Origin of the sequence: Vibrio satsumensis, from assembly GCF_050337435.1 — a bacterium.
GTDB lineage: Bacteria > Pseudomonadota > Gammaproteobacteria > Enterobacterales > Vibrionaceae > Vibrio > Vibrio satsumensis.
On sequence record NZ_JAKJSX010000008.1, the window covers coordinates 288,356 to 346,026 of the forward strand.

At 44.7% G+C, this 57,671-nt stretch carries 53 protein-coding genes (2 of these 53 running past the window's edge); 30 read left to right on the forward strand and 23 right to left on the reverse strand.

Annotation, left to right across the window (positions count from 1 at the left end; genetic code table 11):
* Together luxN and L4C44_RS12210 are read right to left on the reverse strand one after the other, a co-directional pair.
* Positions 1-753 carry the beginning of a quorum-sensing autoinducer 1 sensor kinase/phosphatase LuxN gene (luxN, locus tag L4C44_RS12205; RefSeq protein ID WP_428805126.1) on the reverse strand. Its footprint begins 1,824 nt before the window's first position, so only the first 753 of its 2,577 coding nucleotides appear in the window; it begins with the start codon at positions 751-753; its stop codon lies beyond the left edge, outside the window.
* The gene (locus L4C44_RS12210) at positions 746-1,999 is read right to left on the reverse strand and encodes an acyl-homoserine-lactone synthase (protein ID WP_428805127.1); all 1,254 of its coding nucleotides are present in this window, start codon (positions 1,997-1,999) and stop codon (positions 746-748) included. The genes luxN and L4C44_RS12210 overlap by 8 nt, the downstream gene beginning before the upstream one ends.
* Positions 2,000-2,427: 428 nt before the next feature.
* Here L4C44_RS12210 and L4C44_RS12215 point away from each other — a divergent pair, with 428 nt between their 5' ends.
* Both L4C44_RS12215 and L4C44_RS12220 read left to right on the forward strand, forming a co-directional pair.
* Complete coding sequence (locus L4C44_RS12215) at positions 2,428-4,857, forward strand: M9 family metallopeptidase (RefSeq protein ID WP_428805128.1); 2,430 nt, start codon at positions 2,428-2,430, stop codon at positions 4,855-4,857.
* 274 nt (positions 4,858-5,131) lie between these two features.
* A complete protein-coding gene (locus L4C44_RS12220) occupies positions 5,132-5,506 on the forward strand; it encodes a cystatin domain-containing protein (protein WP_210441277.1) in 375 nt (124 codons plus the stop codon).
* 128 nt (positions 5,507-5,634) lie between these two features.
* On the opposite strand, the gene L4C44_RS12225 is transcribed toward L4C44_RS12220, so the two are convergent.
* Both L4C44_RS12225 and L4C44_RS12230 read right to left on the reverse strand, forming a co-directional pair.
* Positions 5,635-6,243, reverse strand: coding sequence for a hypothetical protein (locus tag L4C44_RS12225; protein WP_428805129.1), 609 nt, complete (start codon positions 6,241-6,243; stop codon positions 5,635-5,637).
* A 231-nt stretch (positions 6,244-6,474) separates the two neighbouring features.
* A complete protein-coding gene (locus L4C44_RS12230) occupies positions 6,475-8,073 on the reverse strand; it encodes an isocitrate lyase (RefSeq protein WP_146490956.1) in 1,599 nt (532 codons plus the stop codon).
* Positions 8,074-8,203: 130 nt separating this feature from the next.
* Here L4C44_RS12230 and L4C44_RS12235 point away from each other — a divergent pair, with 130 nt between their 5' ends.
* Together L4C44_RS12235 and L4C44_RS12240 are read left to right on the forward strand one after the other, a co-directional pair.
* The gene (locus L4C44_RS12235) at positions 8,204-9,157 is read left to right on the forward strand and encodes a LysR family transcriptional regulator (protein ID WP_061038005.1); all 954 of its coding nucleotides are present in this window, start codon (positions 8,204-8,206) and stop codon (positions 9,155-9,157) included.
* A 117-nt stretch (positions 9,158-9,274) separates the two neighbouring features.
* A complete protein-coding gene (locus L4C44_RS12240) occupies positions 9,275-11,461 on the forward strand; it encodes a malate synthase G (RefSeq protein ID WP_146490955.1) in 2,187 nt (728 codons plus the stop codon).
* 281 nt (positions 11,462-11,742) lie between these two features.
* Here L4C44_RS12240 and L4C44_RS12245 read toward each other — a convergent pair whose 3' ends face one another.
* Both L4C44_RS12245 and L4C44_RS12250 read right to left on the reverse strand, forming a co-directional pair.
* A complete protein-coding gene (locus tag L4C44_RS12245) occupies positions 11,743-13,170 on the reverse strand; it encodes an NAD-dependent succinate-semialdehyde dehydrogenase (RefSeq protein WP_146490954.1) in 1,428 nt (475 codons plus the stop codon).
* 94 nt (positions 13,171-13,264) lie between these two features.
* Positions 13,265-14,053 carry an IclR family transcriptional regulator gene (locus L4C44_RS12250; protein ID WP_428805130.1) on the reverse strand — a complete coding sequence of 263 codons (789 nt, stop codon included), beginning with the start codon at positions 14,051-14,053 and terminating at the stop codon, positions 13,265-13,267.
* A gap of 154 nt (positions 14,054-14,207) precedes the next feature.
* Here L4C44_RS12250 and pta point away from each other — a divergent pair, with 154 nt between their 5' ends.
* Positions 14,208-15,326 carry a phosphate acetyltransferase gene (gene pta, locus L4C44_RS12255; RefSeq protein ID WP_428805131.1) on the forward strand — a complete coding sequence of 373 codons (1,119 nt, stop codon included), beginning with the start codon at positions 14,208-14,210 and terminating at the stop codon, positions 15,324-15,326.
* A 57-nt stretch (positions 15,327-15,383) separates the two neighbouring features.
* On the forward strand, positions 15,384-16,151 hold the full coding sequence (locus L4C44_RS12260) for a TSUP family transporter (protein WP_428805164.1): 768 nt from the start codon (positions 15,384-15,386) through the stop codon (positions 16,149-16,151).
* A 50-nt stretch (positions 16,152-16,201) separates the two neighbouring features.
* Here the strand turns inward: L4C44_RS12260 and L4C44_RS12265 are convergent, their stop codons facing one another.
* Positions 16,202-17,923: a cobaltochelatase CobT-related protein gene (locus L4C44_RS12265; protein ID WP_428805132.1), complete on the reverse strand. Its 1,722-nt coding sequence runs from the start codon at positions 17,921-17,923 to the stop codon at positions 16,202-16,204.
* 3 nt (positions 17,924-17,926) lie between these two features.
* The gene (locus tag L4C44_RS12270) at positions 17,927-18,907 is read right to left on the reverse strand and encodes an AAA family ATPase (RefSeq protein ID WP_428805133.1); all 981 of its coding nucleotides are present in this window, start codon (positions 18,905-18,907) and stop codon (positions 17,927-17,929) included.
* 265 nt (positions 18,908-19,172) lie between these two features.
* On the opposite strand from L4C44_RS12270, the gene xsc reads away from it, so the two are divergent.
* The 10 genes from xsc (at position 19,173) to L4C44_RS12320 (ending at position 31,414) form a co-directional block, all read left to right on the forward strand.
* Positions 19,173-20,984, forward strand: coding sequence for a sulfoacetaldehyde acetyltransferase (gene xsc / locus L4C44_RS12275; RefSeq protein WP_050643312.1), 1,812 nt, complete (start codon positions 19,173-19,175; stop codon positions 20,982-20,984).
* A gap of 359 nt (positions 20,985-21,343) precedes the next feature.
* Positions 21,344-22,159: an FRG domain-containing protein gene (locus L4C44_RS12280; protein WP_428805134.1), complete on the forward strand. Its 816-nt coding sequence runs from the start codon at positions 21,344-21,346 to the stop codon at positions 22,157-22,159.
* Between the two features lie 265 nt (positions 22,160-22,424).
* The gene (locus L4C44_RS12285) at positions 22,425-22,862 is read left to right on the forward strand and encodes a nuclear transport factor 2 family protein (protein ID WP_428805135.1); all 438 of its coding nucleotides are present in this window, start codon (positions 22,425-22,427) and stop codon (positions 22,860-22,862) included.
* Between the two features lie 48 nt (positions 22,863-22,910).
* Positions 22,911-24,377: an NAD(P)/FAD-dependent oxidoreductase gene (locus L4C44_RS12290; protein WP_428805136.1), complete on the forward strand. Its 1,467-nt coding sequence runs from the start codon at positions 22,911-22,913 to the stop codon at positions 24,375-24,377.
* Between the two features lie 117 nt (positions 24,378-24,494).
* The gene (locus L4C44_RS12295; protein ID WP_048609745.1) at positions 24,495-25,496 is read left to right on the forward strand and encodes a TRAP transporter substrate-binding protein; all 1,002 of its coding nucleotides are present in this window, start codon (positions 24,495-24,497) and stop codon (positions 25,494-25,496) included.
* A gap of 164 nt (positions 25,497-25,660) precedes the next feature.
* Positions 25,661-26,203, forward strand: coding sequence for a TRAP transporter small permease (locus L4C44_RS12300; protein ID WP_017064289.1), 543 nt, complete (start codon positions 25,661-25,663; stop codon positions 26,201-26,203).
* A 37-nt stretch (positions 26,204-26,240) separates the two neighbouring features.
* Positions 26,241-27,581 carry a TRAP transporter large permease gene (locus L4C44_RS12305; protein WP_017064290.1) on the forward strand — a complete coding sequence of 447 codons (1,341 nt, stop codon included), beginning with the start codon at positions 26,241-26,243 and terminating at the stop codon, positions 27,579-27,581.
* 11 nt (positions 27,582-27,592) lie between these two features.
* Positions 27,593-28,513: a cache domain-containing protein gene (locus L4C44_RS12310; protein ID WP_428805137.1), complete on the forward strand. Its 921-nt coding sequence runs from the start codon at positions 27,593-27,595 to the stop codon at positions 28,511-28,513.
* 236 nt (positions 28,514-28,749) lie between these two features.
* Positions 28,750-29,322, forward strand: a complete 573-nt coding sequence (locus L4C44_RS12315) for an aldolase/citrate lyase/malate synthase family protein (RefSeq protein WP_017094519.1) — start codon at positions 28,750-28,752, stop codon at positions 29,320-29,322.
* A 484-nt stretch (positions 29,323-29,806) separates the two neighbouring features.
* Positions 29,807-31,414, forward strand: a complete 1,608-nt coding sequence (locus tag L4C44_RS12320; protein ID WP_146490944.1) for a BCCT family transporter — start codon at positions 29,807-29,809, stop codon at positions 31,412-31,414.
* Between the two features lie 205 nt (positions 31,415-31,619).
* Here the strand turns inward: L4C44_RS12320 and L4C44_RS12325 are convergent, their stop codons facing one another.
* The gene (locus L4C44_RS12325) at positions 31,620-32,546 is read right to left on the reverse strand and encodes a M14 family metallopeptidase (RefSeq protein ID WP_428805138.1); all 927 of its coding nucleotides are present in this window, start codon (positions 32,544-32,546) and stop codon (positions 31,620-31,622) included.
* Between the two features lie 175 nt (positions 32,547-32,721).
* Between L4C44_RS12325 and L4C44_RS12330 the strand changes: the two genes are divergently transcribed.
* Positions 32,722-33,627 (forward strand): DUF808 domain-containing protein, encoded by a 906-nt coding sequence (locus L4C44_RS12330; RefSeq protein ID WP_428805139.1) that lies wholly within the window; start codon positions 32,722-32,724, stop codon positions 33,625-33,627.
* 116 nt (positions 33,628-33,743) lie between these two features.
* Here L4C44_RS12330 and pyrC read toward each other — a convergent pair whose 3' ends face one another.
* The 3 genes from pyrC to L4C44_RS12345 all read right to left on the reverse strand — a co-directional run bounded on the left by pyrC (position 33,744) and on the right by L4C44_RS12345 (position 36,192).
* Positions 33,744-34,772: a dihydroorotase gene (gene pyrC / locus L4C44_RS12335; protein WP_009845762.1), complete on the reverse strand. Its 1,029-nt coding sequence runs from the start codon at positions 34,770-34,772 to the stop codon at positions 33,744-33,746.
* A 192-nt stretch (positions 34,773-34,964) separates the two neighbouring features.
* Positions 34,965-35,123, reverse strand: a complete 159-nt coding sequence (locus tag L4C44_RS12340) for a YqaE/Pmp3 family membrane protein (protein ID WP_017059962.1) — start codon at positions 35,121-35,123, stop codon at positions 34,965-34,967.
* A gap of 112 nt (positions 35,124-35,235) precedes the next feature.
* On the reverse strand, positions 35,236-36,192 hold the full coding sequence (locus L4C44_RS12345) for a helix-turn-helix domain-containing protein (protein WP_428805140.1): 957 nt from the start codon (positions 36,190-36,192) through the stop codon (positions 35,236-35,238).
* Positions 36,193-36,429: 237 nt separating this feature from the next.
* On the opposite strand from L4C44_RS12345, the gene L4C44_RS12350 reads away from it, so the two are divergent.
* Both L4C44_RS12350 and L4C44_RS12355 read left to right on the forward strand, forming a co-directional pair.
* Positions 36,430-37,203: an EAL domain-containing protein gene (locus L4C44_RS12350; RefSeq protein ID WP_428805141.1), complete on the forward strand. Its 774-nt coding sequence runs from the start codon at positions 36,430-36,432 to the stop codon at positions 37,201-37,203.
* A 130-nt stretch (positions 37,204-37,333) separates the two neighbouring features.
* Complete coding sequence (locus L4C44_RS12355; RefSeq protein WP_428805142.1) at positions 37,334-39,190, forward strand: MOSC N-terminal beta barrel domain-containing protein; 1,857 nt, start codon at positions 37,334-37,336, stop codon at positions 39,188-39,190.
* Positions 39,191-39,288: 98 nt separating this feature from the next.
* On the opposite strand, the gene nadE is transcribed toward L4C44_RS12355, so the two are convergent.
* Positions 39,289-40,119, reverse strand: a complete 831-nt coding sequence (gene nadE / locus L4C44_RS12360) for an NAD(+) synthase (protein WP_146490931.1) — start codon at positions 40,117-40,119, stop codon at positions 39,289-39,291.
* Between the two features lie 109 nt (positions 40,120-40,228).
* On the opposite strand from nadE, the gene L4C44_RS12365 reads away from it, so the two are divergent.
* Together L4C44_RS12365 and L4C44_RS12370 are read left to right on the forward strand one after the other, a co-directional pair.
* Complete coding sequence (locus tag L4C44_RS12365; protein ID WP_017067428.1) at positions 40,229-40,750, forward strand: nicotinate-nicotinamide nucleotide adenylyltransferase; 522 nt, start codon at positions 40,229-40,231, stop codon at positions 40,748-40,750.
* A 27-nt stretch (positions 40,751-40,777) separates the two neighbouring features.
* A complete protein-coding gene (locus L4C44_RS12370) occupies positions 40,778-41,263 on the forward strand; it encodes a hypothetical protein (protein ID WP_428805143.1) in 486 nt (161 codons plus the stop codon).
* Positions 41,264-41,441: 178 nt separating this feature from the next.
* On the opposite strand, the gene L4C44_RS12375 is transcribed toward L4C44_RS12370, so the two are convergent.
* On the reverse strand, positions 41,442-42,068 hold the full coding sequence (locus L4C44_RS12375) for an AraC family transcriptional regulator (RefSeq protein ID WP_428805144.1): 627 nt from the start codon (positions 42,066-42,068) through the stop codon (positions 41,442-41,444).
* A gap of 175 nt (positions 42,069-42,243) precedes the next feature.
* Here L4C44_RS12375 and L4C44_RS12380 point away from each other — a divergent pair, with 175 nt between their 5' ends.
* Positions 42,244-43,350: a 1-acyl-sn-glycerol-3-phosphate acyltransferase gene (locus L4C44_RS12380; RefSeq protein ID WP_428805145.1), complete on the forward strand. Its 1,107-nt coding sequence runs from the start codon at positions 42,244-42,246 to the stop codon at positions 43,348-43,350.
* Positions 43,351-43,452: 102 nt separating this feature from the next.
* Here L4C44_RS12380 and L4C44_RS12385 read toward each other — a convergent pair whose 3' ends face one another.
* Positions 43,453-44,052 (reverse strand): hypothetical protein, encoded by a 600-nt coding sequence (locus tag L4C44_RS12385; protein ID WP_146490928.1) that lies wholly within the window; start codon positions 44,050-44,052, stop codon positions 43,453-43,455.
* A gap of 101 nt (positions 44,053-44,153) precedes the next feature.
* Here L4C44_RS12385 and L4C44_RS12390 point away from each other — a divergent pair, with 101 nt between their 5' ends.
* Positions 44,154-44,456 carry a DUF1496 domain-containing protein gene (locus tag L4C44_RS12390; RefSeq protein ID WP_428805146.1) on the forward strand — a complete coding sequence of 101 codons (303 nt, stop codon included), beginning with the start codon at positions 44,154-44,156 and terminating at the stop codon, positions 44,454-44,456.
* 36 nt (positions 44,457-44,492) lie between these two features.
* Here L4C44_RS12390 and L4C44_RS12395 read toward each other — a convergent pair whose 3' ends face one another.
* Entirely contained in the window at positions 44,493-44,792 is a 300-nt protein-coding gene (locus L4C44_RS12395) for a YfcZ/YiiS family protein (protein WP_146490926.1), read from the reverse strand.
* 530 nt (positions 44,793-45,322) lie between these two features.
* Here L4C44_RS12395 and L4C44_RS12400 point away from each other — a divergent pair.
* Positions 45,323-45,784, forward strand: coding sequence for a TetR/AcrR family transcriptional regulator (locus L4C44_RS12400; RefSeq protein ID WP_004731875.1), 462 nt, complete (start codon positions 45,323-45,325; stop codon positions 45,782-45,784).
* Between the two features lie 395 nt (positions 45,785-46,179).
* On the opposite strand, the gene L4C44_RS12405 is transcribed toward L4C44_RS12400, so the two are convergent.
* From L4C44_RS12405 to L4C44_RS12430, 6 genes are all read right to left on the reverse strand, one after another.
* Entirely contained in the window at positions 46,180-46,962 is a 783-nt protein-coding gene (locus tag L4C44_RS12405; protein ID WP_285953772.1) for a heme ABC transporter ATP-binding protein, read from the reverse strand.
* Positions 46,962-47,999 carry a FecCD family ABC transporter permease gene (locus tag L4C44_RS12410; protein WP_428805147.1) on the reverse strand — a complete coding sequence of 346 codons (1,038 nt, stop codon included), beginning with the start codon at positions 47,997-47,999 and terminating at the stop codon, positions 46,962-46,964. Before L4C44_RS12410 ends, L4C44_RS12405 begins: the two co-directional genes overlap by 1 nt.
* Before the next feature lie 125 nt (positions 48,000-48,124).
* On the reverse strand, positions 48,125-49,012 hold the full coding sequence (locus tag L4C44_RS12415) for a heme/hemin ABC transporter substrate-binding protein (RefSeq protein ID WP_428805148.1): 888 nt from the start codon (positions 49,010-49,012) through the stop codon (positions 48,125-48,127).
* Between the two features lie 165 nt (positions 49,013-49,177).
* Entirely contained in the window at positions 49,178-49,591 is a 414-nt protein-coding gene (locus L4C44_RS12420; RefSeq protein WP_017067951.1) for an ExbD/TolR family protein, read from the reverse strand.
* A complete protein-coding gene (locus tag L4C44_RS12425) occupies positions 49,588-50,289 on the reverse strand; it encodes a MotA/TolQ/ExbB proton channel family protein (protein ID WP_428805149.1) in 702 nt (233 codons plus the stop codon). The genes L4C44_RS12420 and L4C44_RS12425 overlap by 4 nt, the downstream gene beginning before the upstream one ends.
* Positions 50,290-50,291: 2 nt before the next feature.
* Entirely contained in the window at positions 50,292-51,107 is an 816-nt protein-coding gene (locus tag L4C44_RS12430; protein ID WP_428805150.1) for an energy transducer TonB, read from the reverse strand.
* Between the two features lie 161 nt (positions 51,108-51,268).
* Here L4C44_RS12430 and hutW point away from each other — a divergent pair, with 161 nt between their 5' ends.
* The 4 genes from hutW to L4C44_RS12450 all read left to right on the forward strand — a co-directional run bounded on the left by hutW (position 51,269) and on the right by L4C44_RS12450 (position 54,604).
* Positions 51,269-52,678 (forward strand): heme anaerobic degradation radical SAM methyltransferase ChuW/HutW, encoded by a 1,410-nt coding sequence (hutW, locus tag L4C44_RS12435; RefSeq protein ID WP_428805151.1) that lies wholly within the window; start codon positions 51,269-51,271, stop codon positions 52,676-52,678.
* 34 nt (positions 52,679-52,712) lie between these two features.
* Positions 52,713-53,234 (forward strand): heme utilization cystosolic carrier protein HutX, encoded by a 522-nt coding sequence (gene hutX / locus L4C44_RS12440; RefSeq protein ID WP_428805152.1) that lies wholly within the window; start codon positions 52,713-52,715, stop codon positions 53,232-53,234.
* A gap of 119 nt (positions 53,235-53,353) precedes the next feature.
* A complete protein-coding gene (gene hutZ, locus L4C44_RS12445) occupies positions 53,354-53,884 on the forward strand; it encodes a heme utilization protein HutZ (RefSeq protein ID WP_004731858.1) in 531 nt (176 codons plus the stop codon).
* A gap of 162 nt (positions 53,885-54,046) precedes the next feature.
* On the forward strand, positions 54,047-54,604 hold the full coding sequence (locus L4C44_RS12450; RefSeq protein ID WP_428805153.1) for an ATP:cob(I)alamin adenosyltransferase: 558 nt from the start codon (positions 54,047-54,049) through the stop codon (positions 54,602-54,604).
* Positions 54,605-54,676: 72 nt separating this feature from the next.
* Here L4C44_RS12450 and L4C44_RS12455 read toward each other — a convergent pair whose 3' ends face one another.
* Complete coding sequence (locus L4C44_RS12455; protein WP_048662365.1) at positions 54,677-55,591, reverse strand: chemotaxis protein; 915 nt, start codon at positions 55,589-55,591, stop codon at positions 54,677-54,679.
* Positions 55,592-55,875: 284 nt separating this feature from the next.
* On the opposite strand from L4C44_RS12455, the gene ppiC reads away from it, so the two are divergent.
* Positions 55,876-56,154 (forward strand): peptidylprolyl isomerase PpiC, encoded by a 279-nt coding sequence (gene ppiC, locus L4C44_RS12460; protein ID WP_017062750.1) that lies wholly within the window; start codon positions 55,876-55,878, stop codon positions 56,152-56,154.
* A 283-nt stretch (positions 56,155-56,437) separates the two neighbouring features.
* Positions 56,438-57,671, forward strand: the 5' portion of a protein-coding gene (locus L4C44_RS12465) for an alpha-amylase family glycosyl hydrolase (protein ID WP_428805154.1). The gene runs 161 nt beyond the window's last position; only the first 1,234 of its 1,395 coding nucleotides appear in the window; it begins with the start codon at positions 56,438-56,440; its stop codon lies off the right edge, out of view.

The following is a 57,671-nucleotide window of genomic DNA, read 5'->3' on the forward strand; positions in this document are numbered from 1 at the left end:
GTATTTCACGCTGTAGAAACGAGATGTCAGCAGGGCATACCCAACGAACAACATCTCACTAATAGACAAGGCTGGTGGTAGCCAAGTCAGTGAGAAATCACGCAAGAAGTAAGTCATACCTAGGTGGATCGTTGCTGTGGACAACATGAACACCAAGATACCTGCAATCATATAGCTGGTTTTGGTCAGCGTGAGCTTGCTGCTGTTGGCGCGCATTGCCACTAGGTTACCCAGTGTCAGTACCACAAAGCTGATCATGCCGATGAAGAAGTACGAAGTGTGCGGGCCAAATTCAATCACGAACTGACTTGGACCAACAATGATAACGTCTTCAACGGTTAAGCCCGGACTTAAATTAATAAACAAGGAGTAGACGGTTAGAGTGACGAAAATCGCTTGTTGCCATAGGTGCACCTTACCGTTGCGTTGCTCGGCGGCAAGCTGACACGAGAAGTAATACGCGAAGGCAAACGCAAAGAAGGAGGCGAGGTTGGCAAATTTGGCTGCAAACACAGCTGCTGACGGCCCAAGCTCTGATAATAAGTCGGTATGGAAATACGCATTACTGCTGATCCACGCCACAATACAGACCGAATAGGCGATGTAGGCAACGTGGTGTGTACCTGCGATCGCTTCGCTCTTTAGTTTCAGACGGTAGCAATAGTAGAGTAACCACATCACGACTACAACAACCGTCGCAAGAAGCGTTATCGCTTTGGCGTGGATGATGGCTTCTAAGCCGAAATCAAACATGTTCGTCCTTATTTACCGAGCTTGGCTGTTGCAGAGAATCTGGTTGTTGAACAGAGCTTAATTTTTCTGCTGAGCCAAACTTTCTGCTGTTACGCACGGCGCGTTTGTAGCCTTTAAAGTCGGTGTCATTAAATACGTTGACCATCAATTCGAAATTCCAAAAGCCACGGTAAATGGTGGTGCCGTCATCGTTCAATTCGCAATATCCCGAATGGAAATACGCTTTTGGGTCAATAGCTTGATAAAACTGAAGCATGAAAGGTTGTTCAATGATGGTGAAGCCAATTTTGTAGCCAACTTGATGTAAGACGCTCATCAGCTCTTTTTGAGCGAGATAGAGGAAGTAGAGTTTTTGTTGGGTATTTCCACTGACGGTTAAGCGCAGAACTTCACATATGGCTCGAGTTTCGGATAGTTGTAACTGAAACTGATTATCGAGTTTTGGCAGAGAGTCACATTTTGACAATATCGGTGGCGTGAATAGCTGTAACCCTGAAAGTGAATCGTAACCATGATTTGGTAAGCAGTATTGCCAGTGATCATTGCTGAATGGCGGCGCATAGCTTAGCCAGGTTTCATTTTTTGACCAATCTTGAATCAAGGCGGAAGAAACTAATGTTGGGAAGGCTTCATCGTCTGGGTGTTTGAGCAGGATAAAGTGCTTACCCGTTTGTGACAGGTGTAATAAAGGCAGCATCTCAAACCATTTTTCACCCTTGATGAAAACCTCAAGGTTGCTTAAAGCGATGGCATCACTGATAGGCATTCCTTGTGGGTGACTGGGTGTTTGTACCACAAGTTGATCATCTTCTATCTGATCGATGATCGCACTGTAATAAGCGCTGTCTTTAATCGGCAGATCGATACTAGAGGGTGAACTATTATCGAGCGGCGACTTTGCCTTAATAGCAGTAATTTCGCATTCGCACCAAAAGTCTAACCAATGCATGTAACACTGACCTGCCGCTTCCTCTAGCAATGCCATCTCGGTCGATAAGCTACTTGGATAGCGTTGAATGAGATCGCGATAGTCCATCAATTCAAATAAAACGGAGAGGCTTTTGTGTTGATGTTCTGGGAAGAACGATTCCAATAGTCGTCTACGGTAGTCTGTGACGGTTTGGAAAAGTGCAGTGCGATCTTGTGGCTGATAAGTGTTGATCACGAGCTCGATCAGCGCGTGTTGTTTCTTTTCGATAGTCAGACTGCTAGCCAACAGTGAGACTAAAGACGACGTTAATTCCATGGTGTTAACCTAGCCTAGGTTTATATAATTATTTTTATTGGATTTGCACTCATTAACCAGACACGAATTGTTATTAAGTTATTTGATATAAAGTTACCTTGTTGAGATTGAGTAACTCTAATTGTGTCTATAGTTTTTAAAAACAAGTTGCATAATCGAACGCAAGTTTACTACTTGCGCTACTCCTTAACAACAGAACATTTACTAGTTTATAAGTTGCTAAATTAGAATATTCTCAATCACTTAGAGCTTAACCTTGCTCCGATTCTGACCTGTATCAATTGAGCATAATCCTTTGAATTTATAAATTAACGTAAAATATCTATTTTTTGAACCAAGCTCATAAACCATACGCAACTGAATTCACCTTGTTAATCGTAAGGAATATAACGGCGAGCCAAAATATACATTTAACTAATGAGTGTTGTATGTCTCATAACCGTTTATTTCCACGTCACCGTTTGGCTCTCGCTTGCATGCTGGCCAGTGTTTCCAGTTTCTCCTTTGCTCAAAGTCAGTGTGAGGTGCTTGATCTTCAGCAGGCGTCTGACCTTGCTCTCGCTGTCTCAGCAGCAGACAACAGTTGCTATGGCGCTTGGTTCTCTGCTCAAGAGAGTTCGTTAAACAATATCTATAGCGAAGCGAGCCTAAGCCGTGTTCAAGTAGCTCTGAATTTAGAAATTACCCGTTACCGAGGTGATGCTGAACAGGCTCGTAAACTTGAAAACCTTGGCGAATTTGTTCGCGCCGCTTATTACGTTCGCTATAACGCGCGAGCGCAGGATTTCTCCGAGGCGTTAAGCCAGCGCTTCGCTCTATCTGTTAATGCTTTTCTGGCGAACCCTAATGCTCTCGATCAAGGCCGTGAGCAAGTTGGGGCGATGAAAAGTCTGACGCTGATGGTCGATAATGTTAAGCAACTTCCACTGACCATGGATGCGCAACTTGCGGCATTGAATCACTTTAACCGTGAAACAGCGCAGGATTCACAATGGGTCGATGGTCTCAATAATCTCTTTCGAGCAATGGCAGGGCATGTCGCTCGAGATGATTTCTACGATTACATGGCAAACCACACTCAACATATCGAAACGCTGGCGACTTTTGCTCGTGACAACACGTGGGCGTTGGATACTGACGCTAGCTTTCTGGTTTATAACGCCGTACGTGAAACAGGTCGCTTGTTAGCCAGCCCGGATAAAGCGACCAAAGACAAAGCGATGCGGGTTATGCAGCAAGTGATGGCGCAAAACCCACTGGGCAGCGAGCACGATAAGCTATGGCTAGCAGCCGTCGAAATGATGAGTTACTTCGCACCCGAAGGTTTGAATGGGTTAGACCTAGAGCAAGCGAAACGCGACTTGGCAACGCGTGTACTTCCCCATCGTTACGAGTGCCAAGGGCCTGCGATTATTCGCTCTCAAGATCTAACGGAGTCACAAGCGATGGAGGCGTGTGATGTGTTGGCTGCCAAAGAGGCCGACTTCCATCAAGTCGCGAATACGGGTCAAAAACCTGTCGCTGATGATAACAACGAGCGAGTTGAAGTCGCGGTGTTTGGTAGCAAAGGCAGTTACATAGATTATTCATCGTTCTTGTTTGGCAATACCACAGACAATGGCGGTCAGTATTTAGAGGGTAATCCTGCAGAAGTCGGTAACGTCGCTCGCTTTGTGGCTTATCGCTATGCCAATGGTGATGATCTTTCTATTCTCAATTTAGAGCATGAATACACTCACTATCTTGATGCTCGCTTTAACCAATATGGCTCATTCAACGACAACCTAGCATATGGCTATGTAGTGTGGTGGTTAGAGGGCTTTGCCGAATTTATGCATTACAAGCAAGGTTATGATGCAGCGATTGGTTTGATTAGCAGCGGGAAGATGAGCCTGTCGGATGTGTTTGCGACCACTTACTCCCATGACTCCAATCGTATATATCGTTGGGGATACTTGGCGGTACGCTTCATGCTGGAAGAGCATCCTCAAGAGGTGCAAGGTTTACTGGCATTGTCTCGTACTGGTCAATTCTCCGAGTGGGCGCAACAAGTAAAAGTGCTAGGGCAGCAATACAATGGTGAGTTCGAGCGTTGGTTAGACTCGGTTTCAAGTGAACCCACTGAACCGACAGATCCTACGCAACCAACAGACCAAGCCATAGTGCTTGCAGCAAACCAGAGTGTTTTGTTGAGTGGCGAGGCGTATAGCGAGCAGTTGTTCTATGTTGATATTCCAGACAACACGACGCATTTTGAAGTGTCTATTGAGGGACAAACTCAAGGTGATGCTGACCTCTACATGAGCTACAACAAACCAGCGCATTACTACGATTTTGAATTCAGCCAATACGGTAATGGCAGCAATGAAGTGGTGACGTTTGAACAAGAACCTTCGGGCTACATCAAGTCGGGTCGTTACTACATGAGTGTCACGGGTCGTACCGATTTTAATGAGGTGTCGATAACGGCATCGGTAGTCACAGAAACGCCAACGCCTCCAACTCAACAGCAAGATGATTTAACGCCTGTGGTATTGGAGTCCGGTCAGGCTCAAGTGCTTACCGTGCACCAACGACGTTATGCCGCTGTTTATGTACCAGAAGGCGTACAAGAGGTGCGAGTATGGCTCAGCGATAAGAGCGACACTGCTGAAAACGAACAATCGAATTCGGGTAACGTTGATCTGTTCGCCAGCCACTCATATTGGCCAACAGCTGGGCAGCATGACTACGCGTCTGATTACCGTGGAAGCAATGAGTATCTGCAAATCCCTATAACAGAAGAAGGCTATATACACTTCTTATTGAGTGCAGAGCAGCAAGGGGATGATGTCGAGATGTTGGTGTATTTTCACTGACAGAATAGGCGTTAGGTAATTGGCATTAAAAAAGGGGCATCCCCAAGCCGTATTAACGACAATGTCACTAAACTAATCGGTTAAATATCAATAAAGTAGACGGATAAAAGCCGGGCATCAGTGTCCGGCTTTGTTTTTCTGACAATCTTCTGTGTTTATAGAGTAGTTACACCATAATCTCTGATGAAGTGATGACATTCGAGGTTTAAGCTTGTCTGCATATGAAATATCATTGCGAGTAACCTATCGCAAGTGATAGAGGTAGAGATAAATTATGAAGAAAGTACTATTGGTAACCGTATTTAGTGTCGCTGCGTTAGCAGGGTGTAGCCAGAAATCTGAGGTTCCAGAACAAGCACAAGAGACTGCAAACCCGATCTGTAGCACTAAGAACCTGACAGGTGGTTGGTCACAAAGCGATATCACGCCAGAAGCCAAGCAAGCTTTAGATGTGGTTCTTGGACAAATGAATACATCAGCAAAGCTCGAAAAAATCTTGAGCGTTCGCACTCAAGTAGTCGCGGGTTTGAACTACGCGATCGAGTTTGAAATGGATAATGGTCAGGTGTGGAATACGGTTGTTTATCGTTCACTTCAAGGTGATATCGAAATGATGCAGGCTGCACAGCAAGGTCGTTTGTGCCAATAAGCAAGTTGATTAGATATTTGAGTCAGATTACTGACTAGGCTCGATTAACGAATAAGAAAATGGCTCCCAATTGGGAGCCATTTTTGATTTTAATAAGGTCGGTTTATTACGTCCAATAGAAGACGTTCCTAATCCGTTAGCGCAGGTTCAGAAAGCTCTGGTTCAGAAATATTAGGCTCAGACAGTTCTTGTACACACGCTCGGCTGATGTCTTCATCAATATAAGCCATTCCCAGCTTGTTCAAGTAATCCATACGATCAGCAGTGCGAAGTTCAATGTCTGGGCCTGCGACGTTGTTCTCTTGATAAACCTTAGCCATGTGAGCCATGAATTGCTCGCCCACACTCATCATTAACAGGCTCATCGCACCCACGTCCGGCCTTACTTTTGCACGCTGCTTTTCAGACAGGTTTACCGCTAACACGATAGGTTGTTCTTCCCCTTCGAAACGAACACTGCGCTCACGAACGGTTTGTTGCGCCCAGTAATACGCCAACTCTTTACTCTGAGTCAGGAACACAGGTTCAACCGACTCGGTGTAGTTATTGCCAATCGTTGCCATGGTTTTTGAAGCGGCTTCATTGAGTGCTTTGTCTCCGGAACGTTTCAGACCTTGGGCTTTAATTGAAGCAAGCAAGGCTGAAGATGTGCCGTGATACCAAGTATCACCCGTTACGAAACCATTTTCTGATAGCAGCGTTTTTGCATCTTGTAGGTGTTTAGGTATTGAAGTCATAGGCACTCTCGATCAAAAGAAATATCAACAAACAGGAATCTCAACAACATGAATACAGTTAGCCTAAACAGATGTTGCTTAGCTGACCGTGGTGTAGAACACAATTCTTAGACTTTGAGATAAAGCCGGCAGTACAAGCTTTATCTCAAAACCTTCCCCCGGGTCTTACCGAAGTAAGAGAGAAGGGCGGGGGAGGCTTTAGTTTTAGCGGCTAATCAAAAGCGTTAGCGATTAATCAAATTGGTTAGACGTATTCGCTTCGCCTGCTGCTTTTAGTGCATTCTCACCAGCGAAGTACTCTTTGTGGTCATCACCGATGTCTGAGCCAGACATGTTTTGGTGTTTAACACATGCGATGCCTTGACGGATCTCTTTACGTTGAACATTTGCAACGTAACCCAACATGCCTTGGTCGCCGAAGTACTCTTTCGCAAGGTTGTCGGTAGACAGCGCTGCAGTGTGGTAAGTCGGTAGCGTAATCAAGTGGTGGAAGATACCCGCTTCACGAGATGCGTCCGCTTGGAATGTACGAATCTTCTCATCAGCACTTGCAGACAGTTCAGTTTCGTCGTATTCCGCGCTCATTAGGTTTGCACGGTCGTAAGCCGATACATCTTTACCTTCAGCAACCAATGCATCGTAAGCTTGCTGACGGAAGTTTAGCGTCCAGTTGAATGATGGAGAGTTGTTGTAAACCAGTTTCGCGTTAGGGTGAACTTCACGAACGCCGTCCATCATCTCTTTGATTTGGCCGATGTGTGGCTTCTCAGTCTCAATCCAAAGTAGGTCAGCACCTGCGTTGATTGCTTCAATACAGTCGAATACACAACGGTCTTCACCAGTACCTTGGCGGAATTGATATAAGCCTGAAGGTAGACGCTTAGGTCGAACTAGCTTGCCGTCACGGTTAAAGCAAACGTCGCCTTCTGCCATATCTGCAACATCGATCTCTTCAACATCTAGGTATGAGTTGTAGATATCACCTTGGTCGCCCGGCTCTTTCACTACTGCGATTTCTTTTGTTAGACCAGCGCCTTGAGAATCGGTACGAGCAACAATAACGCCGTTGTCGATGCCTAGTTCAAGGAAAGCGTAACGAAGTGCGCGAAGTTTTGCGTGGAAGTCAGCGTGTGGAACCGTTACTTTGCCGTCTTGGTGACCACATTGTTTCTCATCGGCTACTTGGTTTTCGATTTGCAGACAACAAGCACCCGCTTCAATCATCTGCTTAGCCATTAGGTAAGTCGCTTCTGCGTTACCGAAACCTGCATCGATATCGGCAATGATTGGCACAACGTGTGTTACGTGGTTGTCAATTTTGTCTTGAATACGATCTTGTAGGTTTACATCGCCTGCTTCACGGGCTGCATCCAGTTCACGGAATAAGCCACCCAGTTCACGAGCATCAGCTTGGCGCAGGAATGTGTATAGTTCTTCTACTAGGCCTGCAACCGATGTTTTCTCATGCATTGATTGGTCTGGAAGTGGACCAAAGTCCGAGCGAAGTGCTGCAACCATCCAACCTGAAAGGTATAGGTAGCGTCGGTCTGTCTTGCCATCAAAGTGCTTCTTAATAGAAATCAGCTTTTGTTGACCGATAAAACCATGCCAGCAACCTAAAGATTGAGTGTATTGAGAGCTGTCTTTGTCGTAAGCCTCCATATCCGCACGCATGATATCTGCTGTGTATTGCGCGATATCTAGACCTGTTTTGAATTTGTTTTGAGCTCGCATACGAGCAGCAGATTCAGCATTGATTGCATCCCATGGAGCACCTGCAGCGCTTTTTGCAACTTCTATCATTTCGATATCTTGTGTAATTTGCGACATAACTATTCCTTAGTTTCACGTGGGGTATGGTTGCCAAATTGGCTTGGATTAAAACTTTGCTATGGACAAAGAATAACCACGCATGTGATAATTTTGTTAATTTATAGTTATTATATTCGGTATTTTTCTTATGAATATTGCTCGTATAGACCTTAATTTGCTTGTGTATTTAGACATGTTGCTACGTGAAAGAAACGTTACACGAGCGGCAAATCAATTAGGAATAACTCAACCAGCCATGAGTAATGGACTGCGCCGATTGCGTGATCTGTTTGAAGATCCGCTATTGGTGAGAACCAGCGAAGGGATGGTGCCGACCGAGCGGGCGCAAAAGTTGCAACCGCTGATCCGCAACATCTTGGCGAATGTAGAAAAGACACTCCAGCCGACCACAGAGTTTAATGCAGAAGACAGTGAGCGCGTGTTTCGTATCATGGCGAGTGACTATGCTGAGTCGACCATTATTCAACCGCTATTGAAAAAACTGAGCGAGATAGCGCCGAAAATACGACTGGATATAATGACGCCAAGTGACGTGAGTTATCAGGATGTAGAACAAGGCACCGTGGATATTATCATCAACCGTTTTGATGACATTCCACAGTCCTTTCACCAGATGAGCCTTTGGCACGACGGGTTTTCTTGTCTATTCAGCTGTGATAATCCAATAGCCGATAACTTTGATATTTTGTCCTATTTAAAAGCGCAACATATCTGGGTAAGTAAGACGGGGATGGGAACCGGAGTGGGGATCAACCCAAGTGAAGCGCAAAAGCTCGGTTGGATAGATGAAGCGTTAATGCGCATTGGTAAAACCCGCAATATCACGGTGTTTACCCGACATTACCTATCTGCGATTCTCTTCGCTCAGCAGAAAAACCTTATCCTTACTATTCCAACCAAAGCCGCGCAATTGCAGCGCAACAACCCTAATTTGTTAATCAAACCAGCCCCATTTGCGATTGAACCCTTTGAAGTGAAGATGGCGTGGAGCCCATTGTTACAAACCAATCCAGATCACCAGTGGATGCGTCGCTTGATCAAAAGTGTCGCCAATGAAATCGAAAGTGGTGTGACCGGATAACACAGTTTTTGTGGTATTTCTTTTGTGAATATCCAATATAAGCGGCATAAATTAGCTAAATTTTTGTCAGTTACGTAAATTTATTTAGTAGTCAGCGGTTAATTTGAGAGAGATTTTATGAGCAGTCGTATTCAACAGGGAAGCTTGAGCATTGATAGCACCCTCTACCAATTAATTAATGAGCAGGTCATTCCTGGAACAGGCATAGTTGCAGAGGACTTTTGGCAATCTTTCGCAGCCATCCTTAAAGATCTGGCACCAAAGAATCGTGCACTGCTTATCAAACGTGAAGATCTTCAACATCAAATCGATGTGTGGCACCAAGAGCGTGCTGGTCAAATATTAGATGCTGCAGAGTACAAACAGTTCCTACAGCAGATTGGCTACCTAGTACCTGAAGGCGAAGACTTTCAAGTTACTACCGCAAGCGTAGAGCCTGAAATCGCAACACAAGCTGGGCCGCAGCTTGTGGTGCCTATCATGAATGCACGTTTTGCACTTAACGCAGCAAACGCGCGCTGGGGCAGTCTATATGATGCGCTCTACGGCACTGATGTGATCAGCGAAAGCGATGGTGCAGAGAAAGGTGGAAGCTTTAACCCTGTTCGTGGCGCCAAAGTAGTGAGCTATGCGCGCGGGTTCCTTGATGACGCCGCACCGCTGAATGGTGTTTCTCATAAAGACGTGACCAAATACAGCATCAGCAACGTGAGCATTGGCAACACGCTGACAGCGACGTTAGATAATGGCGAAGAAGTCACTCTAATTGATCGCAACCAATTTATTGGTTATCAAGGAGACGCAAGCGCACCTTCTTGTATCCTGCTTAAACACAATAATCTCCATATCGAAATTCAAATTGACCCGAGCGCGCCAATTGGTAGCGTCGATGTTGCTGGTATTAAAGATGTGTTGGTGGAATCGGCACTAACCACGATTATGGATTGTGAAGATTCGGTCGCTGCCGTTGATGGTGAAGACAAAGCATTGGCTTACCGCAACTGGTTAGGCTTAATGAAGGGTGACCTACAAGAGTCGCTAGAGAAAAACGGCAAGACCATCGTTCGTAATCTAAACCCCGATCGTCAATACACCAGTGTGACGGGCGGTGAAATCTCACTTAAAGGCCGCAGCATGTTGTTCATACGCAATGTGGGCCACCTAATGACTAACCCTGCAATTATTGATGCTGAAGGTAATGAAGTGCCTGAAGGTATCATGGATGGCATGGTGACATCACTCATCGCGATGCACGATTTAAAGGGGAATAGCCCTTACCAAAACTCGACCGCGAACAGCATCAATATTGTAAAACCTAAGATGCATGGCCCTGAAGAAGTGGCTTTCACCAATGAACTGTTTGGACGCATTGAGGATGCATTAGGTTTAGACCGTTTCACGATTAAAGTCGGCATCATGGACGAAGAGCGTCGTACCTCTGTGAACTTGAAAGAGTGTATTCGCGCAGCCAAAGACCGTGTCGTATTTATCAACACAGGTTTCCTAGACCGAACGGGTGATGAGATCCATACAAGCATGGAAGCGGGTCCTTTTGCGCCTAAAACACAGCTGAAAACCATGACATGGATTGGCGCATACGAAGATCAAAACGTTGATCTTGGCTTAGCTTGTGGCCTGCAAGGTAAAGCCCAGATTGGTAAAGGTATGTGGCCAGAGCCAGATAACATGGCCAAGATGATGGACGCGAAAATCGGACACCCACAAGCCGGTGCAAATACCGCTTGGGTTCCTTCTCCAACTGCGGCGACTCTGCATGCCTTGCACTATCACAAGGTGAGTGTTCCTAGCCGTCAGAAAGAGCTTCGTGAGCGTGTGAGAGCAAATGTTGACGATATTCTTACTATCCCGCTGCTAGGCAACCAAAAGCTTACTGCTCAAGATATCCAAAATGAACTGGACAACAATACGCAAGGTATTCTTGGTTACGTAGTTCGTTGGATAGACCAAGGCGTAGGTTGTTCGAAAGTGCCTGATATTAACGATGTAGGGTTAATGGAAGACCGTGCGACGCTGCGTATTTCAAGCCAACACATCGCTAACTGGTTACGTCATGGTATTTGTGAGGAAGCCCAAGTAATGAAAACCATGAAGCGTATGGCAGCTGTGGTTGATGAGCAAAATGCAGGAGATCCAAGCTACCAAAACATGGCGCCTGATTTTGAAAACAGCATTGCGTTTTCAGCAGCGTGTCAGTTGGTATTTGAAGGCTGTGCTCAGCCGAGTGGTTATACCGAGCCAGTGTTACACGCGATGCGTCTAAAGCTGAAAGCTCAGAGTGCTTGAGTCGGAAAGTGCTGAGCCGCAGATAAGCGGAAGCACAAAAAGCCCAAATCACTGAAATAGAAAAGTGATCTAATAATAAAAACAGAGAAAGAAAAATACTAAAAAAGAACCCCCCCTTTAACCGAGCCCAAGGTGCCGCGCTTTATAGCGCGGCTTTTTTTTAGCTGTTAATTAGTGCGGGATCTGAGAGTAGATGCGGGATCAGAAATTAGAAATGAAAAGCAGTTATCTTATCTCTCACCAAACCTAATTTCCGCCAAAACCTTAGTTCCCATCGAAGCTTAGTTGCCACCGAAGCATAGATACTTAATATCCATGTACTCGTCGATGCCTTCTTTAGCGCCTTCACGGCCAATGCCTGACTGTTTAACCCCACCGAAAGGTGCAACCTCAGTTGAGATCATGCCGTCGTTAATACCAACCATACCGTACTCAAGTGCTTCTGCTACCTTCCACACACGGTGGATATTCTGGCTGTAGAAGTAAGACGCCAAACCATAAATGGTGTCGTTCGCCATTTCGATCAGCTCTTCATCGCTGTCGAACTTCATCACCGGAGCGACAGGGCCAAAGATCTCTTGTTGAACGATGTCCATATCGTGCTTCACATCTTTGAGAATGACAGGCTGAATGAACAATCCGGCAAGCTCTTGAGTTGGGGTGACAGGCTGTGCACCTTGTTCAATGGCGCGATCAATCAAACCTTGAATGTTTTGTTTCGCTCTCTCACTGATCACAGGGCCAATGTTGACGTCCGCGTCTAAGCCATTGCCAATTTTAAGTTGCTGCACCGCTTGGTCGAATTTAGCCACAAACTCGTCGTGCACCTTGCTGTGAATATAGAATCGGTTAGCACAAACACAGGTTTGCCCTGCATTACGGAATTTCGAAGCCATTGCGCCTTGAACCGCAGCATCGATGTCCGCATCGTCAAACACAACAAACGGAGCATTACCACCAAGCTCCATCGAGGTACGTTTGATGCCTTTTGCCGCTTGAGCCATCAAGATACTGCCAACACGGGTAGAGCCTGTAAAAGAGATCTTCTTGATTAATGGGTGTGATGTGAATAGCTCGCCAATTTGTTCTGGGCTGTCACCCAATACCACTTGAAGCAGATCTTTAGGGATACCCGCTTGGTAAGCCAGCTCAACAACAGCAAACGCAGAAAGTGGCGTTTCGTCAGAAGGCTTCACAATAAAACTACACCCAGCCGCTAGAGCAGGTGCGGCCTTACGAGTGATCATCGCAATTGGAAAATTCCACGGTGTGATGGCACATGCTACGCCAATTGGCTGCTTGATTGTCACTAAACGCTTATCCCCGGCGGTACTTGGGATCGAGTCACCATAAGTGCGCTTAGCTTCTTCGGCGAACCATTCAATAAAGCTTGCTCCATAAACCACTTCGCCCGCGGCTTCTGCCAACGGCTTGCCTTGTTCGATCGTCATTAAGTGAGCAAGGTCATCCTTGTTTTCGAGGATCAGTTGATGCCAAGCTTTTAGTATTGCAGCGCGAGATTTAGCCGGAATTTTCGCCCACTCTTTCTGCGCAATATGAGCTCGCTCGATAGCACTGTCCAATTCCGCCTCAGATGAGATAGGCGCATGCCCAATAAGCTCACCCGTTGCTGGATTGGTCACGGCAACCGCGTTATTCGCTTCTGTCACCATAAAAGAGAGTAAGCGCTGGTTATTAATTTCTAGCATGTGATTCCTTTTCGATGATTACTTAACACGTATTGGTGCTGTTATTGAGTTGATGTCTATGGCAGTGCTGATGATTCGCTTTAGCCTGCCAAGGTTATTCTTGCGCCCAGTTGTCTGCTTCTATCTTTGCCAATGCTTTCGCGGCTTTTTGAAGAGCAGGTAGGAACTTGATCGCTTCGTCCGGCTTTACTCGAATCACAGGTGCTTGGATTGCTAAGCCGAGATTAGATTGGCCTGTTGGCGATGGAATGAGTACCGCAATACACACCAAACCCGGAAGAAACTCTTCGTCATCAATCGCAAAGCCTTGGATCTTTGCTTCTTCGATGTCTTGCTCTAACACAGAGTAGTCGGTGATGGTTTTGACTGTGTACTGAGTCAGTGGCACGTTTTCGATCAGTCTTCTGCGTTGTGATTTCGACATGTGCGCCAAAAACAGTTTGCCTGTCGCTGAGCAGTGAACAGGAACGCGAGAGCCGGGTTGCAAGTGGAAGCGAAGTGGCGCTTCGGTTTCTGCACGGTCAAGGTAGATGATCTCACCACTCGATAGTGCGGTTAGGTTGCAGCTTTCGCCGACTTCTGCTCGAAGGCTTTCAAGAATAGTACGTCGTGCACTGTGCATGGTGCTGTTGAACAGTAGGTTTTCAGCCAGATTTCTGAGTCGAATGCCAGAGCTGTAATGCTTTTCATCACCGTCTCTTTGAATGATGCCTGCGGATTCTAATTGTTGCAGCATACGGTGCAGAGTGGGTTTCGGTAGTCCGGTTTCTTCAACGAGCCCTTGAAGGGAAATAAACTCGTCTTTTTGCGCTATCACCTCTAATAGTGCAAAAAGTCGGAGAGTGGGCGTATCTCCTTGAACTTGTGGTGTTTCTGTTTGCATACAGTGATTCATCCTTGCGATATGTCTATGTGTAAGAGTGTACATACCAAATCAATATTCTTCAATTATCTGAATAAAATTTGACCTTTTTTATTATTTCAATAATATAAATGTAAATTGTGGAACAATTAATCTCAATAAATGGAATTTTAAAATGAAAGCAATTGAACGGATTATTGATAAGGCGCACTTAGATCGTAAGCGTGTGGTTTTGAGTGAAGCTGAAGACCCTCGTGTACTCAAAGCGGCACGATTAGCGATAGATAAACAGCTCGCTTATATCACGCTGGTGGGCGACGAAAAGGCGATTATCGAAGCCGCTCAGTTGCATCATATTAATCTCGCAGGCATTCATATTGTTTCACCACAAACATCAGCACTCAAAGCTGTGTTGGCTGAACGTCTGTATGAGTTAAGAAAAGCCAAAGGCATGACTTATGAGGATGCATTGGAGAAGGTCAAAGACCCACTGATTTTTTCCAACTTGATGGTGAGAGAAGGACTGGTTGACGGCACCGTTAATGGCGCCGTTTATACCACATCAGATGTAGTGCGAGCTGCGCTGCAGATCATCGGTCCAGCGCCAGACAGTGAATTGGTATCGAGCTTCTTTCTGATGATGTTGTGCGAGCCTTTCCATAATCTTAAAGGCGGCATGATTTTCAGTGATTGTGGCTTGGTGATTAACCCCAATGAAACCGAGCTTGCATCAATTGCAGTGGCGGCATCAAACAGTGCTCAAACGCTGCTTATGGAAGAACCTAAGGTGGCAATGTTGTCATTTTCTACCAACGGTAGTGCTAAACATGAATCGGTTGATAAGGTGCGTAATGCTGCTCAGTTAGTGAAACAGCGTTGCCCCGGAATAGCCGTCGATCAGGACGTTCAACTCGATGCTGCGATTGTCACTGAAATTGCGGCGAAAAAGTTGCCCGATTCAGAGGTGAAGGGCGAATCTAACGTTCTGATATTTCCCAACTTAGAGGCTGGCAATATCGGTTACAAACTTGCTGAAAGGCTAGGTGGCGCGGTCGCAATTGGTCCGTTGTTGCAAGGGCTGAATCAACCTGCCAATGACTTATCCAGAGGGTGCAGCGCCGAAGATATCTTCAATGTAATCGCGGTGACTGCCGTGCAAGCACAACAGTGTAAAACGGTAAATGCAATGACGGATACTGAAGCTGATGCTCAAGAAGCTTCAGTAGATAAAAAATCTTCAGAAGATCAAAAAGCTGAAGAAAGAGAAGAATCAGAATTTGAGTTTAGATACTAAGGCTCACACTTAAAGCTCGCACTCACACTAAGTAAAAACACCTAATTAGGATTGCTAATGGAGTTACCTGTTTTACTCGCTATTCTTGCCACCATTGCGGTAGGTACCTATTTCCAAACAGTCACGGGGTTTGGACTCGGCATTATCGTGATTGGTCTTACGGTCAGCCTTAATCTGGTTTCGTTGCCCGTGATTGCCGCCGTGGTCAGTATCGTGACCTTGTTTAATTGTTTGGTCGCGTTGATGGGCAGGCCACTGCTTGGGGAACTCAAAATTCTGGTGGTGTTAGTGATTGGTATTATCCCCGGTGTGTCGTTGGGAGTGTTTTTACTGGATGAGTTGACTGAGTCGGCAACGCATATCCTGCGAGGGTTATTGGGGGCAATGGTGTTATTCGCAGGTCTGAGCTTTATGTTCAAACCAAAAACCAGAAAAGACCGCTCGGCAACCGTGTCTTTCTTGTTGTCTGGCTTTAGTTCTGGGCTCGCAGGAGGGCTGTTTGGGATGGCGGGCCCACCGATTGTTTATCATCTCTATCGACAGCCTTTTACGCTCGATCTGGTGCGGAGCACACTGTTGATGGTGTTCGCTTGTACGTCGATGTCTCGTACCGTCAATGTCTACGCAGCAGGTGACATGGATGCGAGCATACTGTGGTTGTCTGCTATTGCTGTTCCCTTGGTGGCGCTTGTGACTATGTTTGCTCGGCGCTTTCCGCCGCCGTTGTCGAATGACCAACTCAGGAAGTTGGTATTTATGGTGTTGATGTTGATTGGTGGGTATTTGATGGCTGTTTCTGCATGGTCGTTGCTTGGCTCTTCCTAAACCATTCTCGACAAAGGAGGCTAGTGATTCGCTAGCCTAAGCCTTTCTGTTTAAACACGCTTTAGCATCTCAAAGATACTCCTAGACAACCCAAATAAGCAGCTCTCCTGCACATCTAAAGTGATGTTACTTCGGTAGTACGGGCTTAAATCGACGCCCATCCCCACGCCATGAATTTCGATACTGTTTTTGATCGACTCGCGCTCAATCACTTGTTTGAGGTGGTTATCCAAATAGAACTGATCATTGGCTGTGCTGGTGGCGGTATCCATCGGGCAGCCGTCTGAGAACACAATCAAAACCTTTCGCTGTGCGCTATGTTGCTGCAAGCGCTGGCTAGCGAACTGAACCGCTTCACCATCAATCCCTTCTTTAAAGATGTCTGCTTTGCGAAGGCTCGCAATGCCAAGACGAGAGCGCCTCCAATGGGTATCAAAATCCTTAAACACTATGTGTCGAACCTCGTTTAAACGGCCTGGGTGTTCCGGTTGACCTTGCTTGAGCCACTGTCGATAAACCTTGCCACCATTCCAGTTGTTGGTGGTGAAGCCTATAATCTCGAAAGGGATGTTGGCTAGCCCGACGGATTTGAGAATCGTATCCATCAGTAGACTGAGCTTGTGACTGTGTTTTTGCATTGAGCCTGAGCAGTCCATTAGAAATGTGATGGCACATTGATGAGATGCGCCAATGTCAGGTTGATAGAAGACAGCACGATCCAACGGTGATGTGATGAGTTTGGTGATAGTGGTGGCGTTGACGATGCCTTCTTCCAAATGATCCTGACGTCGATTCCTTTGGGGCGTCGCAACAAAGCGGGTGAGCATAGCGGCTAAACGGCGGGTGTTCACTTGTCTCGCCATAATGTCATCGGTGAGCTTTTGCCTAAGCTCGAGTAACAGGGCGCGCCTGACGAGTTTATCTGCGGCAACCACTTGATCAAACTCTGAGTTATAAATCTGATAATTGGCGCCCGACAGCTCGAACACCTTGCTGCTGCCTGTTATGTCGGTATCGACGTCTTCATCTTGAATGTCGCCATCAACGATAAGAGCCAGCTGCGCGAGGATCTTGATGTCTTCTTCAACCGTAGGGGTTGGCGAGTTATTACTCTCTTGTTCTTGGTTGATGAGTTCTTGCGCTAAAGAGGCCAGTTCATTGGCGCAGTGAGCAAACTGTTGTTGGTCGGCTCGATGTGCCTTCAAGCGCTTCAGGCTGCTTCCGAATATAGGTACGATGCCCGCACGATTTGATTCAATGGCTTCAGCAATCGGCTCAGAAACTGGAACACCGGTTAAGCGAGTGTGGATAACCTGCATCAGTGTGAACAGCAAAATCCCAATGCGAGATTCGGTAAAACCATTCTGATGATATTGGTCGCTCCAATACGCAAAGTTGAACTGAATGCTCTTAGTCACGCCTTTTAGGTAAGACGGGACTTGTGACTCGATTCGTACCTGTTCGCAAAAATCATATAACAGACGTTCGACTTCGTTTTTCGGTCGTAATGAATAGTGAAGATCAGTATCTGACAACAAGAGTCGCAGCGCCGATGAGTCGATCTTGCCTTGCATTGAGAGCTTGCTGTTTGTTAACTCATGGCGAGAAACAAAGGTAAGATCGTTGGTGTGTGCAGACTGATAATAGCAGGGGCTATTACCGTTATAGAGACGCTCTCCCCGATAATTCAGGTTCAATTCACCACTGATCGCTCTAGCGACAGACACACCAAGGTCGAGGATCTTTTTCTGCTGAGAAGAAACATTGGCCATGGTTTACAACTCCGACTGCGCATAACTTTGAGTAGGCGTTTCTAGGGCCTCACCAAAGCAACGGAAGTAATATTCACTTACCAACTCTTTCTCTTCATTTTCACAACGGTTGAGGAATGAAAGCCTAAATGCCGTGGCTACGTTATCGAATATTCGGATATTTTCGGCCCATGTGATCACGGTTCTCGGAGACATTACCGTCGACAGATCGCCCGCTCTAAAACCATTTCGCGTTAAACCAGCGGTTGCTATCATTTTCTCAACTAGCTGCTGACCATTTTCATTGTTCAATTCTGGGCGCTTTGATAAGACGATCTTGGTTTCATGTTGCGGATCTAAATAGTTAAGCGTGGCGATGATGTTCCATCGGTCAAGCTGGCTATGGTTAAGCACTTGAGTACCGGAATACAACCCCGAGAAATTACCTAAACCAAGTGTGTTACAGGTAGCAAATAGGCGGAAAGAAGGGTGAGGCGTGATCACTCGGTTTTGCTCTAAAGAGGTGTATTTTCCGTCTTGCTCTAAGAGTTGTTGAATCACAAACATCACATCTGGTCGTCCTGCATCGTATTCGTCTAATACCAGAGCGATGGGTTGCTGGATACTTTGCGGAAGAATGCCTTCTTTAAACTCTGTCACCTGCATTCCATCTTTAATGACGATGCTGTCCTTTCCTATGAAATCCAATCTGCTTAAGTGCCCGTCTAGGTTGATCCTCAAACACGGCCAGTTCAATCTCGCGGCAATTTGTTCAATGTGGGAAGACTTGCCCGTTCCGTGTGTACCTTGTATCAACGTGCGGCGATTAGAGGTGAAACCCGCCAATATCGCTAGTGTTACTTCCGGATCAAAACAGTAGTTAGGATCGACCTTGGGTACATACTCTCCCGCATGTTGAAACGCCAATACGGTTAGGTTGCTGTCGATGCCAAAACACTCTCTCACACTTACTGGTTGCGTTGGTATCAATTCCGCATCATTCATTTTTCTTCCCTCTTAATAGCTTCCATTGACTGCCGCGATGGGCAGTATGTCATCGATTATTAACAGCTCACTCTAAGTTAACGGCACTTTTTGTACGAAAAACTACCAATAATGTGATCTGGTTTTATTAATTAGAATGAATTGTTCCAATTTAATATAAAAAGTTGACGCGCAAAAATTCCACTACTAAGGTGAAATTGAATTCGAAAAAGAGACAATTCATTCCGAAAAATGAAATTTTGGTTAACTCAAGGAGAATGGAAGAATGAGTGAGCAAGAAAAACGTACGGTTGTTTCCGGCACAGTAACAATGACACCATCAGAAGCGTTCGTTGAAACTATGGTTGCTAATGATGTTACCGACATGTTCGGCATCATGGGGTCAGCATTTATGGACGCAATGGATATCTTTGCTCCTGCTGGCATTCGATTGGTCCCAGTGGTTCACGAGCAAGGTGCTGCTCACATGGCAGATGGTTATTCTCGTGTATCTGGTCGCCATGGCGTGGTTATCGGGCAGAATGGCCCAGGTATTAGTAACTGTGTGACTGCGATTGCAGCGGCGTTCTGGGCACATAGCCCGGTCGTAATTGTGACGCCAGAGACAGGTACAAAAACAATGGGCTTAGGTGGTTTCCAAGAGTGTAACCAGCTTCCAATGTTCCAAGAGTTTACTAAGTATCAAGGACACGTAACGCATCCAGACCGTATGGCGGAATACACAGGCCGATGCTTCGACCGCGCGATGAGCGAAATGGGTCCGACTCAGCTGAATATTCCACGTGACTACTTCTACGGTGAAACTCAAACCGAGATCCCTAAACCCGCGCGTTTAGACCGTGGTCCGGGTGGTGAGAAATCTCTGAATGAAGCAGCAGACCTGATTGCTGAAGCGAAATTCCCAGTCATCATTTCTGGTGGCGGCGTGGTAATGGCAGATGCAGTTCAAGAGTGTGCGGCATTGGCAGAAAGACTAGGTGCCCCAGTAGTGAACAGCTACCTGCACAATGACTCTTTCCCTGCGAGTCACCCATTATGGTGTGGTCCTCTAGGCTACCAAGGTTCGAAAGCAGCAATGAAGTTGATGGCTCAAGCGGATGTGGTTATCGCGTTGGGTACACGTCTTGGTCCATTTGGTACCTTGCCTCAACATGGCATGGATTACTGGCCGAAAGACGCGAAAATCATTCAGATCGATGCAGACAACAAGATGCTTGGCCTTGTTAAGAAGATTTCTGTGGGTATTTGTGGCGACGCAAAAGCAGCGGCTGTAGCATTAGCTGAAAGACTAGAAGGTCGTGCACTATTGTGTGATGACAACAAAGGCGCTCGCCAAGACACAGTAGCAACAGAAAAAGCGCTGTGGGAAAAAGAGCTTGATGAGTGGACGCACGAACGTGATTCGTTCAGCTTGGATATGATTGAAGAAAACTCACACGAGACTCCGTTCTCTGGTGGTGAATATCTTCACCCTCGCCAAGTACTGCGTGAGCTAGAAAAAGCGATGCCAGAAGACGTAATGGTTTCAACGGATATCGGTAACATCAACTCAGTGGCAAACAGCTACTTACGCTTTGAAAAACCACGCAGCTTCTTTGCTGCAATGAGTTTCGGTAACTGTGGTTACGCATTCCCGACCATCATTGGTGCGAAAGCAGCAGCACCTCATCGCCCTGCTATCTCTTATGCAGGTGACGGTGCGTGGGGCATGAGCTTGATGGAGACCATGACATGTGTTCGTCATAACATTCCTGTAACAGCCGTGGTATTCCACAACCGTCAATGGGGTGCAGAGAAGAAGAACCAAGTCGACTTCTACAACCGACGCTTTGTTGCTGGTGAATTGGATAATCAGAGCTTTGCGGAAATCGCACGAGCAATGGGCGCGGAAGGTATCACGGTTGATAAGCTAGAAGATGTAGGTCCAACTTTGCAAAAAGCCATCGACATGCAAATGAACGAAGGCAAAACAACCATCATTGAAATTATGTGTACTCAGGAATTGGGCGACCCGTTCCGCCGAGATGCACTATCAACGCCGGTTCGTTTCCTAGATAAGTACAAAGACTACGTATAAGTCATAGGAAGTTTGCCCGGCCAGCGCATCATCGAGAAGGTTATCGAGCGCATGGTCGGGTAATATTAACGGGTATTGGCAAGTGCTTAGGTGAAGAACATAAACGCTTAGTTCAATAATCTCTAGTTAAACATTAGAACACTAATTAAATGGCTCATAAGTATATAAGTGGTTTTAGATATATACACTTTGTCACTCGTTATTATTAATCGGTCCTTAACTAATGGATCCAAAAATAGTTCTTTGACGAAGATGTATACCTATTATTATTTTGGGAAGTTATAGCTGACGATGTTAATTTTATAATCGTAAATGTTGATGCTTGGATTGTACCGAATTTAAATTAAGTGACCTATTACATGCATGTTGTGAAAAATAAACGTTATATAAGTTCAATAGAAGAACTGTATGAAATAATCGATTCGCTAATTGCTGAATGTAGTGGGTGTCGTGGTTTAATTTATAACGTGTGTGATTATGAAAACAGTAATCTGATGCCAAGCTTAGGTCGCTCAAATCGAAAGAATATTCGCCGTGTCGAACAAGAGATTCTCTCGACCGTGAGAGTTTATGGCGGGCATTCGTTGAGTGCACACGAGATAAACGATTGGTTATTGATGTGTTTAGCCAAGAAACAGGGGTTTCCTACCCGTTTACTTGAGTGGACAGATAACCTGGTCAATGCGTTGTGGTCTGTGTGTCATAGCCAAAGTAAAGACTGTATCAATATTATTAAAGCTATTGATTATCAAAAGGTTAGTGTTTTTAGCTCGCCGTGTGATCTCAACAAAACTCAGATATTTAATGTGGCGGACTGCGATCAGCAAGAGCCACGCAAGGACAAGTGGTATTCCATTCACCCATTTAAGGAAGGTGGCAATGATGCCATTCAGCCTTTGTATGATGAGCAAGGATATTCAAACGGTCTAGTGTCCGTTCATATTCTTCCATCAGTGAAAGTAAACCTGATAAAGGAGTTAATATCCATGAATGTTTTAAATGAACCGACAGAGTATGTCGAAGAGAAACTAACGGATTTAAAAAATGAAGCCCATGTAGATAACAATCAAGTAATAAATAAAGGTGACGGAAATATTGAATTGCAAGTTAATACTCATGAACGTCAACTTGAACAGTATGGCCGAAAGTATCATCAAGATTTTGATTTCGACTAAAGTCTAATATTTCTACTGATTTTATTTAGAGCTCATATAAATCTAGTGAGTTACAGGATAAATAAAATTAGAACACCAATTAATGTATAAAAAGATGAAATCTGTGAGCTTAAAGATTGTTTATAACCTAACTCGAAGTTAGAGTGGCGAAGCTTGTTATCAAGTTGTTAAATTTTCACAGATCTAGTTTAAACACTCTAATAAAAAAGTGGCGCAAAGCTACTGAAATTTAAACCAATAACGAAAACATAAAGGATTCTGGAATATGAATATGCAAACCAATGCAGCGACATTCGTGCTGGAAAACCAAGTCGATACCGCCTTTTTACAGTCTTTTAGTGATGCGTGGAATAACCATGATATTGAAGCGCTGATGTCTTTCATGACAGAAGACTGTGTATTCCACACGGTGGCAGGAGAAGGCTTGCTTGGAAACACTATCGAAGGGTACGAAGCAGTTCGAAATAGCTTTGAATTGGTTTGGCAGAACTTTCCAGATGCGGCTTGGAGCGATCCTGTCCACTTTGTGTGCGGTGACCGCGCTGTGAGTGAATCAACGTTTTCTGCGACGAACCCAGATGGCAGTGTCATCGAAGCTCGCATGGTCGACGTATTTACTCTGAAAGATGGAAAAATCAGCGTAAAAAATGCCTACCGTAAAACACGACCTCTTTTGACTCCTAACAACACTTCCAAGAGCTAGACACGAAACCACAACCCGTTCACGTGTTATGACTAGGAGAGTCGAATTATGAGTTTAGTAATGGAACAACCGGCAGCCGATGTGCCGCCAAAGGTGAAAAGCACCCAAGCAAAAGAAAGTACCCAAGCAAAAGATAAATACGATCCAAAATACGATCCACTTAAAGACAAGAGCCCAGGTCACGGTAAGGAATACGCCCCGACTTATTGGGTAGATACTGCAGGTACACCACCTGAAGATGATGGCCCAATCACGTCAGACATGGATGTCGATGTGGCGATAATCGGTTCAGGCTACACTGGCCTGAGCACCGCGATACATCTTGCTGAGATGTACGGCATTAAAGCAACAGTGATTGAAGCTAACCGCTTGAGCTGGGGTTGCAGTACCCGAAATGGTGGTCAAGCACAGTGTGCATCTGGGCGTTTGAAGCGTTCTCAGTGGATTGAACGCTGGGGCCTAGAAACGGCGCTCAAAATGCACCGCGAGTGTGTGGATGGCATGGAAACATTCAAGTCACTGATCAAAGACATCGATTGTGAGCCACAACCGGGCGGCCACCTATATGTGGCTCACCGTCCAAAAGTGATGGCAACACTTGAGAAAGAAGCCAAGTTGCTGCGTGACACGTTCGATTACGATGCCCAGATCTTAGATGCGGAAACTGTAAAGCGTGATTACGTTGGCGACCAAGAAGCGGCAGGCGCGATGCATGAACCCGAAGGGATTGGTATTCATGCCGGGAAACTGGCGTTTGGTTACCTAAGAAAGGCGCGGGCACTCGGCGTTAAGGTTCACCCATCTAGCCCAGTTATGGGGTGGGAAACTCGTGGCGGTGTGCATTACCTGAAAACGCCAGGTGGTGTTGTGAAGGCGCGTTCTGTCGGTGTTTGTACGGGTGGGTATACCAGCCAAGGTTTGCATTCCGAGCTTAAGAATCGCCTATTACCAGTGCTTTCTAATTCGATGGTGACACGTCCGTTAACTCAAGACGAAATCGCCGAGTGTAACTTCAAAACCAATCAAGTGATTACTGATACTCGAATTCTGCGCCACTACTACCGTTTGTTACCGGATAACCGAGTGCAGATTGGTACACGCAGTGCCATCAGTGGCAAGAACGCACCTGAAAAGAAATATGAAGACATGTTGCGAGCGGATTTAACCCGAAAATTCCCGTCTCTCGATCAGATCCAAATCGATTATTCATGGTGGGGTTGGGTGGATGTTAGCCACGACATGATGCCGAGAATTTATCAGCCGAATCCAAAACAATCCATCTTCTACGCACTGGGATATGGCGGTAATGGTGTGATGTATTCCGCTCAAGCAGGTAAACGCCTTGCTCAGTGGATCGCAGGTGAAGGTCACAAGCTCGACCTACCAATATTTGAATCAAAACTTCCGTTCCCCAACGTGAGGGAAGTGGTGGAATCAGAGATGTTTGCACCGTTTCGAAGAATGGGGCAGCGGTTCCTTTATCAGTGGTATTCGTTAAAGGATGAAAGGCTGTAACTACCCGAACATTGTTTCCAAAATAGGGAAATAGAACTACGACCAGGAAAGTTGTACCAGGTCACCTTGTGAGCAAAGTACAGGCAGGAAGTCTGTATGATAGGAAAGGTTAAGACTATGAAATTGATTAAAAATAAAATTATTGCTGGTGTCACTATTGTAGCAACAGCGGTGCTATCTCATACCGCGGCAGCAGCGAATTTTAAAATGGCTATCGGCGATGCTGCTGGTGGTACGCAATGGGAATTAGCGACCTCATTCTCTGAGCTGATGGAACAAAAAACAGACGGTAAAGTGAAAATCGATCTGTTCCCGAATGGCCAATTAGGCAATGAGCAAGACACCGTAAACGATGCGGCAATCGGTCTTCTCGACTTCTCTGTACTGGCGATCAACAACGTGACGCCTTTCTCTCCAACCGTTGGTCTATTGACCATGCCTTACGTGATTCAAAGCGCAGAAGAAGCAGTGCTACTGACTCAAGGTCAAGTAGGCCAAGACTTAGTCGATAACACGATTCGTGATGCTGGTGTTCGTATTGTCGGTTGGGCGTATTCTGGCTTTAGGGTTTTGACTAACTCGAAAAAGCCCGTTGCTTCACCAGAAGATCTAAAAGGGCTAGTGATTCGTGTTCCTCGTAACGAAATCATGATTGCGTCTTATCAAGCATGGGGCGTTAACCCAACGCCAATGGCGTGGTCTGAGACTTTCACTGGCCTGCAACAAGGCGTGGTAGATGGTCAAGATAACCCTTACATCACAGTCCACGCGATGAAGTTCAACGAAGTACAAAAGTACGTGACCAACATTCGCTACATTTTCTCTCTAGAACCTCTGATTGTGAGTGAAACGGTTTTCCAACAACAGACACCTGAAATGCAAAAAATCATTCTTGAAGCAGGTCAGGAAGCGACAGAGCACAGCTTTGCTTATCTAGAAAATACGGAAAACAAGATCCGCGAAGAGCTACAAGCGAAAGGTATGGTATTCACAGACCCAGCAGACAACGAGCAAGAGTGGATCAACAAGGTGACTAAGTCAGTTTGGCCTAAGTTCTACTCAAGCATTGGGGGCAAAGACAAGCTAGACGACGTTCTTGAGTTACTAGGTAGAAAGTAACGATTAGATTCGCCCTATCAGCTGCTCTCTGCTACTTAATCACCTAGCAATAGAACAGTGAGATAGGGCATTTACATGGCTTTACTCGTTGATCTGTTCTGTACCTGATCTTTTTAGGACCGTGAGCGACTGGTTGTCATGTGGAAATCAACATTGGAGGCTATATGTCAGTCGCTAAAACAATAAAAAAGCACTTAAACAACATTGAGGAATATACGTGTTGTCTGCTGCTCGCAAGCTTTGTCCTATTGCTGTTCACACAAATTCTTACTCGCCAGTTCTTTGATTACTCTATCCCTTGGGGGGATGAGGTCGCTACTTACATGTTCGTTTGGTTTGCCTATCTAGGGGCTGTTGTGGCGGCCAAGATGTCGGCGCACAACCGAGTGAGCTTTCACTTTAAATTCTTTCCGCCAATCGTGCAGACCGTGAGTGAAACCATCGCTGACTTCTTATGGCTCTGTTTCAACGGCTACTTCGTTTACCTCAGCTACGACTTCGTGTTCAACAAAATGAATCTGTTTTGGAAGTCTCAGACTACAGGTATCCCGATGAAGTACTTCTACATGATTTTACCTATCGCGTTTTCACTGATGATGATTCGAATTATCTGGAATAATTATGAGCGTTTATTCAAAGGCGCAACCAACGAAGATCCAGAAGTCAAAGAGCTGCGCAAAATGACGGCACAAAAGTCTGCGCAATAGTCATCACAGAGAATAGTCGTAATAGAGAGATGTAATAATGGAATCCTATTTAACTCTAATTTTATTTGGTGGCTTTTTAACGCTTTTAATCCTAGGCGCACCAATCACAGTATCACTGGCCGGCGCTTCGATGGCGGCCTATATGTTGCTCGATAAAAATCCCATCGCTTTAGTACAAATCGCGTTTACCTCGGTGGGTAACTTCCCATTAATGGCGCTGCCAGCCTTTGTTCTTGCGGGTGCCTTAATGGAGGCAGCGGGTATCTCCAAACGTCTGGTGGATATCGCTGAAAGCTTAGCTGGGCCCGTAACTGGCGGGCTTGGCGCGGCAACGGTAATGGCATGTCTTTTCTTTGGTGCTATTTCGGGTTCAGGCCCTGCAACCACCGCCGCGGTAGGCATGTTAATGGTGCCTGCGATGGTGAAGCGTGACTACGATAAGAGCTACGCATCGGCAGTTACAGCTGCATCCGGTGGGTTGGGTATTATCATCCCGCCATCTATTCCTTTGGTTATCTTTGGTATCTCTGCAATGGGCTTAATGGCGCCACCGGAAGCCATTGCTCAACACGGCCAGTTTGCTTCTCTGTCGATTCCAAAGCTGTTTGTCGCTGGGGTTGTACCAGGCTTCATCATGGCATCGACGCTGGTGGTAACCAACTACTTCATTGCTAAGCGAGAAGGCTATAAAGGGCTGACCGAAACGTGGTCGTTTGGTGATGTAAGGCACTACTTGCGACGTGGATTATGGTCGATATTAGCGCCGTTCTTGATTCTTGGCGGTATCTACAGCGGCATGTTCACACCAACAGAATCAGCGGTTGTGGCGATTTTCTATTCGCTGTTTGTGGGTGTGTTTATCCACCGAGAGTTATCGTTCAAAAGCGTGATGAAATCTCTATCAACCACGACGTGGATCACCGGACGCGTATTGTTAATCCTCTTTGCTGCCACCGTGTTTGGACGCTTGTTGATTGAGCAAAAAATCCCAGTTGTTGTGGCGGAATCACTACTCAGTTTCACCGACAACATGTACATGGTGTGGGCTCTGACGATTACCTTGCTGCTGTTCATCGGCATGTTTATGGAAACCTTAGCTGCGATCATGATTATTGTGCCAGTGCTGCTACCAATCATGTACATGTTGGGCGCGGATCCAACTCACGTGGGCATTGTGGTGGTGTGTACCTTATCGATAGGCTTTGCAACGCCGCCGCTCGGCGAAAACATCTTTGTCGCCTCGGGGATCGGTGGCTCCACGGTTGAGCAGATTACCGCGAAGATCCACCCCTTTGTTCTTGCTTCTGTTGTGGGCGTGTTTGTTATCGCTTTCTTCCCACAAATTACGCTTTGGCTACCGTCCTTAGTGGGCTATTAGGAGAAGTCACTATGAATATATCAAGAATTATCCTTATTGGTTGTGCCGTATTTGCAGTAATCAGCGGCATTGGATTGCGTGCTGAACATTCAGAAACAGCGAAAGAAAACGAGCCAGTTAATGTGCTCGATATTTCAGAGCCACATGTGGTCAGTGATGCGGAAAGAAGAGCCAAAACCTTGCTTGCGAAAGCGGTGGTGCACATTCAAAAAGAAGGTGACGACAGCGTGAAAGACTTCATGAGTGATGCCGAATATATAGACGGTGAACTCTATGTGTTTGCTCTTGGTATTGATGGCCAATTCCTTGCCAGTGGCGGCTCTTCGATGGTGTTGGTGGGCGACAGTGTGTTGGATACCCAAGACGTTTACGGCAATCCTTTTTTCCGTGAAATGATCACTAAAGCGGTTCACAACGGCTTTGGTGAAGTTAAGTATCACTGGAGCAACCCAACTGATCGCATGGGTGAGCCGAAAACCACTTTCTTTGAGCGTGTTGGAGATGTGATTGTTGCTGTGGGCTTTTACCCAGAGCGTTCCAGTGCGGCCGAGGCTAAGAACCTACTGGCGAGAGCGATGACCGCGATAGTGGAGTCTGAGCAACAGAGCCTTGCTGAGTTTAATGACGCTGAAGGCAGTTTTGTTGAGGGAGACCTGTATGTGTTCGTGATGGATATGAGCTCTGGAAAGTTGCTCGCGCACGGTGTATCCCCTGAGCTTGTTGGGCGTTCGCACAACGAAATCCTAAGTCCTGACGATAAGCCAATTCTCACTGAGATGTTAAACCTAGCGAAAGAAAATGGCCGAGGCGTTTATACCTATCGATGGCTAAACCCGCTGTCGAGCAAAGTGGAAACCAAGCACACTTACTATCGAGTGATCGACAATAAGCTGGTTGGTGTTGGTTATTACACAAATTCAAACAACACGTAAAAGTGTTTCTACTGAGCCCTCAACCCAATTAGATAAAGGGCTGGGGGCTCAAAATGTCGGTTTGTGTAAAAAAGCAATTTAGTAAAATTAACACTGTGAAATTTTTGTTGTGAAATTGTTTTGAAAATACAAGTAGTATGAAATACATGGAAGCAACACAGTAAAGAACAATTTTGAAAAGGGTCAATCAGGATTTTTGACCTACATGAAATTCAAAGCCGTACGAGGGATAGATTATGAATATGCTGACACTAGACAAAACAGAACTTCACAGAAACCATTCAACATTTATTGCTGAAGCTGTCTTTGCCGTAGAAATGGTGAAAGCAGACAAGCAGCTCGAAAAACAAAAAATGGCGAAACAGTTGCTTGATACTCTATTTCCTCTTGAGGCGGGTTCGCACGAAGACGCAGTGAGCTATGAGATTGACTACCGACATGTTCAGGTTTACTTCAAAAATGGCGAACATACTGGCCTAAAACGAGCGAAGCACTTTGTGGCTTTCACCGGCGATAAGTCTAAGCCTTCAGCAATCCTATTTCGTGATGAAAGCGGTACACACGTTGAAGTGACAATCGGTGCTCGTAAAGGCACCGGCTACTTAGAATTGGTTGATATTCAAGATATCCAGTTAGAGACATGCACCACGTTTGGCCAAACTGAGGCGAGCCGTTCTTCTGGCATCCGTCACTGGGTGAGTTTAGTGAAAGGCGATGAAAGCGGTCGACCGAACGCTTCAAGTGAAGATAAAGAGTTCACGGCAAAAAATGGCGAAGACTATAACCTAGGTTTTTGCTTCGCGATCTAATGTGCTGTCTTTGAAATGTGAAGTGCTGCTCTGCTAGACGTAGCACTGACATTTGAATACTGATTTCTCTTTTACCTTTGGTAATTTCCCCGCCCCTATAGCGGGGCTTTTTTGTTAGAGCTATAAATAAATTAGGCTATTGTTGATTTTATCTTTAGAAAGTTTGAATGAGATTTTACAGTGCGTTATTTTTATTTAAAGTGCTGTATTTAAACATTTTTATTTGTTTGTTTAATTCTGTTTTTATTAGCTTAACTATCACTATTAACCTTGGTTTGGGTGACTATTGAGCTAAAACTCAGTCAAAATGCTTCGTGCTGTGCTATAATCCGCGGCCTGGGATTGAGCTAGTAAGTCCATTTATCACCACTCGAGGTGGTTTTTATCACGTTTATTTCGGTGGTATGGCGAGCCAATCAAGTAGTAGTTGGATATGGAGAGCGTCCTTATATTCGTTGATTCGGATATGCGAACATCATAATTTATGAGTTTTAAATCAAAAAAATACAGTATCGATTCTACTGACTATCAAGTTGGTCAAGACAACGTCAGTAAATGGGGCATGGATGTCCATAACACCGTCTTCGTAGCCTCAGTTGGCTTATCTCTTCTTTTTATCATCACTCTTCTTGCTCTTCCGCCTGCAGATGCTAAAGCTGCAATTGATTCTATTAAGGGTGCTGTTCTTTCAAAGTTTGACTTCCTGTTTATGTGGGGAGCTAACATCATGTTAGTTTTTGCCGTTGTTCTTGCATTCTCACCTCTAGGCAAAGTTCGCTTAGGTGGTGAAGACGCGACAGCGGACTATTCAATGGCATCTTGGATTGCGATGTTATTCGCAGCAGGTATGGGTATTGGGCTTATCTTCTGGGGTGTTGCAGAGCCGACCGCGTTCTTCACTAACTGGTTTGGCACGCCTTTGAATGCTGAACCTTTTACAGAAGCAGGCCGTGAACTGGCACTGGGTGCGACCGTATTCCACTGGGGTTTTCATGCATGGGCTATCTATGGCATGACGGCACTTTGCTTGGCGTACTTTGTTTACAACAAAGGCTTACCATTATCAATGCGTTCTGTGTTCTACCCAATTTTGGGTGAGCGAGTATGGGGCAAGACCGGTGATGTAATTGATGTACTTACGGTACTGGTTACTTTGTTTGGCCTAGCGACTTCATTGGGTTTAGGTGGCACACAAGCAGCAAGTGGTATCAGCCACGTGTTCGGCTGGGAAAACAACATCTTCCTTCAGCAATCTATTATTGTTCTGATTATGGGTTTAGCGATCATCTCTGTTCTTCGTGGTATGGACGGTGGCGTTAAGTTCCTAAGTAACCTGAACATGGTGATTGCGTTTGTATTCCTTGGTTTAATTGCTGTTCTTAACTTCACAACAGTGCTTGATTCTGTGGCGACGGCTGCGACTGGCTATGTGAAAAACATTGTAGCGTTGAGCCAAAGCTCAGGCCGTGAAGACACAACATGGCTGCATGGTTGGACTGTGTTTTACTGGGCTTGGTGGGTTGCGTATGCACCATTCTTCGGTATGTTTGTAGCGCGTATTTCTAAAGGCCGTACGGTTCGTGAATTCCTGCTTTGCGTACTGATTATCCCAACATTGGTCACTTCAGCTTGGATGTCTATTTTCGGTGGCGTGGCTATTGAGCAAGTGATTAATCATGTAGGGCAACTTGGCCTCGACCAAGGCATCACTGATGTATCTCTAAGCTTGTTCCACATGCTAGATGCGTACTCGTTTGGTAGCATTCTTTCTGTTATCGCTGTAGCACTGATCATTGTGTTCTTCGTCACTACACTAGACTCGGGTTCTATCGTTATTGATGGTATGACAGCAGGTGGTAAGCTTGAAGTTCCAGTGAAACAGAAAGTGGTTTGGGCGGTTATCTCAGGTGTTATCGCAATGGTGATGCTGTGGATTGGTGGTACTCAATCTATCCAAGCACTTCAATCGATCACGATCATTGCTGCATTGCCGTTTACGATCATTCTTCTGATTGGCTGTGTGAGTTTGTTGAAAGGCCTACTGACAGAAGTCGGTAAAGGGCAAGAAACGGTTACTCCAGCAACTAAGTAAATCGCGAACTAAGTAAGTTTCTAGATAGGGACTTACTCTAGTCATCGGATTCAAAGCTCCCTTGCACCGCGTGCAAGGGAGCTTTTTTTATGCCCAAGAAGAAATTAGAGATAAGCAGAAAAGACAAAAAAAAAGCCATAAGTGAATCGTCACTTGTGGCTCTTTTTTAGTTTTAGGGATTAGTTCTAGGGAACTAGGTACTAGCTTAAGCGTTTAATTCGTGCTGAATTACGTAATCCAAAGCACCGACTACCGCAGCAACTTGAGCGTCATTACACTCTTCGTCTGTCACTTTGTCGCTGTCCGGGTAAACTTCAGTGGTTGTGCCGTACTTACAATCAGTCACACCACCACATAAGCCAAGCTTCTTCATTGGGTAGTTAATCACACCATGTTGAGTAACTTCAGAACCAATGATCTTGCCGTCTGCATCTGCTGGCGCAATGTGCGTTACTTTTTCAACTGAAGCAATTACCGCAGCTTGGAATTCAGGCTGCAGATTCTCAGTATCACCAACTGTGTAGAAACCGTCTGGGATCATGCCTTCGATGTATTCAATACCATCACGTGCAGCGAGTGCAGGGCGGAATTCCGTTTCATCAGAATCCGTCGTTTCGTGTAGATCAACGTGAACCAGTACCTCTGGCAGAGACGCCACTAACGCACGCAGGTTTGCTGATTCTTCAGCTGGTGTACCGTCATAGAAAGAACGGTTTGGATCAACAGCATTTGGGTTCCAACGGTTGATGACTTCGTAACCCCAAGGGCTCACACAAGGTGCTACAACAATGTTGAAGTGCGCCGTGTATTTTTCTGCTTGAGTTGCAGCGAATTTGATCGCGCCATGCACACCACTGGTTTCGTAACCGTGAACACCACCGGTTACCAGAATCGTCGGCTTTGACTCGTCCCAGTTTTTGCTCTTGATTGCAAAAAGCGGGAAACGAGCTTCATCGTAGCTCAGCGCGCCGTATTGCTCGATGTCAAAACGATCTGCTAGTGCTTTAATCTTTGGTATAACTTCTTGTTGGTATTCACGCTTAACCGTTCTTTGAGCTAACCATGCTTCACGTTCTGCTTGTTGCCACTTTTGTCCTGGCTTACCAATCGGGTAGGTAGATTCACTTTTCATCTATACTTTTTCTTTTATGTTCGTGAAAGATTAAGACAGATTATTCCTGTCTAACAGAGACAGCAATAGAAAACACAACTTGTGACTTTATTTTTTACAGACTCATAACTTTGATGAGTGAATTGATGGTGTTACATTTTATTGATGGTTTAATTCTTTATAAAGAGACAACAAAATGGCTGGAGCAAGTTTACTAACACTGCTAGATGACATTGCAACTGTGTTGGATGATGTCGCACTGATGTCTAAGGTGGCAGCTAAAAAAACCGCAGGCGTATTGGGTGACGATTTAGCCCTGAACGCTCAGCAAGTATCAGGTGTTTCTGCTGAAAGAGAAATCCCAGTGGTGTGGGCGGTTGCAAAAGGTTCATTTAAGAACAAGCTGATTTTAGTGCCAGCAGCATTATTGATCAGTGCCTTTATTCCTTGGTTGATCATGCCTTTGCTTTTGATTGGTGGTCTGTTTCTTTGTTTTGAAGGCGCGGAGAAAATTTTAGAGAAGTTCTTCCCGCATGCTCACCAAGATAACGACAAAGGAGATGAAGATAAAACAGGTGAATCCATTGAGGACTATGAGAAGAGAAAGGTTAAAGGCGCAATTCGTACCGACTTCATATTGTCTGCGGAAATCATAGTGATAGCTCTGGGTACCGTGACGGGGACAAGTATCCTTACTCAGATTCTTGTCGTGAGTTTGATTGCGGTTGTGATGACGATTGGTGTTTATGGCTTAGTGGCGGGTATCGTTAAGTTGGATGATTTAGGGTTCTATCTGCAGCGAACATCGAATGGGAGCGCTATTAAAACTCAATTGGGTAATGGGCTTGTAGCCTTTGCGCCAAAGCTAATGAAGATGCTTGCTGTGGTCGGCACAGCTGCTATGTTCTTGGTTGGTGGTGGTATTGTGGTGCATAACGTTCCTGCGATTCATCACTTAATTGAGCCGATTGTTATGGATTTTCGTGGACATACGATAGCGACAGCGGTTGTTCCCACTTTGTTGAATGGCGTGATTGGGGTTTTAGCTGGATTGATTGTCGTTGCTGTTTGGACTGCGATTGGAAAAATGCGCGGTAAGTAATCGTTAAGTATTTATTATAATAAGACAGTCTTTCATAGAAACAAAAAAGGGTCACCATAATTATTATGGTGACCCTTTTCGTTAAATGGAGGGCATTTACTTAACAGCCCAAGCGCTTATTTTACAGACCAAGCAATAGTCTCGCCGCCACGGATTGGTACAACGATGTCTGAACCGAAAGGCATGGTTTCAGCAACATTCCATTCTTCTTTAACAAGAGTGATGGTGTCTGCATTACGTGGCATGCCGTAGAAATCCGGACCATTGTGGCTCGCGAACGCTTCTAGGTTCTCAATTTTGCCTTCTAAATCGAACACTTCAGCGTACAGTTCAACCGCAGCGTGTGCTGTGTAAGAACCCGCACAACCACATGCTGACTCTTTTGCACCTTTTGCGTGTGGCGCAGAGTCTGTACCCAAGAAGAACTTCTTGCTGCCGCTTGTTGCCGCTTCGATAAGCGCTAATTGGTGCGTGTTGCGCTTTAGGATAGGAAGACAGTAGAAGTGTGGCTTAATGCCGCCAACCAACATGTGGTTGCGGTTATAAAGCAAGTGGTGAGCTGTGATGGTTGCCGCTACGTTCTCGTTAGCGTTCTTAACGAAAGTTGCAGCATCTGCAGTCGTGATGTGCTCTAGAACGATCTTCAGGTTAGGGAAGTCGTTAACAATCGGCGCTAGCACTGTGTCTAGAAACTCTTTTTCACGGTCAAAGATATCAACATCGTGAGCCGTTACTTCACCGTGTACCAGCAGCAACATACCCACTTCTTGCATCGCTTCTAGTACGTGGTAGATCTTTTGAGCTGAAGTTACGCCTGAATCCGAGTTTGTCGTCGCGCCAGCAGGGTATAGCTTCGCCGCTACAACAGCGCCAGACTCTTTCGCTTTGCGAATTTCATCAGGTGTTGTGTTATCTGTTAGGTAAAGTGCCATTAGAGGCTGGAACTGTTCACTTGGTTGCTCTGCCATGATGCGTTCACGGTAAGCAAGAGCCATTTCGGTATCGGTTACCGGTGGGATGGTATTTGGCATGATTAACGCTCGACCATTGTAACGGCTGATATCGCGAACTGTATCTTTTAATACTTCGCCATCGCGTAGATGAACGTGCCAGTCGTCAGGACGAGTAATCGTAAGTTGTGTCATTGAAGGCTCCCACCATTTGAAGTGTTATGTAGTTGGAGCCTAAACTCAGCGAAATCTGTGAAAGCAATCGCTTACGTTTAGGCGACAGGATGATAGTGGAAAAGCACTTTCATTTCATCCTATTTTTAACTCTTCAGAGCTAGGAGCTTGTTTTTATGGATATTTTATTCGGTATCTATTTGTTAATAAGGGTTAGCGGGTGGCAACCCACAGACCATGGATCATTCCTGGAACCCAGAAGAAGAAAGTAAGAATGATATTGATCACCAAATCTTTCCCGGCGCCGCGAGCGAAGAACACACCAACAGGCGGAAGCAGTACACATAAAATGATAATGACGAGTTTGTTCATGATAAATCCTTTTTATTCAATGAAGGTTCAATGCGATAACCGTGTTCCAATTATAGAACGTATGGGGCTCTAATCTGGTAGGTATCGCAGTGTATGCGCTTTCTGGGTTTGCCTAATTACTTTGTGTTAAGTTCTGATTATTCCACTGTGTTGTTTTTATAAGAGTTATTATTTCAGGATGAGAAAGAAGTGTCGCAGTATCAATTTCATATAAACAATGTTCGAATGCTCGGTTACCCAATTTAAAACCTCCGGTATCTGACTCAATATCAAACGCTACCTTCGTGAATCCAAGCTGTTCTAAAATTTGTCCACTTTCAGGTAGGGCATTAAAGAAGTAATAACGTTGCACATTTGAATAGCGAATTAGATTTATATACTGAGAAACTAACATGCACCTAAACACCTCGAAACTAGTAGAGTAACGGTTATAGTTACAGACGGCTAGTTGAGTCGTACTTTTATAACTGACAGTCTTTTTTAGATTGATGTTGAAGTTTTTGGAATGGATTGCTTTGTCAAAATATTCACTTTCGAATATAAAACTAAGTGAGTGACCTACCAACTGCCCGCTTTCTGTTATAAATCTTTTAAAAATAGCTCGTTTGTTTTGTTGGTAGTCATATAGATTGATGTCGAATAAACCCTTTGGTATATAGTTTGCCGTTTCGTAAAAGGCTTTAAGGCTACATAGTATCTTGTCATCATCTTTCAAAAGAAGTGGCATCTCAGTAATTAAAGCTGATTGTGTCTCTTGTGGAGCTTCATAATTTAATGATGAAAGCTTCGTTACCCTGTTATTGAAACGGAGTTGAATAAACTCGTCTAATAGCTTTGTTTCGTTTGGATTTGGTATTAAGTCATAGAAACTGCTCAAGTCTATCTGTAAACAACGCAAGATTCTAAGGCACTTGGCAAGCGTTGGCTTAGTTTTTCCTCTTTCCCAGCGGCTCAGCGTTACCACATCTACAGAGCGAAACTCTTCATCTGCAAGGTTTAACTTAACAGCAAGTTCACTTTGAGTAAGACTAAGTGAGACTCTCAATTCCTTTAAATACTGACCAAACACCCATTATCCCTATGTATAATTTGATTTCATTTAAGTATAGCTACTCAAGATGGATTGTGGCGTCATTTTAGTAACATACCTAAAGGTAGCTGACTCATGAATTCATTTAACTGCTTGTGTTCTCGTCCTCTTCTGGTGTCAGGAAATAGGCATTCAAAGCAACATGTGATTTGTTCGTGCTAAACATTGCCATCTATTGATCTGTAGTATCGATCAATCACAAAAAGAGGTTTGTTTATGAATACGAGCATGTTGTCTGAAAATTTGCAAGCCGAAGCACTTATTGAAGATGTTGACCAGGGATTGTTTTACCCTGTCTTTCAACCGATAACTAATGGCAATGGAACTGTCGGTGCTGAGGTTCTATTACGTTGGGAAAGAGGGCATGACGTTGAATCGTCAATCCGCTGTCTATTAGACTCTGAGAAGATTGCATGGTTTACACAAAAATTCTTATTCGCTGTGTCGAAAGAGCTTTTGTCTCGTAAGACTGATATAGAGTTTCTAACGATTAATATCTCTCCATTACATGTTTTGAGCTTTACTTTTATTCGTGATATTTACCCAATTTGGCAGGCATGCAATAAGTTAGGTATCACCCTTTGGATTGAGCTTACAGAAAATGAACAATACCCAGAGGGTATAGATAAGAAACGGATGGTCTCACAGTTTGGAGTATGTCGAGGCCTTGGGATTAAGATTGCGTTAGACGATTATGGCAGCGGATATAACGTTGGTGAAGCTCTACTTAGTGTAGTTAAACCAAACGTGTTAAAGATTGATAGGTCTTTAATGAGAAACAGGAGTGAGCATTCGGCTTTTTGGGGGCGTCTCAGATTTTTAGCTCGAAAGTATCAGATCGAATTGTTATCAGAAGGTATAGAAAACCATGAAGATCTGCGTTTTGCAAAGTCGCAGGGCATAGCTTATTTTCAAGGATATTATTTGGGCAAACCGGGCTCACTGAATCAGTTGTCAAAAAAACATATAGCATACTGCTCATCTCCTTAAATATAGTGCAGTGGTCATTATGTTTATTGAACAGGAAGAGTACTGAGCATCAAGTGTTTAATGCCTGCCAGTTTATCTATTTATAACCATTTGTTAGCATTGGGACAAACAACAAAACATTGGAATCGTTATGTCGCAGCTACCGTCAGATCAAAAGGCTTTAGAGCAAGTGCCTTCTCTATCTCAAATCAATGTATTTCCCGTTAAATCAGTGGGCGGCATCTCGCTCTCTTCTGCTTGGGTCGAAAAACAAGGCCTTACCTTCGACAGACGTTTTATGTTGGCATTGGCTGACGGCTCAATGGTCACGGCACGTAAGTACCCGAAGATGGTCAAGGTATCTTCAAGCTTGCAACCAGACGGCTTGATTTTCACTTATGAAGGCAAAGACCCGCTGCGACTAAATTATGCGAACTTCAAGATGCAGGAAGCGCCAGCAACGGTGTGGAAAGACAGCTTTACGGCGTATACCACCAACGACGAGGCCGATGATTGGTTCAGTGACGTGTTGGATGTTCGCGTAGAACTGCTCTTTTGTGGTGAGCAATCAAATCGTGTTCGCGAAAAGCTCGGTCATAATGTGAGCTTTGCCGACGGCTACCCAATATTGGTGATCAGCCAAGCCTCTCTTGATGAACTCAATCGCCGTAGCCCAGAAACACATTCAATGGACCAGTTCCGCACTAACTTTGTGGTTTCTAATACTGAAGCTTTTGCTGAAGATGGTTGGAAGCGCATTCGAATTGGTGAGGTTGAATTCGAAGCGGTCAAGCCTTGTGAGCGCTGTATCCTAACGACAGTCGATGTTGAGAGTGGCGAATTTAGAGCAACAAAAGAGCCGCTTAATACCTTCTCTACATTCCGAGCCAATGAGCGCGGTGGCGTTTTCTTTGGTCAGAATCTTGTGGCTAAAAATGAAGGCTTAGTTAAAGCGGGTGACGTGGTTGAAGTACTCGAAACCAAAGAGAAAGAACACTATGAAGACACTTGGGTTGAGTCACTGCATCTAACCTGTGTTGAGCGTGAAGAGATCGCTCGAGACTTTACAACTTTCTGGCTAGAGCCAGCGAAAGAGAACCACTCTCTACCAAGTTACCAGCCTGGGCAACATCTACCGATTGAGATGGTGATTAATGGCGAGAAGGTTTCTCGTCGTTACACGCTATCGTCTAGCCCATCTCGAGCGGGTCGTTTAGCGATTTCAGTGAAGCGAGTGGACGATGGTCAAATCTCAAACTGGCTCAATGATCACTTCCAAGTAGGTGATACGCTTGTTGCTCAAAACCCAGATGGCGCTTTTTATTTAGAAGAAAATCCAACGCATCCGTTACTACTTTTATCTGCAGGTAGTGGGATTACGCCTATGTTGTCGATGCTTCGTTATTTAGCTGATCACGGTCAGATTGATGATGTGGTTTTCTATCACCAATGCAGCAGCGAAGAAGACATTCCTTATCAAGCTGAGATCGATAAGATTGCCAACGAGCATACAGGTTTACGTGTGATTTATTCGCTAAGCCAACCAGCTAAGGAGTGGGATGGTTTATCTGGACGTTTGAGCGTGTCTCATGTCGCTAAAATTGAAGAGTTACACAGACGTCAGGCCTTCGTGTGTGGCCCTGATGGCTTCATGGATAATGCCAAGAAATTGTTGATTCAAATGGGGCTTAATCCTCAGCACTACCACCAAGAAGCGTTTGGTGTTGCTCAGTCTACTGAAGAGGCTGTGAAGCAACTGCAGTTAAGTGTGAACGGTTACCTGTTTGAAGGTAATAACCAATCAACCCTGCTAGAGCAAGCTGAGTCGGCCGGTGTGTCTATCGCTTCTAGCTGTCGTGCTGGTTTCTGTGGCGCTTGTAAAGTGACCCTTGAGTCTGGGCAAGTTCACCAACCTGATGTGCCTGCATTACAAGAGCATGAGCGCAACATGGGGCAGATACTGGCGTGTTGCAGTGTGCCTCAAACTGATATCGAAGTTGTGGATTAACGACTCGTTAGGTCAAAAGGACAAGCACTAAATAGAAAAGGCCGGAAGCTCACTAAAATGAACTTCCGGCCTTTTGGGTTCTGAGATTAATTCAAAAATTAATCGTAGATCGTTGGGATTGGTTGACGCTTGTGCTGTGTTGCTTTGTAGATGCTCACTAAGCGATCGGATACGTCTTGAGGTACTTCTTTACCTTCAAGGAAATCATCGATTTGGTCATAAGAAAGGTTCAGTGCAGCTTCATCCGCTTTCTGAGGGTCAAGCTCTTCGAGATCCGCGGTCGGTACTTTCTTAACAAGTTGCTCCGGAGCACCCAGAGTTGCAGCAAGTTCACGAACTTGACGTTTGTTCAGGCCGAACAAAGGTGCTAAATCACATGCGCCATCACCGTGTTTAGTGTAGAAGCCTGTGATGTTTTCCGCTGAGTGGTCGGTGCCGATTACAAGGCCGCCAACGTAACCCGCAATTTCGTATTGTGCGATCATGCGAGCGCGAGCTTTCACATTACCTTTCACAAAGTCGATTTTTGCTGAATCTGTTGGTAGCAAGCCTGTATTTTCAAGCGCAACGTGCGATGCTGCGTGCAGCCCATCAACGCCTGCTTTAATGTTTACGGAAACAGATTGAGAAGGCTGAATAAAAGACAGAGCAAGCTGCGCTTCGTCTTCATCTTTTTGTTCGCCGTAAGGTAGGCGAACGGCGATAAATTGGTAGTCGTTGCTGCCAGTGCTTTCGTTTAGGCCGTCGATTGCCATTTGCGCTAAACGACCACAGGTTGTCGAATCCACACCGCCACTGATACCAAGGATCAGAGACTTGCAGCCTGACTGCTGAAGTTTCGTTTTGATAAAGTCCACACGACGAGTCACTTCGAAGTGAGGGTCAATTGAAGGTAGTACGCGCATTTCGTCACGAATTAACTGTTCCATTCGTATTCCTTTCCTGCAAGCAAATTAAAAATCTAGTGTTATCATACCTAAATCATCTGATTTAAAAACCTCTTTGCACAAGCTTAGAAAGAGAAGGCAGTAATTTATAATGGAAAAAATAGCCATTTTCGGTAGTGCGTTTAATCCACCGAGCTTAGGGCACAAAAGTGTGATTGATTCATTGGCTCACTTTGACAAAATTCTACTGGTTCCAAGTATTGCCCATGCTTGGGGAAAAGAGATGCTAGACTTTGATACGAGATGTCAGTTAGTTAACGCATTTATTAGCGATCTTTCACTGGATCAAGTGGAGCTTTCTTTGATCGAAAAGAGCCTATTTACTCCAGGTGAAAGCGTAACGACTTATGCAGTGCTCAGTGAGCTTCAAAAGTTACATCGTGACGCTGAACTGACGTTTGTTATTGGCCCAGATAACTTCTTTAAGTTCTCATCTTTCTATAAATCAGATGAGATTACCGAGCAGTGGTCTGTAATGGCTTGCCCTGAAAAAGTCAAAATTCGTAGCACAGACATACGTAATGCGTTGATAAGTGGAAGCGATGTGGCAAAACTGAGTACAAAGTCAGTTACAAAGATGTTGCAAGATAGTGGACTGTATCAGATAATGTAAGTTCACTAATCAAGAGGTCAGAGGACTATGCTAAAGCGCGCGATACCAGCGACGATGATCATTGCAGCATGCAGTTTACCTGCTCATGCTGAGTGTGACTTTTTTAGTTTAGATTCGATCATGCTGACCTCTGATGATGAAAATAGCTGTCTAGATTTCTCTACAAGCCTTGAATCTTTCGGTCAGCGCATGATGGAAATCAGTGGGCTGAGTGATGATGGACCAGAAAGCACACCGGACTATTGGTCTGACTGGGTTCTTCAAAGTAAAGACACGCCATTGCTGACACAAAGCATTGAATCAAACTATGTTGGTTTGGGTATGTGGTTTCCAGAAGATCTTGAAGATGAACAGTATGATATGTCGACTGAAGAGTGGTTGATGAATCATGGTCTTCAACTCAGCATCGGTTTTGGTGAGAAAGTGGAAGGGCAACCGCGCATGCGCTTTGATTATCGTTGGCATGACTCGCGAGACGCTGACTTAATGATGCAGGTTGAATTGCCTTTCTAGACTGTTAGATAGTTAATCTACGTTAAAATTTTAAGAATTAAAAAAGCCGCAAAACTGAGTTTTGCGGCTTTTTAGCATCTAGTGTTTTTAGCTTGGTTCAAAAACTTGGGTGATAGAGTGACTTGAAGTTCGGCATCACTAGTCTAGTGAGTGAAGAACGGGTGCTGGCTCTCCTTGCCTAGAGGTCTTCACCGAACACTAGCATGCACAGCTGTTCGAACTCTTCTTCTTTACCTGAGAACAAATCATCAATCACAAGTGCGCGTTTCTGACCAGATTGCATGCGCTTCTTCGCCTCGCGCATTACCATCACTAAGGTGTGTTCTTGCGGTAGGTTTGAGTCATCAATGTTCCATTGATTGAATCGCTGAGACAAAGCACTTTCACAAAGCAGTGGTTTAAACGCTAATACTTCTTGCTTCAATACGGAAAGCATATCTTTAAATGCTTGCTCGGTATTGTTGGCATTTGAAGTACGAGCTTTGGTTAGCTCTAATTTTTCCAGTAACGCAGAAGAGAGGTTTGTTTGCGTGATGTAGCCCGCTTGTCTAGGGAATGAATCCGTCAAACGCACAGAAAAGTCGACGCGGTTAACCTGAGTGTTTGGAAAGTAGGTCAATGATGTTAGGCAGTCATATGGAATCCAGATGCTTTGTCCTGGTTCAACGGCATACTCTTGTTTACCTAGCTTTATCAAAACCAAGCCACTTTGAACCGATACAAGGCTATGCTTAAGTACTTTCTTGCGTGGTGTGATCACCAAGTGTAAAAAGTAAGCCGATGTATATTCAATAGCGAAGTTCATAGATAGTACCTTAATTTTGGGGCGTCAAGATTACCGTTAATCTTAAAGAATGCCAACAATAACAGGGGATTTTCGATGTTTCTGGTCTGACCTTGTCAAAAGTATGGGCTCTGTAGCTGCGAGAAGTCAAAACAACGCGTAGAATGAGCCAGCTTTTTATTATATGAATGAAAAAATGACCTCTCCAACCGATCCATATGTTGATATTCGTCCTTACGGCGATGATGAAATTCCAGCGGCACTAAACCGTCTTATTAATGATGAAGAATTTATCAGTGCAATCTTGCACTACCGTTTTTCAAACCATGCGTCTTGGTTCAAAGCATTAATGAGTCCGATTTTGCGCGTGTACTTAAAAATGAAATGGAGCAAGCTGACCAGCGTTGAATCCATTCAGATTGAAGTGAAAAAGTACTTACGTGACACGCTAGCGAAAACCACTAAAGGTGTAACGTACACTGGTGTCGAGTCACTGGATGCGAATCAAGCTTATCTATTTGTATCAAACCATCGTGACATTGCTATGGATCCTGCGTTGGTAAACTACGCTCTGCATCAAAATAATCATCAGACTTGTCGTATCGCTATTGGTGATAACCTGCTGAAGAAGCCATGTGCGACGGAATTGATGCGTTTAAACAAGAGCTTCATCGTAAAGCGTTCTTTGAAAGGACCGCGTGAGATGATGAAAGCACTAGGGCAGCTGTCTTCTTATATTAAGCATTCTCTAGAAACGGGTAACTCAATCTGGATCGCTCAAAAGGAAGGTCGCGCTAAAGACGGTAACGATTTTACCGAGCCAGCAATCTTGAAAATGTTTCACGTTGAAGGACGTAAACAAAAAATTGCTTTCCCTGAATACGTGAAGTCATTGAAGATCGTTCCTGTGGCTATTTCTTACGAGAATGACCCATGTGATATGGCTAAAGCGATAGAGCTTTTTGAAAAAGACGTAAACGGCAGTTACGAAAAGGGTGAATTTGAAGATATCGAAAGTATCATTCAAGGTATCATCGGTAATAAAGGTCGTGTTCATGTCGGTTTCGGTCAGGTTATCGACCAAGGTTTTGATACGCCAGAAGCGCTTGCAGAAGAGATTGATCGTCAGATCCACGATAACTACAAACTGTTCCCAGTTAACTTGCTAGCAGCGGAAAGAGAAGACGAGTCGATTACAGCTGCGGTTAAGCAAGAGTTTGAAGAGAAGTTATCGACTTTGCCACAAGGCGCTCGTCAATACTTGATCGATAGCTATGCGAACCCTGTGAAGAATATCGGCTAATGAGTGTTAGCAAACAAGTTCATTGATGGAACTGAAAAAGGAGCCTTAGGCTCCTTTTTTGTTGCTGGTCATCTGCTTTTAAGACCTAAAGTTTAGGTTGAACTATCGAGCGACGGCGCCACCGAGTTCTAGGTTTGTTGGCCAAGTCGTAACGTTGTTGCCACCTAGGTATATATTGCCTTTTACTGTCATGGTCTCGGGAAACGTTGTGACCCCAGAACCACCTATATATAAGTCGCCATCGATGACTATCCCGTTTGGTAGCTCTGTCAAAGGCGTACGAATCACGCTCAGATCTCCTTTCACTCTAAAGCCATTGGGTAGCCTCTGAAGTGGAGTGTCTGTGAGGTTAATAAATCCGCCCACTCTTACTCCTCGTGGCCAACTGGTAATCTGACTGCCAATTAAGTCGGCGTAGCCTTTTATCTTAACTCCAGTCGCAACTCGAGAGAGCTGGCTGTTAGACGCTTTGAGGCTACCGTTAACTTCTAAGCCTTTAGGCAGGCGAGTGATCGCGGTGTTCTCTATATTTAGATTGCCATCAACGATTAACCCAGTGGGTAGTGAGGTGTAAGGCTTATTTCGTAAATATAAGTTTCCGTAATTATCCAGATGGTTCAATATTTGATACTGATCGAGTGGTTCTGCAGTCACATTTGTTATGGTTAAAGAACCAATAATAAGTGCAATTATTCGGAGCATAATGGGCTTCTTATTACGATAGACGTTAACACTATAATGAAAAAATTATCCTCGCATAGTGTTTTACTCATTTGTTGGTAGGTAAAAAGGATTAAGAGACAATGAAAGGTAGATCTTTGATTCGAATAAAGCGTAAAATTTTGAAAATTTTTGTGATTTTATCCGCGGTGCTGTGTTCAATATCAGCAAGTGCTAATAAAATAATATCAACGCCAGCCAAGGCGGCAGTCATCGTCACTCAGAGTGGTTCACAGCAACGAGTTTGTTATTACAATGATAAGGCATATAGTGTTGGTGCTGTCGTTGAGGTATCAGGTGTTGTAATTAAATGTGCGGCTGAAAATGGCTTTGAGACTAATGGTGCTCTAGGTTGGGTTGAAATAATAAAAAAAGACGAGCAGTAAACTCGTCTTTTAATTGTATGTGTACAGGTGCTTATATTAACGCGCTAGAGAGCGAGTCTTAAGTTCGAATATAATCTTCTCGGCGCTGACTTCAAATTTAAAGCGTGCGTGCAATTCTGTGCTTTCTTCTGTCATCTCTGATGCTTCAAATTCAACATTGCTAGACACTTGCTTTGCTAACTCAACATACTTAGCGAATTCAGCTTCAATAAGGGTTTTAGAGTTACCGTAAACCGTTACTTCAGCAACATCGTCGCCTTCTTTGATGATGAAGCCAATTTCGCCTGCGCAACCGCAAGCCTCACATACATCATTGTTACCAATATCTTGGCTCATAAATAATCCTCTTACAAAGTCTGAGGTTATTCTAACGAGCAATTTGAACTGTATCTACAAAAATTAAAACCTTTGAACTAATTTGTACTGGTATGCTATGTTGTTTGTTAAGGTGCTTAATGAATATCTACATTCGCGCCGATAAATATGTATGTGATTTACCTCACGTTTTGTTGAAAAGGAATGTTATTAATTTGTCAGAATATCATTCACTTAGTTGCGCCAGGAATGATTTTATAAGACTATCTATCGCTTGATAGGTATTTATACAATGAATTTTTCGTTGGGTATTTCATATTCTAAGTAGTTATTTAAACTTATCGACTTAGGATTGTAAGGTGATTTTCGAAGAATAATTAGACAAAGTGTCCAAAGAGACATCACTGTAAAATTGTTCGTACATAGTATTTGTGTGAATTTAGTTATAAATACTTGCGAAAAAATACCTTGCTCACATAATGCTGATAACGATTTTCATTCTGACTTCATTTGATTGAGTTAGATGGATTTACAAAGAGAAGAGCCTGAATATGCCAAAGCGTAGTAAAGAAGATACAGAAATCACGATCCAGAAGATCATGGATGCCGTTGTAGACCAGCTATTGAGATTAGGTTACGACAAGATGTCATACACGACGTTGAGTCAACAAACAGGCGTTTCTCGTACAGGTATTAGTCATCACTTTCCAAAGAAAACGGATTTTACTGCTGCTTTAGACGGTCGTATTTTCAAGATGTTCATGGAACACATTGACTTCGAAAATGGCCTTGACGCATTTTCAGCTAGCTGGGTTGCAGCACTTGAAGACGCTGAGTTCCTAGCAATCTTACGTTTACTTTTCCATCATATCGTTACTGCTGAGAGTGCTCATGAGTTCGCTGCAAACGGTATTGATCGTCTATACAAGCTGACTGAAACTCAGTTTGGCGATACAAGCGGTAAAGAACTAGAGTGGTTGATTGGTAAATCATTGATTCGAATGAGCCAATAATCAATACACAATGAAAGAAGCTCCTGAGGGGGCTTTTTTTGTGCCTGCAATTTCATTTATCTCGCTCTTTTTCTCTCGTTCTCACTCCGCTGCCGCTAACTTTATTTAGTTCCAATTGAAGTTATTTCTTTTCTTTTTAAATGCTTACGTTTGCCTCTTATATTCAACCTTAGTTGCTAAAAACTAAGCAACACTAACTGATATTGTTGATTTCTAGAGCCTCAAACGCTCGGAGTGGGACGTTTTGGAGTTCATTGCTATGGTTGCTAATAAAATGGAGTTTAAGACGGGAGAGAGGCTATGAGCCAATAAAAAGCCTCGAGAAAATCGAGGCTTAGAGTGACTTAACTGTTATTAGGAACGAATACTCAAAATGAGTGGGTTCTAAATCGAGTCTATTGTGCGGGGTGAACCTGAGGGAAGCTCATGGTTGGATGTTTTTCGACGATACTTTTGTAGCCGTATACATCCTCAATCATAGAAGGTTGAAGTGCCTCCCAAGGGCTGCCATCGCAAACTAAGTGACCATCTTTTAGTACTACGAGTCGGTCGGAGTACTGAGCGGCCAGGTTTAAGTCATGTAGCACTACGATTACGGCCGCATTTTGGTTGTCGGCTAAATCTCTCGCGATCTTTAAGGTGTTGTGCTGGTGGGCAAGATCCAGTGCAGATGTTGGTTCATCAAGCATCAAGATACATTGATCGCCAGAATAATGAAGCTGAGTTAGCACTCGAGCCAAGTGAACTCGCTGTTTTTCACCGCCAGATAGCGAAGGGTAGAGCCTTTCACTTAGGTGTGTTACATCAGCAACATCCATTTTTTGGCCAGCTATGTTGGTGAGCTTCTTGTTGGACTCTTGTAAGGGGATCCCACCAAGCTCAACAACTTCGTGTGCCAAAAATGGGAAGGTCAAGGTACTGTGCTGAGGAAGCATAGCCAAATGTTTTGCCAACTTATGCGAAGGCCACTTATCTTTGGTGTGTCCAAAATATTGGATATCACCCTTGCTCGAAATCTCTTGGCATAACGCTTTAAGCAGAGTGCTTTTCCCTGCGCCATTTGGCCCAAGCAGTGTGGTTACCTTTCCTGCTTCAATCTCAATAGAAACACCATCTAATATCACTTTACTACCGAACTTCACTTCGATGTCGGTCGCTTTTAACGCTGAAGGAAACATTAAAGGATTCTCCCTTTCTGTTGAAATAGAAGGTACAAGAAGAATGGAGCACCGATGATTGCAGTGACAATGCCTACAGGCAGTTCTGCTGGTGCAAGTACCACGCGTGAGAACATGTCTGCAGCTGTTAATAGTAATGCACCTAGTACTGCTGAAAGGGGCAACAGAATTCGGTGATCTGGGCCAGCTAACATGCGACCTAAATGAGGGATAACAAGGCCGATGAAGCCAATCATGCCAGATAGGCTAACCGTGACACCAACGCCTGCAGCAGTCAGTAGAATCAACCTTCGCTTAAGCTTCTGTACTGGGATACCAAGATGCTGTGCTTCTGATTCGCCAAGTAACAGGGCATTCAGTGACATTGCTTGACGGTAGAAGACAATAAATAGTACGCCCAGAGTGACAGCCGCAAGCAAAATACCTGACCACTTCGCGCCCGCTAATGAACCCATTGACCATAATGAAAGATCACGCAGCATTTGATCATCAGCAATGAAGTTCAAGAAGCCAATACCTGCGCCTGAGAGTGCGCTGATCGCTACACCTGCTAACAACATGATGGTGACTGAAGTACCGAATTTTCCCGTACCTAGCTTATAAACCAGCAGCGTGGTTAAGGCTCCACCTAAAAAGGCAAATATAGGCACTGCTGCAAAGTTCATGAAAGCGGGGTATTGCAGTGAAAGCTCAGAGAAAAGCACGATGGCTAATGCTGCACCTAATGAGGCTCCGGCAGAAACGCCGATGATTCCTGGCTCGGCAAGTGGATTTCGAAACAAGCCCTGCATGACCGCGCCACACAAAGCGAGAATTGCGCCGATTAGTATGCACAATATCGTCCTAGGTAAGCGAATTTCTTGAATCACCAAATTGATGTGAGGTGCTAAGTCATTATTTGGTTGGAGCAGGCTGGCTGCGCTGTCAGCCAAGCTAATGTTCATTGGCCCAACAGTGATCGAGTACAGCGCGACGAAGAGTAAGGTAGCTCCTAGGCCTAACATCGATGTTTTCAGTGGGACGGATCGTAGCAACATAAAGAGCCTCAATGTCTATCACCCGCTTCAATACTTATCACCGACTTCGCAAAAAGCGAGACGGTGATGAGTATTAAGCAAGCAACAGTAAAAATAGGGTAGTTGAGTTATAGCGGGTAGATAAGTTATAGCGGATAGATAAGTGCGTTTAATCGCTTCGCTTCAGAAAGGCTTTCAAGACCAAGCCCTCCAACCAAAGCACTGCCATTAACGGTAATGATTTGCTTGTTCATACCTGCAGGAGTTGCCGCTAACATAGGCAACGATTTCAGGATGGCATCAGCACCGCCCATTTTTTGGTAGCTACGGCCACTGACTAGAATCACATCGGGTTGCATTTCTACCAGTGACTCCATCGACAGTGGCTTGTAAGACGTTAGGCTTTGAGCAGCAGGGTTCACACCGCCAGCCAATTCAATGATCGCATTTGGTGAAGTCTCACCACCGGCAACGTTCGCAGGGCGACTTTCATGCAGCAATAAGAAAAGCACCTTCTTCGCTTCGTTGCTTGGTACTTGGTTTGCTTTCAGTGCAGCAATCTTCTGATTTACTTCAGCTTTAACTTGCTGTGAATGTGCTTCGGTATGGGTAATCTTAGCGATTTGGTCGATACGTTTTAATAGCCCTTCAACATTCGCTTCGGTATTGACGATCTCTACATCGACACCCGCTGATTTCAATTGAGACATAGCGTTGTCTGGTCCCATTTCATCTGAGCCAATTAACGTGGTCGGTTCTAGGGCAAGTAAGCCTTCCGCAGACAGGTTTCGGTGATAACCAATCTTTGGCAGGTTTTCTGCTTGAGGAAAGTGGCTGGTTACATCAATCGCGACCAACTGCTCTTCAGCACCTAATGCCAAAACCAATTCAGTAACAGCACTACCGGCACTGATGATTCGAGGTTGTTCAGCATCGTTGGCCATTGCGGGTGCACTAAGTGCCAAGCTCATAGCGGCAACTGAAAGGAGATGTGTCTTGGTCTTTGATTTATTGAGCACGTTTAAGTTGTTCATAATAAGTTCTTTATATTTTCTTTTTGTATCGCGAAGATACTCAGTGAGCAGTCCGTTCGCATTGTGAGTTCGAATAGATAGAGAGGCTTAGTTCTGTCTATTTGGTCTTAGCTATCAGGAGCCAAATTTCATAAACGCTAGGCTTCATAAAAATTGAGTGTTGTTCTAACCATCGTCCGTGAGCAGTTGAGTCGCTGGTATTCCGTTCTCTTGAAGGAAGGAAAGCAACTTCACTAGGTTCTCCACGTTGGCGGCTTTATCTGCGCCAATGATGATCGGTTTTTTATCCGTTGAACCAGTCTCTTCTAACAGGGCAATCTTGAAGTTTTCCCAGTCGATGTATTCTTGACCGTTAATTGCCCAGTAGGGTTCGCGGTCTAAAATATTGACGCTAATCGAATCCTTGTGGACTTCAGAAACGTTTTTGACATCCGAGCTTGGCAGTTCAACTTCTAGCGATTCCAGCTTTACCGATGCCGTAAGCAATAGAAAAACCATCACGATAAAAATGATGTCGAGTAGCGGCGTTAAGTCCGGCGCTAGGCTTTGCGTGTTCGATGAGTTGGGCGTTTTAATCATGCTTGGCTCACATCACCGGTAGAAGCTTGGTTTACGGTAGTGCTATTCACATCGCCGGACTGATTGGTTTGAATCGACATGCCTTCTAACCACACATTCACATAGTTCAATGTATGCTCCAGTTGAGCTAGCACTCGATCGGCCCATAACCCTAGTAGCTGCGCCCCTGAGATAGCAGGAAGTGCAATCATCAAACCTGCTGCCGTGGTTCTCATTGCTAAGCCAAGACCGTCAGCCAGATCGTTTGGTGTAATGCTGCCTGTTGTCGCGGCAACACCTTTAAACATCTCAATAAGACCAAGTACTGTGCCAAGCAAACCGATGAGTGGGCTGATCACGCCAATCAAACCAAGCAGTCTTAAACCTGCATGGAGCTGGTGGCGTTTTTCTTGTAGCCAAATGCCAGCTGCATCTTCACGCAACCCTTTTGAGAAAGAGTGGTGAGCAAGCAACATTGAGACGCCCTTGTACAGTAGCGGGCGTTTACCTGAAATCGATTGAGCAAGCGCTTCAATCTCTTTACTGTTGGTTGGTGAGATTTGGTTTAGCTCACGACGAATCGCACGTTTGCCCACACCAATGCTGAGCATGACTTGGAATACACGCTCTGCGATGATCATTGCTGTTAGCGCTGAACAGATAAGAAGAGGCCAAGTCATTAAGCCAAGTTGATCTTGTAAGTAACTGATTTGTTGCATGATTAATCCAACCTAAAACGAACAGGTATTTGTACACGGTGAGCAATCGCTCGACCATTGACAGTGTGAGGTGAGAATTTCCATTGTTTAATGGCTTCTAAAGCGGCGTTATCGAGCATTAGTGCGCCTGATGAATTTACTAATGCTTGTTTAATTTGTTTGCCTTCTGCGTCTAACCAGATCTCATAAGTTGCGACACCTTCAACGCCACGACGTCTTGCTTGGCGAGGGTAATTCGGTGGGGTAGGGCGCGCAGAGAACGAAGGTTTAGTGACCAAAACTGGCTCTTGGTTTGATACGCCTTGGTTTACTTCCTGAGGCCGGTTGGCTGACTCGTCCATATTCTTATCGATTTTCTTGTTGGCCAGTTTCTCTGGTTGAGTGGCTGGTTTGGACTTTGGTTCTGGTTTTAGGTCTGGACGCTCTTTCTTAACCACCTTTTTCTCAGTCACCGGTTTCTTTGGAACGGGCTTTTTCTCAACAACCTTCTTCTCAACTTTCTTTGGCTGAGGCTTATTGGTGATCGCTTTTTTCTTTGGGGTTGGCTTAGCTTGCTTTGGCTCAACCGTTTTTGGTTCGACAGGTTTAGGTTCGGCTTGTGAGACCTTTTCTCTTATTGGCTCTGGTTCAACTGGCTCTGTGGTTGTTTTTTGCTGAGCTTGTGAGGGAACGCTCTTAGGAGTGAAGTTGATCGATACCGTGTTCGATTGGCTACCTGCAGGCATCGCAAATACTTTGGATTCTTGAGCGACAAACAATAACGCTGCATGAATCACTAACGATGCACCGCCTGCAATAACATATCTAGGAACGTTCACAATCAATCCTTTACCAAATCAAAATTCTGTATCGGATTATTGCTTAGAATCTAAATAAGATCAATTATCAATTGCATTATCATTTGCGTGTATTTATGATTCTCTCAGTTTTTAGCGAATAGTCTTCCAGGCTTTGCTATGTAAGTGTTTAGAGAGATTATATGAGTCTTGATATTTATAAATTTGACGAATCAATTTTGGGTGTTTCTAGCCCTGATCCGCTTCGTTTTGCGTTTGCGAAAAAGCATTCTGCCCACGCCGGAGGAAGTTCAATTCCGGTCGACCCCAGTAAGAAGTTAGAGCTCTTTGATGAACTGATGCTAAGTGAAGGGAAAAAACAGGATAAACGTTGCCTGTATATCCACATTCCTTTTTGTCGTGTGCGTTGTACGTTTTGTAACTTTTTCCAAAATGCTGCAAGTCGCAAATTAGTGGATGAATATTTCGATGCGCTGATGGTTGAGTTGAAGCAAAAAGCCAAAACGCCTTGGGCTCAGTCTGGATTATTTCACGCCGTCTACATTGGTGGTGGAACACCTACTGACTTGTCTCCTCAACAAGTCGAACAGTTAGGTAAGGCTATTCGCCAATATTTCCCACTGGCAAACGATGTGGAAATGACCTTGGAAGGGCGCATCAATCGATTTGGCGACGAGATGTTTGATCGTGCGCTTGAAGGTGGCTTCAATCGTTTCTCATTCGGTATTCAAAGTTTCAACACTCAAGTTCGACGCAGTGCTAAGCGCCTAGATGACCGAGAGGTTGTTTTAGAACGTATCAGTTCACTAAGTCGTACAGAGCAAGCGCCCATCGTTCTTGATTTGCTATACGGATTACCGCACCAGTCTATGGAAGTGTTCCAACAAGATTTAGAAGACTACATGTCTACTGGCGCACATGGTATTGACCTCTACCAACTGATCGTTGCGGGCAGTGCACCTATGCTTAATCTTGTTGAGAAAGGAAAAATCCCACCACCGGCCAATACGCCTGATAAGGCGAGCATGTACCTGGCGGGTGTTGAATTCATGGCTAAGCACAAGGTTAAGCAGCTGAGCGTGAATCACTGGACTCGCGATAACCGCGAACGCAGCATTTACAACAGCTTAGCGAAAACTTATGCCGAGGTGCTTCCAATTGGTTGTGGTGCTGGTGGCAACATTGGCGGCCACGGTGTGATGCAACATCGAACTTTAGACAGCTACATGGAGTCTATAAAACAAGGTCAGTTGCCGATTGCCATGATGACGAAGCAAAGCTCATTAGAGCCAATCTTCTCGACATTAAAGGCAGGCTTTGATTCTGGTGTTGTTAGAAGAAGTGCGCTACCGAGCTTTATGGGACAAGACACGTTCGACTACCTAAAGCCTCTGTTCGCGCATTGGAAAAAGAACGGTTTAGTTGAGCTTTCGGAAGATTATCTGAGCCTGACTATAGCTGGCAGCTTTTGGGCGGTAAGCCTAGCACAGAGTGTAATTCAGGTGCTTAACGCTGAATGCCAAGCTATGTACCCAGCGCCTAAAGCGTCAGGTTCGGGCGTACGCCCGCATGCAAATTTGAAGCACGCTTAATATCGAATTTTTAGTTTATACGGACACATATTCAATGACAGATACAACATTAGAAATGACACAAACCCTAGAACAACGTGTCGCACGCATTCTAGAAGAAGAACCAAAACTGCTTCCTACTGCTATTGCTGAGAAGCTAGGCGTTTCAGAAGTTGAAGTAGTTGCTGCTTTTCCAAACGACATGGCGGTGATGTTAGATGGCAGCCGTGCCCAAGAGATTCTAGAAGGCTTAGTCGGTTGGGGCCCAGTGACCACAATTATGCATTCATTCGGCTCAATCTTCGAAGTAAAAGCACCGTTCCCTAAAGGTAAAGTAGCGCGTGGTTACTACAACCTGATGGGTAAAGAAGGCGAGCTGCATGGTCACCTGAAACTCGACAACGTTAAACATATCGGTTTGGTGAGCAAGGCGTTCATGGGTCGTGAAAGTCATTACTTCGGTTTTTTCAGTGAAACGGGCGAGAACATTTTTAAGATCTACCTAGGCCGAAACGAAAAGCGTGAGCTTATTGCCGACCAAGTAGAACGCTTCAAAGCACTAAAAGCACAAGCTTAAACAGAATCAGCAGTAATAGTTAATAAGACATCATTGCTCGAGGATCGTTTAGTTCGCTAATGATCGCTCAACCTCGAGCAAAAATAATAAATCAGAGAAAGTGAATAAAGGAATTACCCATGGAACAGCAAGTAAAACAAGAACGTCTACAAGGTCGCCTAGGTCCAGAAATCAAAGAGTTTCGTCAAGAGCGCCGTACCCTTCAACTTGCAACGGTTGATGAAGAAGGCCGCCCAAACGTAAGTTACGCGCCTTTCGTTCAGAACCAAGAAGGTTACTTTGTTCTAATTTCTGATATTGCTCGTCATGCTCGTAACTTGAAAGCAAACCCTCAAGTGTCTTTGATGATGATTGAAGACGAAGAGAGCTCGAAGCAGCTTTACGCACGTAAGCGTCTAACGTTTGATGCGCAAGCGAGTGTTGTAGAACGTGAAACGGAACTTTGGACTCAAGTGATTGGCCAGATGCAAGAGCGTTTCGGCGAGATCATCGATGGTTTGAGCCAGCTTCAAGATTTCTCTCTGTTCAACCTTAAAGCAGAGAACGGCCTGTTCGTAAAAGGCTTTGGTCAGGCATACCAAGTATCGGGTGACGACCTTGTAGATTTCGTTCACCTGCAAGAAGGCCACAAAAAAGTGTCTAACGAATAATTTCGTTTAATCGATTTCTTTAGGAGCCCTCCAATGTGAGGGCTTTTTGCTATCTCATTATCAAACAGGGAAACTGCGGGTCTTTGAGCTAATAAACTCAGACTCAATCAAAGAGTTTGGTATATTGGCGTCTGATTAATATTTATGTGTAAGGATCGATACGTGAAACCAGTAAGTCGAGATTGGGACGAGTTCTGCTACCCGTTTATTTATGAAGACAGTCCTGTCTGTGATTTTGAGATTCTGTCGGACGAGCTTTGCTGCCGAGTTGGATTGGTTCTTTCATTGGAGTTGGAACCACAAGTTCGCGAGATCTTGCAACGCCTACAACCGAACATCTATCATTTAAATGGTTCAGTACGTGGGAAATTAGCGATCACTGAATCCGAACTGGTCGAGCTCAAGCAAGATTATCATCACATTCGCGATCAGCTAGAAGGTGGTTTCAAAGGGTTTGTTTTACCTGGTGGGAACCGAGTGTCGAGCGAACTTCACTTGTGTCGTTGTCAGGCTAAGAAAGTGGTGCGAGCTTTGGTGAGCATTGAGCACCATGAAAGTAACAAGTCCCCGGATCCGATTCTTTATAAATACGCTAACTTAGTTGCGAATACACTCTATGCCTTGGCGTCTTATACCAATCACGTCAAAAAGGTTGAGGAAGTGGAGTTCGTGAGTAAGAGCTATTCCATGCCAAAGAGCCCAATGCCGAAAAAGTCTTAACCGAGCGTTAGATGATTTGGCATGTAGGAAGCTAAACCAAAGTGAAAGGTGGTTTAGCTTTTAAGACAGGGTTTAAGCAGCCGTGGAAGCGTCGTTTAAGACTTTTGCGCCGCGTAGCATGGCTTCGATTAACTCACCCGCATTGAACTTCTCAAGCGCTTCATGTGCCCCCACCTGATTGGCACGGTCAACACAGATCTCACTGGATAGTGATGTGTGCAAAATACAGTAAGCGTGACTTAGAGCACTGTCGTTCTGCACTTCAAATGCAAGCTCATAACCATCTAATCCCGGCATCTCGATATCACTCACGAGGAGATCAATGGCATTGCCAGCACTGGCTTGGCGTCGCATTAGGTCAATGGCATCTAAGCCGTTGTTACAAATGCTGTAAGGGATGTTGATGCTGTCTAAGGCATCAGATAACTGTTTACGCGCAATCAAAGAGTCATCCACTAGTAAGATGTTCAACGCTTTGAGGCGCTCTCTCTCTACATCGGTCAGCATCGGGATATGCGCATTCTCATAATCTGGGTAGATCTTAGAAAGCAGCAGTTCCACGTCGAGCATTTGTACAATACGGTCTTCAAAGCGTGTAATTCCCGTTACAAAGACATTGCGACCCACACTGGTGGGTGGAGATTCAATACTCTTCCAGTCACATTCAATAATTTTATCAATCGAACGAACCAAGAACGCCACAACTGTTCTTAAACAGTCGGTGACGATAAGTACACAATCTTGGTATTCAGCGGGTGTTATCGGGCGGAAGCCAATCGCAGCGGACATATCAATGACTGGAACCGTAAGGTCGCGGATAGTCACCGTACCAATCACGTGATGATGGGAGTAGGGGATCTGAGTCATCGGTTGAAAAGGGACGATTTCTCTGACCTTAAGTGTGCCAATCGCAAAACTTTGAGTAAGGGATAACTTGAACATCAACATTCCCTGTGACTGACTCGCTTTACTGATCGGTTTGGCCATAAGTGGCTCCTACTTAATACGCGCTTAATTTATAAGGATTAATTTAAAGGGAAATGGAAGCCGCAGCAAGTCGCGATACGGTTTTTAATGGCCTTTAAGGCAGTTGTTTTCGGTTATAGAGTGAAGAATAGCTGTTCTTGGGTTAAAATCACGCTAAACGCTGGCTGTCGATGAATTTATTTCGATAAGTCGCTAGCGGCAAACAGATTTACAACAGTCAGTTCATTAGCGATGTTCTAAGCAACCGTCGTAAGTAAACTGGCAGCAACAAACTGAGAATTATCATGGCAAGAACAGCAGCAGCGCTTCATATTTTGGTGAAGCATAAAGAACTAGCAGAAGACATCATGACGCAGCTTAAAAAGGGCGCTAAATTTCAAACGCTAGCAAAGAAACATTCAACCTGTCCATCTGGTAAAAAGGGCGGCGACCTGGGCGAGTTCAAAAAAGGTCAAATGGTGCCTCAGTTTGATAAGGTGTGTTTCTCTGGCGAGACGCTTGTACCACATCTTGTAAAAACAAAATTTGGTTGGCATGTGGTTAAAGTTCTTTACAGAACTTAGCAATAAATATGTGATAGATTGAATAAAAGGAGCGTATATACGCTCCTTTTTTGTGACTTTTTTGCGCATTTAAAAGCACAATGGCTGAGTGTTCATCCCAGACGTTATGCGATAATTGGTGCTACGCCCTCAACTATCCACCGTGAGTAATTGGTAGGAGGAGGAGGGTTTTTAATGAGTAACTCATATAATAAATGCCATTCTTGAGGAAATTTATGCAGCTTTGCCTTTTAGCCTTTGTATTTATCTAGAAAGCTGTAAACGAGTTTGGTAGGAGAACAACATGGAGAGTTCAGCTATGTTAAGCAACCCAGCGACGGATGTCATATTGCATGCCTTTGACTGGTGCTACGCTGACGTAATGAAGAACGCCCCTCTTATCCAAGAGTTGGGTTATAAATCTGTTTTAGTATCACCGGCGATGAAATCGCTGCGCGGCCCTAAAGGCTACGACCGAGATTCTGGTACTCAATGGTGGCAACGCTATCAGCCACAAGACTATCGTGTGATTGATAATCAGTTGGGTGACACGCAAGACTTCACTGCGATGGTGAACACGTTAAAGCAACACGGGCTTCGTACCTATGTAGACGTAGTGTTTAATCACATGGCCAACGAATCAGGTATCCGCAGCGATTTAACGTATCCCAATCAGCAAGACATGGCGTCTTATCAAAAAGAGGCTGACTATTACGAATCCATCCGCTTGTTTGGTGATCTTTCTAAACCATTATTTGATGAAAACGACTTCGTGGAAGCGTTTGGTATCAAGAACTGGAAAGACACATGGGAAGTTCAGAACGGGCGTATTACTGGTGGAGCTAGTGATCCGGGCTTACCAACACTGTTAGACAACGATAATGTGGTTGCACAGCAGCGAGCGTACCTAAAAGCTCTAAAAGCGATTGGTGTGAAAGGTTTTCGTATCGATGCAGCGAAACACATGACACTGTCACACTTGCGTAAGGTGTGGACTGACGATATCTGCGAAGAAATGCACATCTTTGGCGAGATCATTACTGATGGCGGTGCGACGGAAGAAGAGTATGAGCTGTTCCTTGAACCATACCTCAAACACACTCGCTTAGGCGCTTATGATTTCCCGCTGTTCAATACCATCTTCAAAGCCTTTGAAGAGCAGGGTAGTTTTAAATCACTGATCAACCCCTACTGTTTCGGTCAAGCACTATCGAACATGCGAGCCATCACGTTTGCGGTAACCCATGATATTCCGAACAACGAGGTGTTTCTGGAGCATGTGATGGATGAAGTCGATGAGCGATTGGCTCATGCTTTCATTCTTGGTCGAGATGGCGGTGTGCCGCTTGTTTACAGTGAGCTGAGCACCAGTGGTATTCTGGATCAGAACGGCCAGCCTCGCTGGCTTAATGACTGGCAAGCGCCTTACATGAAAAACATGATTCAATTCCATAACCATGTTCATGGCGAAGCGATGCGTGTGGTTGAAGCGAATGATGATTTACTGGTGTTTGTCCGTGGTGATAAAGGCATTGTGG

Coding starts and splice junctions, on each gene's coding strand:
- L4C44_RS12210 (WP_428805127.1), bottom strand. CDS start 1,999: ATGGAATTAACGTCGTCTTTAGTCTCACTGTTGGCTAGCAGTCTGACT.
- L4C44_RS12215 (WP_428805128.1), top strand. CDS start 2,428: ATGTCTCATAACCGTTTATTTCCACGTCACCGTTTGGCTCTCGCTTGC.
- L4C44_RS12220 (WP_210441277.1), top strand. CDS start 5,132: ATGAAGAAAGTACTATTGGTAACCGTATTTAGTGTCGCTGCGTTAGCA.
- L4C44_RS12225 (WP_428805129.1), bottom strand. CDS start 6,243: ATGACTTCAATACCTAAACACCTACAAGATGCAAAAACGCTGCTATCA.
- L4C44_RS12230 (WP_146490956.1), bottom strand. CDS start 8,073: ATGTCGCAAATTACACAAGATATCGAAATGATAGAAGTTGCAAAAAGC.
- L4C44_RS12235 (WP_061038005.1), top strand. CDS start 8,204: ATGAATATTGCTCGTATAGACCTTAATTTGCTTGTGTATTTAGACATG.
- L4C44_RS12240 (WP_146490955.1), top strand. CDS start 9,275: ATGAGCAGTCGTATTCAACAGGGAAGCTTGAGCATTGATAGCACCCTC.
- L4C44_RS12245 (WP_146490954.1), bottom strand. CDS start 13,170: ATGCTAGAAATTAATAACCAGCGCTTACTCTCTTTTATGGTGACAGAA.
- L4C44_RS12250 (WP_428805130.1), bottom strand. CDS start 14,053: ATGCAAACAGAAACACCACAAGTTCAAGGAGATACGCCCACTCTCCGA.
- pta (WP_428805131.1), top strand. CDS start 14,208: ATGAAAGCAATTGAACGGATTATTGATAAGGCGCACTTAGATCGTAAG.
- L4C44_RS12260 (WP_428805164.1), top strand. CDS start 15,384: ATGGAGTTACCTGTTTTACTCGCTATTCTTGCCACCATTGCGGTAGGT.
- L4C44_RS12265 (WP_428805132.1), bottom strand. CDS start 17,923: ATGGCCAATGTTTCTTCTCAGCAGAAAAAGATCCTCGACCTTGGTGTG.
- L4C44_RS12270 (WP_428805133.1), bottom strand. CDS start 18,907: ATGAATGATGCGGAATTGATACCAACGCAACCAGTAAGTGTGAGAGAG.
- xsc (WP_050643312.1), top strand. CDS start 19,173: ATGAGTGAGCAAGAAAAACGTACGGTTGTTTCCGGCACAGTAACAATG.
- L4C44_RS12280 (WP_428805134.1), top strand. CDS start 21,344: ATGCATGTTGTGAAAAATAAACGTTATATAAGTTCAATAGAAGAACTG.
- L4C44_RS12285 (WP_428805135.1), top strand. CDS start 22,425: ATGAATATGCAAACCAATGCAGCGACATTCGTGCTGGAAAACCAAGTC.
- L4C44_RS12290 (WP_428805136.1), top strand. CDS start 22,911: ATGAGTTTAGTAATGGAACAACCGGCAGCCGATGTGCCGCCAAAGGTG.
- L4C44_RS12295 (WP_048609745.1), top strand. CDS start 24,495: ATGAAATTGATTAAAAATAAAATTATTGCTGGTGTCACTATTGTAGCA.
- L4C44_RS12300 (WP_017064289.1), top strand. CDS start 25,661: ATGTCAGTCGCTAAAACAATAAAAAAGCACTTAAACAACATTGAGGAA.
- L4C44_RS12305 (WP_017064290.1), top strand. CDS start 26,241: ATGGAATCCTATTTAACTCTAATTTTATTTGGTGGCTTTTTAACGCTT.
- L4C44_RS12310 (WP_428805137.1), top strand. CDS start 27,593: ATGAATATATCAAGAATTATCCTTATTGGTTGTGCCGTATTTGCAGTA.
- L4C44_RS12315 (WP_017094519.1), top strand. CDS start 28,750: ATGAATATGCTGACACTAGACAAAACAGAACTTCACAGAAACCATTCA.
- L4C44_RS12320 (WP_146490944.1), top strand. CDS start 29,807: ATGAGTTTTAAATCAAAAAAATACAGTATCGATTCTACTGACTATCAA.
- L4C44_RS12325 (WP_428805138.1), bottom strand. CDS start 32,546: ATGAAAAGTGAATCTACCTACCCGATTGGTAAGCCAGGACAAAAGTGG.
- L4C44_RS12330 (WP_428805139.1), top strand. CDS start 32,722: ATGGCTGGAGCAAGTTTACTAACACTGCTAGATGACATTGCAACTGTG.
- pyrC (WP_009845762.1), bottom strand. CDS start 34,772: ATGACACAACTTACGATTACTCGTCCTGACGACTGGCACGTTCATCTA.
- L4C44_RS12340 (WP_017059962.1), bottom strand. CDS start 35,123: ATGAACAAACTCGTCATTATCATTTTATGTGTACTGCTTCCGCCTGTT.
- L4C44_RS12350 (WP_428805141.1), top strand. CDS start 36,430: ATGAATACGAGCATGTTGTCTGAAAATTTGCAAGCCGAAGCACTTATT.
- L4C44_RS12355 (WP_428805142.1), top strand. CDS start 37,334: ATGTCGCAGCTACCGTCAGATCAAAAGGCTTTAGAGCAAGTGCCTTCT.
- nadE (WP_146490931.1), bottom strand. CDS start 40,119: ATGGAACAGTTAATTCGTGACGAAATGCGCGTACTACCTTCAATTGAC.
- L4C44_RS12365 (WP_017067428.1), top strand. CDS start 40,229: ATGGAAAAAATAGCCATTTTCGGTAGTGCGTTTAATCCACCGAGCTTA.
- L4C44_RS12370 (WP_428805143.1), top strand. CDS start 40,778: ATGCTAAAGCGCGCGATACCAGCGACGATGATCATTGCAGCATGCAGT.
- L4C44_RS12375 (WP_428805144.1), bottom strand. CDS start 42,068: ATGAACTTCGCTATTGAATATACATCGGCTTACTTTTTACACTTGGTG.
- L4C44_RS12380 (WP_428805145.1), top strand. CDS start 42,244: ATGACCTCTCCAACCGATCCATATGTTGATATTCGTCCTTACGGCGAT.
- L4C44_RS12385 (WP_146490928.1), bottom strand. CDS start 44,052: ATGCTCCGAATAATTGCACTTATTATTGGTTCTTTAACCATAACAAAT.
- L4C44_RS12390 (WP_428805146.1), top strand. CDS start 44,154: ATGAAAGGTAGATCTTTGATTCGAATAAAGCGTAAAATTTTGAAAATT.
- L4C44_RS12395 (WP_146490926.1), bottom strand. CDS start 44,792: ATGAGCCAAGATATTGGTAACAATGATGTATGTGAGGCTTGCGGTTGC.
- L4C44_RS12400 (WP_004731875.1), top strand. CDS start 45,323: ATGCCAAAGCGTAGTAAAGAAGATACAGAAATCACGATCCAGAAGATC.
- L4C44_RS12405 (WP_285953772.1), bottom strand. CDS start 46,962: ATGTTTCCTTCAGCGTTAAAAGCGACCGACATCGAAGTGAAGTTCGGT.
- L4C44_RS12410 (WP_428805147.1), bottom strand. CDS start 47,999: ATGTTGCTACGATCCGTCCCACTGAAAACATCGATGTTAGGCCTAGGA.
- L4C44_RS12415 (WP_428805148.1), bottom strand. CDS start 49,012: ATGAACAACTTAAACGTGCTCAATAAATCAAAGACCAAGACACATCTC.
- L4C44_RS12420 (WP_017067951.1), bottom strand. CDS start 49,591: ATGATTAAAACGCCCAACTCATCGAACACGCAAAGCCTAGCGCCGGAC.
- L4C44_RS12425 (WP_428805149.1), bottom strand. CDS start 50,289: ATGCAACAAATCAGTTACTTACAAGATCAACTTGGCTTAATGACTTGG.
- hutW (WP_428805151.1), top strand. CDS start 51,269: ATGAGTCTTGATATTTATAAATTTGACGAATCAATTTTGGGTGTTTCT.
- hutX (WP_428805152.1), top strand. CDS start 52,713: ATGACAGATACAACATTAGAAATGACACAAACCCTAGAACAACGTGTC.
- hutZ (WP_004731858.1), top strand. CDS start 53,354: ATGGAACAGCAAGTAAAACAAGAACGTCTACAAGGTCGCCTAGGTCCA.
- L4C44_RS12455 (WP_048662365.1), bottom strand. CDS start 55,591: ATGGCCAAACCGATCAGTAAAGCGAGTCAGTCACAGGGAATGTTGATG.
- ppiC (WP_017062750.1), top strand. CDS start 55,876: ATGGCAAGAACAGCAGCAGCGCTTCATATTTTGGTGAAGCATAAAGAA.